The organism is Mycobacterium sp. 852002-53434_SCH5985345, from assembly GCF_001667155.1.
Taxonomy (GTDB): Bacteria; Actinomycetota; Actinomycetes; order Mycobacteriales; family Mycobacteriaceae; genus Mycobacterium.
In genome coordinates, this window is sequence record NZ_LZIE01000044.1 from 1 (window position 1) to 51,353 (window position 51,353).

The 51,353-nt window shown below is 68.6% G+C and carries 42 protein-coding genes and 1 pseudogene; 12 read left to right on the top strand and 31 right to left on the bottom strand.

What is annotated here, in order from left to right; translation table 11 throughout:
* Positions 1–98 precede the first annotated feature (98 nt).
* The 3 genes from A5756_RS09770 to pruA all read right to left on the bottom strand — a co-directional run bounded on the left by A5756_RS09770 (position 99) and on the right by pruA (position 3,555).
* The gene (locus A5756_RS09770; protein WP_066951439.1) at positions 99–845 is read right to left on the bottom strand and encodes an MBL fold metallo-hydrolase; all 747 of its coding nucleotides are present in this window, start codon (positions 843–845) and stop codon (positions 99–101) included.
* Between the two features lie 116 nt (positions 846–961).
* Positions 962–1,924, bottom strand: a complete 963-nt coding sequence (locus tag A5756_RS09775; protein WP_066951444.1) for a proline dehydrogenase family protein — start codon at positions 1,922–1,924, stop codon at positions 962–964.
* On the bottom strand, positions 1,924–3,555 hold the full coding sequence (gene pruA / locus A5756_RS09780) for an L-glutamate gamma-semialdehyde dehydrogenase (protein WP_066951448.1): 1,632 nt from the start codon (positions 3,553–3,555) through the stop codon (positions 1,924–1,926). The genes A5756_RS09775 and pruA overlap by 1 nt, the downstream gene beginning before the upstream one ends.
* Before the next feature lie 81 nt (positions 3,556–3,636).
* Between pruA and A5756_RS09785 the strand changes: the two genes are divergently transcribed.
* Together A5756_RS09785 and fadD21 are read left to right on the top strand one after the other, a co-directional pair.
* The gene (locus tag A5756_RS09785; protein ID WP_066951452.1) at positions 3,637–5,223 is read left to right on the top strand and encodes a CdaR family transcriptional regulator; all 1,587 of its coding nucleotides are present in this window, start codon (positions 3,637–3,639) and stop codon (positions 5,221–5,223) included.
* 23 nt (positions 5,224–5,246) lie between these two features.
* Positions 5,247–6,986 (top strand): fatty-acid--AMP ligase FAAL21/FadD21, encoded by a 1,740-nt coding sequence (gene fadD21 / locus A5756_RS09790; protein ID WP_066951456.1) that lies wholly within the window; start codon positions 5,247–5,249, stop codon positions 6,984–6,986.
* 16 nt (positions 6,987–7,002) lie between these two features.
* On the opposite strand, the gene A5756_RS09795 is transcribed toward fadD21, so the two are convergent.
* From A5756_RS09795 to fdxA, 7 genes are all read right to left on the bottom strand, one after another.
* The gene (locus A5756_RS09795) at positions 7,003–7,320 is read right to left on the bottom strand and encodes a hypothetical protein (RefSeq protein ID WP_066951461.1); all 318 of its coding nucleotides are present in this window, start codon (positions 7,318–7,320) and stop codon (positions 7,003–7,005) included.
* Positions 7,317–8,582 (bottom strand): sulfate adenylyltransferase, encoded by a 1,266-nt coding sequence (gene sat / locus A5756_RS09800; RefSeq protein ID WP_066951464.1) that lies wholly within the window; start codon positions 8,580–8,582, stop codon positions 7,317–7,319. The genes A5756_RS09795 and sat overlap by 4 nt, the downstream gene beginning before the upstream one ends.
* Position 8,583: 1 nt before the next feature.
* Positions 8,584–9,282, bottom strand: a complete 699-nt coding sequence (gene cysC, locus A5756_RS09805; protein ID WP_066951468.1) for an adenylyl-sulfate kinase — start codon at positions 9,280–9,282, stop codon at positions 8,584–8,586.
* Positions 9,283–9,501: 219 nt separating this feature from the next.
* Positions 9,502–15,825, bottom strand: a complete 6,324-nt coding sequence (pks2, locus tag A5756_RS09810; protein WP_066951473.1) for a type I polyketide synthase — start codon at positions 15,823–15,825, stop codon at positions 9,502–9,504.
* 220 nt (positions 15,826–16,045) lie between these two features.
* Complete coding sequence (locus A5756_RS09815) at positions 16,046–18,418, bottom strand: APC family permease (RefSeq protein WP_066951573.1); 2,373 nt, start codon at positions 18,416–18,418, stop codon at positions 16,046–16,048.
* 88 nt (positions 18,419–18,506) lie between these two features.
* Positions 18,507–19,592: a succinyldiaminopimelate transaminase gene (gene dapC, locus A5756_RS09820; RefSeq protein ID WP_066951476.1), complete on the bottom strand. Its 1,086-nt coding sequence runs from the start codon at positions 19,590–19,592 to the stop codon at positions 18,507–18,509.
* 53 nt (positions 19,593–19,645) lie between these two features.
* Positions 19,646–19,972 (bottom strand): ferredoxin, encoded by a 327-nt coding sequence (fdxA, locus tag A5756_RS09825; protein WP_055398945.1) that lies wholly within the window; start codon positions 19,970–19,972, stop codon positions 19,646–19,648.
* A 378-nt stretch (positions 19,973–20,350) separates the two neighbouring features.
* On the opposite strand from fdxA, the gene A5756_RS09830 reads away from it, so the two are divergent.
* Positions 20,351–20,683, top strand: a complete 333-nt coding sequence (locus tag A5756_RS09830; RefSeq protein ID WP_066951583.1) for a hemophore-related protein — start codon at positions 20,351–20,353, stop codon at positions 20,681–20,683.
* A 16-nt stretch (positions 20,684–20,699) separates the two neighbouring features.
* On the opposite strand, the gene A5756_RS09835 is transcribed toward A5756_RS09830, so the two are convergent.
* The 4 genes from A5756_RS09835 to mshB form a co-directional block, all read right to left on the bottom strand.
* Positions 20,700–21,473, bottom strand: coding sequence for a maleylpyruvate isomerase N-terminal domain-containing protein (locus tag A5756_RS09835; protein WP_066951481.1), 774 nt, complete (start codon positions 21,471–21,473; stop codon positions 20,700–20,702).
* 30 nt (positions 21,474–21,503) lie between these two features.
* Positions 21,504–24,122, bottom strand: a complete 2,619-nt coding sequence (locus tag A5756_RS09840; protein ID WP_232001977.1) for a bifunctional FO biosynthesis protein CofGH — start codon at positions 24,120–24,122, stop codon at positions 21,504–21,506.
* A 110-nt stretch (positions 24,123–24,232) separates the two neighbouring features.
* Positions 24,233–24,694 carry a hypothetical protein gene (locus tag A5756_RS09845; RefSeq protein WP_066951487.1) on the bottom strand — a complete coding sequence of 154 codons (462 nt, stop codon included), beginning with the start codon at positions 24,692–24,694 and terminating at the stop codon, positions 24,233–24,235.
* Positions 24,695–24,787: 93 nt separating this feature from the next.
* The gene (mshB, locus tag A5756_RS09850) at positions 24,788–25,690 is read right to left on the bottom strand and encodes an N-acetyl-1-D-myo-inositol-2-amino-2-deoxy-alpha-D-glucopyranoside deacetylase (RefSeq protein ID WP_066951490.1); all 903 of its coding nucleotides are present in this window, start codon (positions 25,688–25,690) and stop codon (positions 24,788–24,790) included.
* 79 nt (positions 25,691–25,769) lie between these two features.
* Between mshB and A5756_RS09855 the strand changes: the two genes are divergently transcribed.
* The gene (locus tag A5756_RS09855; protein ID WP_066951493.1) at positions 25,770–26,381 is read left to right on the top strand and encodes a TetR/AcrR family transcriptional regulator; all 612 of its coding nucleotides are present in this window, start codon (positions 25,770–25,772) and stop codon (positions 26,379–26,381) included.
* Positions 26,382–26,390: 9 nt separating this feature from the next.
* On the opposite strand, the gene A5756_RS09860 is transcribed toward A5756_RS09855, so the two are convergent.
* The 7 genes from A5756_RS09860 to A5756_RS09890 form a co-directional block, all read right to left on the bottom strand.
* Positions 26,391–28,289, bottom strand: coding sequence for an ABC transporter family substrate-binding protein (locus A5756_RS09860; RefSeq protein WP_197505347.1), 1,899 nt, complete (start codon positions 28,287–28,289; stop codon positions 26,391–26,393).
* Between the two features lie 45 nt (positions 28,290–28,334).
* Complete coding sequence (typA, locus tag A5756_RS09865) at positions 28,335–30,224, bottom strand: translational GTPase TypA (protein WP_066951499.1); 1,890 nt, start codon at positions 30,222–30,224, stop codon at positions 28,335–28,337.
* A 171-nt stretch (positions 30,225–30,395) separates the two neighbouring features.
* Positions 30,396–31,121, bottom strand: coding sequence for a respiratory nitrate reductase subunit gamma (gene narI / locus A5756_RS09870; protein WP_066951502.1), 726 nt, complete (start codon positions 31,119–31,121; stop codon positions 30,396–30,398).
* Positions 31,114–31,779: a nitrate reductase molybdenum cofactor assembly chaperone gene (gene narJ / locus A5756_RS09875; RefSeq protein ID WP_066951505.1), complete on the bottom strand. Its 666-nt coding sequence runs from the start codon at positions 31,777–31,779 to the stop codon at positions 31,114–31,116. Before narJ ends, narI begins: the two co-directional genes overlap by 8 nt.
* A complete protein-coding gene (gene narH, locus A5756_RS09880) occupies positions 31,776–33,398 on the bottom strand; it encodes a nitrate reductase subunit beta (RefSeq protein ID WP_066951509.1) in 1,623 nt (540 codons plus the stop codon). Before narH ends, narJ begins: the two co-directional genes overlap by 4 nt.
* A 2-nt stretch (positions 33,399–33,400) precedes the next feature.
* Positions 33,401–37,117 (bottom strand): nitrate reductase subunit alpha, encoded by a 3,717-nt coding sequence (locus tag A5756_RS09885; protein WP_066951512.1) that lies wholly within the window; start codon positions 37,115–37,117, stop codon positions 33,401–33,403.
* A 367-nt stretch (positions 37,118–37,484) separates the two neighbouring features.
* The gene (locus A5756_RS09890; protein WP_066951516.1) at positions 37,485–37,889 is read right to left on the bottom strand and encodes a (deoxy)nucleoside triphosphate pyrophosphohydrolase; all 405 of its coding nucleotides are present in this window, start codon (positions 37,887–37,889) and stop codon (positions 37,485–37,487) included.
* Between the two features lie 24 nt (positions 37,890–37,913).
* On the opposite strand from A5756_RS09890, the gene A5756_RS09895 reads away from it, so the two are divergent.
* Positions 37,914–38,198 carry a 4a-hydroxytetrahydrobiopterin dehydratase gene (locus A5756_RS09895; protein WP_066951520.1) on the top strand — a complete coding sequence of 95 codons (285 nt, stop codon included), beginning with the start codon at positions 37,914–37,916 and terminating at the stop codon, positions 38,196–38,198.
* Here A5756_RS09895 and A5756_RS09900 read toward each other — a convergent pair.
* Positions 38,195–39,532 carry a mannosyltransferase gene (locus A5756_RS09900; RefSeq protein ID WP_066951522.1) on the bottom strand — a complete coding sequence of 446 codons (1,338 nt, stop codon included), beginning with the start codon at positions 39,530–39,532 and terminating at the stop codon, positions 38,195–38,197. The genes A5756_RS09895 and A5756_RS09900 overlap by 4 nt on opposite strands.
* A gap of 146 nt (positions 39,533–39,678) precedes the next feature.
* Here A5756_RS09900 and A5756_RS09905 point away from each other — a divergent pair, with 146 nt between their 5' ends.
* On the top strand, positions 39,679–40,365 hold the full coding sequence (locus tag A5756_RS09905; RefSeq protein WP_066951525.1) for a hypothetical protein: 687 nt from the start codon (positions 39,679–39,681) through the stop codon (positions 40,363–40,365).
* 49 nt (positions 40,366–40,414) lie between these two features.
* On the top strand, positions 40,415–41,506 hold the full coding sequence (locus A5756_RS09910; RefSeq protein ID WP_066951528.1) for a hypothetical protein: 1,092 nt from the start codon (positions 40,415–40,417) through the stop codon (positions 41,504–41,506).
* A 75-nt stretch (positions 41,507–41,581) separates the two neighbouring features.
* Here the strand turns inward: A5756_RS09910 and A5756_RS09915 are convergent, their stop codons facing one another.
* Complete coding sequence (locus A5756_RS09915) at positions 41,582–41,728, bottom strand: DUF1059 domain-containing protein (protein WP_066951537.1); 147 nt, start codon at positions 41,726–41,728, stop codon at positions 41,582–41,584.
* Between the two features lie 28 nt (positions 41,729–41,756).
* Positions 41,757–42,329, bottom strand: coding sequence for an HhH-GPD-type base excision DNA repair protein (locus A5756_RS09920; RefSeq protein ID WP_066951540.1), 573 nt, complete (start codon positions 42,327–42,329; stop codon positions 41,757–41,759).
* Positions 42,330–42,441: 112 nt separating this feature from the next.
* Between A5756_RS09920 and A5756_RS09925 the strand changes: the two genes are divergently transcribed.
* On the top strand, positions 42,442–42,975 hold the full coding sequence (locus A5756_RS09925; RefSeq protein ID WP_066951587.1) for a nuclear transport factor 2 family protein: 534 nt from the start codon (positions 42,442–42,444) through the stop codon (positions 42,973–42,975).
* A gap of 36 nt (positions 42,976–43,011) precedes the next feature.
* Here A5756_RS09925 and A5756_RS09930 read toward each other — a convergent pair whose 3' ends face one another.
* Positions 43,012–43,200: a DUF5302 domain-containing protein gene (locus A5756_RS09930; RefSeq protein ID WP_066951543.1), complete on the bottom strand. Its 189-nt coding sequence runs from the start codon at positions 43,198–43,200 to the stop codon at positions 43,012–43,014.
* A gap of 36 nt (positions 43,201–43,236) precedes the next feature.
* Positions 43,237–43,680, bottom strand: coding sequence for a PPOX class F420-dependent oxidoreductase (locus tag A5756_RS09935; protein ID WP_066951545.1), 444 nt, complete (start codon positions 43,678–43,680; stop codon positions 43,237–43,239).
* 77 nt (positions 43,681–43,757) lie between these two features.
* On the opposite strand from A5756_RS09935, the gene A5756_RS09940 reads away from it, so the two are divergent.
* Positions 43,758–44,279: a DUF1697 domain-containing protein gene (locus tag A5756_RS09940; RefSeq protein WP_066951590.1), complete on the top strand. Its 522-nt coding sequence runs from the start codon at positions 43,758–43,760 to the stop codon at positions 44,277–44,279.
* Positions 44,280–44,289: 10 nt separating this feature from the next.
* Here the strand turns inward: A5756_RS09940 and A5756_RS09945 are convergent, their stop codons facing one another.
* On the bottom strand, positions 44,290–44,655 hold the full coding sequence (locus A5756_RS09945) for a GntR family transcriptional regulator (RefSeq protein ID WP_066951550.1): 366 nt from the start codon (positions 44,653–44,655) through the stop codon (positions 44,290–44,292).
* A 37-nt stretch (positions 44,656–44,692) separates the two neighbouring features.
* Here A5756_RS09945 and A5756_RS09950 point away from each other — a divergent pair, with 37 nt between their 5' ends.
* Positions 44,693–45,406, top strand: coding sequence for an NAD-dependent deacylase (locus A5756_RS09950; protein WP_066951559.1), 714 nt, complete (start codon positions 44,693–44,695; stop codon positions 45,404–45,406).
* Positions 45,407–45,417: 11 nt separating this feature from the next.
* Here A5756_RS09950 and A5756_RS09955 read toward each other — a convergent pair whose 3' ends face one another.
* Positions 45,418–46,047: a class I SAM-dependent methyltransferase gene (locus A5756_RS09955; RefSeq protein WP_066951561.1), complete on the bottom strand. Its 630-nt coding sequence runs from the start codon at positions 46,045–46,047 to the stop codon at positions 45,418–45,420.
* 65 nt (positions 46,048–46,112) lie between these two features.
* A complete protein-coding gene (locus tag A5756_RS09960; RefSeq protein WP_066951563.1) occupies positions 46,113–48,425 on the bottom strand; it encodes an MMPL family transporter in 2,313 nt (770 codons plus the stop codon).
* A 311-nt stretch (positions 48,426–48,736) separates the two neighbouring features.
* Here A5756_RS09960 and A5756_RS26620 point away from each other — a divergent pair, with 311 nt between their 5' ends.
* Positions 48,737–48,859, top strand: coding sequence for a hypothetical protein (locus tag A5756_RS26620; RefSeq protein ID WP_003878506.1), 123 nt, complete (start codon positions 48,737–48,739; stop codon positions 48,857–48,859).
* 132 nt (positions 48,860–48,991) lie between these two features.
* Here the strand turns inward: A5756_RS26620 and A5756_RS09965 are convergent, their stop codons facing one another.
* Both A5756_RS09965 and A5756_RS09970 read right to left on the bottom strand, forming a co-directional pair.
* Positions 48,992–49,744: a 3-hydroxyacyl-CoA dehydrogenase gene (locus tag A5756_RS09965; protein ID WP_066951567.1), complete on the bottom strand. Its 753-nt coding sequence runs from the start codon at positions 49,742–49,744 to the stop codon at positions 48,992–48,994.
* 43 nt (positions 49,745–49,787) lie between these two features.
* Entirely contained in the window at positions 49,788–50,873 is a 1,086-nt protein-coding gene (locus A5756_RS09970; protein WP_066951570.1) for a CaiB/BaiF CoA-transferase family protein, read from the bottom strand.
* A 97-nt stretch (positions 50,874–50,970) separates the two neighbouring features.
* Between A5756_RS09970 and A5756_RS26455 the strand changes: the two are divergent.
* A pseudogene (locus A5756_RS26455) lies at positions 50,971–51,353 on the top strand (hypothetical protein); the annotation flags it as partial.

Sequence of the window (51,353 nt, forward strand, 5' to 3'; positions counted from 1 at the left end):
GGTCACTGAGTGTGCGTCCAGGGTGGGGGTTGCCGGCGTGTCGCCGCCCGGCGTTCACACTCGAAGCCGTGAGCGCACAGTCGATCGCTCTTGAAACATCAACGGCGCTGTTCGGGCCACACGGTTTCGGCGACGTGAACCGGTCGGCCATGGCCGGGCAGCAGGTGTGCGACCGGTAGTTCTTCGAGACGCCTGCGGGTGGCGGCGGCGCTCGCCGGGTCGACGATCTCCGGTGTGTGCCAAACCTTGCCGCGAACGGTCAGCACGGCGTCGCCGGACAGCAGCGTTCGGGTCGTCGAATTCCACAGCGCGATGCTGTCGTCGGTGTGTCCGCCCGCGTTGATCACGGTCCAATCCGGCGCACCGGGCAGCGGCTGGCCGTCGGCAAGACCGCCGCTAGGGGATGGCCCCGTCCAGCGCATACCGGCCGGCGTGCCGTATCCGGCCACCCGGGCGCCGCCGAGTAGCCCCGCCACACCGATGCGATCGAGCGGCTGGTCGATCAGGGTGGGCCAGATACGCGCGGCGCGGGCCGGGGTCGGCGTGCGCGGTTTCGCTCCGCCCAGATAGGTAAGTGTGCGGGCGGGCAACCAGATTGGTGCGGGATAGCGGGACGTCAGTTCCGCCGCGCCGGCGACATGGTCGCTGTGTCCGTGAGTCGCCACCACGGCATGCACGGTGCCGCCGGTACGACCCAGAACGGCCGCCAGATCGCTGGCGACCCGCGGCAGTCCGGCATCGACGACCACCGCGCCGTCGCCGCCGTGCAGGACGTAACAGTTGAAGACCCAGCGCGAGACCCGGGTGATACCGAGATCGGGCATCTCCTCGATGACCAGGCTCATGGCCGAAAGGCTACGCCTGCGCGCGGTGATTGACCGGCGCATCGCGTGTGCACTGCGGGCTTTGACTGTGCGGCTACGGCAGTGATCGCCGGCGTGTCGTCACCCTGGGCGCACACTCAGTGACCGCGCTGCGCCAGCGCCCGCAGGAAGAACGTCAGGTTGGCGGGCCGCTCGGCCAACCGACGCATGAAGTACCCGTACCACTGGGTGCCGAACGGCACGTAGACACGCACCTGATTGCCGGACGCGGCCAGCCGCCGCTGTTCGACCTCGCGGATGCCGTACAGCATCTGATACTCGAAATCGGTTGCACCCCGGCCCACGTCGCGGGCCAGCGCGGGCACCGCCTCGATGATGGCCGGGTCGTGTGAGGCCACCATCGGGTAGCCCGGGCCGGCCATCAACACCCGCAGGCAGCGCAGGTAGGCATCGGTCACCCCGGCGGGGTCGCGGTAGGCCACCGCGGCCGGTTCGTCGTAGGCGCCCTTGCACAGCCGGATCCGCGCCCCGGCCGCCGCGAGTTCCTCGCAGTCGTCGAGCGTGCGCCGCAGGTAGGCCTGCAAAGCCACGCCCAGCCAAGGGAAATCGCACCGCAGGTCGCGCACGATCGCCAGCGTCGAGTCCGTCGTCGTGTGGTCTTCGGCGTCCACCGTTACCCACACGCCCGCCCGCTGCGCCGCTTGGCAAATCAAGAAGGCGTTTTTCCGGGCGATCTGCTCACCGTCGCGATCCAGCGACTGCCCGAGGGCCGACAACTTCAGCGACACCTCGAGGGGGCGGACCGCGGCGTTGTCGCCGAAGCGGGCCAGGTGCTCGATCAGGTCCAGGTAAACGCGCACCGCCGCACCGGCGTCGTCGGCGCCGGTGACGTCTTCGCCCAGGTAGTCGACGCTGACATAGCGACCCGAAGAGCGGAGGGCCGCAACGCTGTCCAGCGCGCTGTCGATCGTCTCGCCGGGCACGAAGCGGTGCACCACACGACGGGTGACCGGCATCCCTTCGGCGGCTCGGCGCAACCCCGGTCGCCGGCTCGCGGCCATGATCGCGGGCCGAATGGTGCTGGCGAACACGCCGCCCATCAGTCGGCCGCCATGTGCGGGTAGGTGTGGTGGGTCGCCGGGACGAACGTCTCCTTGATGGTGCGGGCCGACGTCCAGCGCAACAAGTTCAGCACCGACCCGGCCTTGTCGTTGGTGCCCGAGCCGCGCGATCCCCCGAACGGCTGACGTCCGACGACCGCGCCGGTCGGCTTGTCGTTGACGTAGAAATTCCCCGCGGCGAACCGCAGGCGCTCCTGGGCGGTGAGCACGGCGTCGCGGTCGTCGGCGATGACCGCGCCGGTCAACGCGTACCGCGACCCGGTGTCGATCACGTCCAAGATCCGCTCGTAGTCGTCGTCGGGATACACGTGCACCGACAGCAGCGGACCGAAATACTCGGTGGCGAACGCTTCGTCGGTCGGGTCATCGGAGAGCAACACCGTGGGGCGGACGAAATAGCCGACGCTGTCGTCGTATTCGCCGCCGACGGCGATGGTGACGTGGGCCGCGCTCTTCGCTCGCTCGAGGGCGTCGACGTTTTTGGTGAACGCGCGCCGGTCGATCAGCGCGCCGCCGTAGTTGGTCAGGTCGGTGACGTCGCCGTAGCGCAGTGCGGCGGTCTGGCCGAGGAAGTCGTCGCCGATGCGCCGCCACATCGAATGCGGGATGAACGCCCGCGACGCCGCCGAGCATTTCTGCCCCTGGTAGTCGAACGCCCCGCGAATGAGCGCGGTGCGCAGCACATCCGGCTGAGCCGAGGGGTGTGCCACCACGAAGTCTTTGCCACCGGTCTCGCCTACCAGGCGCGGATAGCTGTGGTAACGGCCGATATTGGCGCCCACCTGCTGCCAGAGGTGCTGGAAGGTGGCCGTCGACCCGGTGAAGTGGATGCCGGCCAGCCGCGGATCGGCCAGGGCCACGTCCGAAACCGCGAAGCCGTCGCCGGTGACCAGGTTGATCACACCGGGCGGCAGCCCAGCGGCCTCGAGCAGCTGCATGGTCAGATAGGCCGACAGCGTCTGGGTGATCGACGGCTTCCACACGACGGCGTTGCCCATCAGCGCGGGTGCGGTCGGCAGGTTGCCGGCGATCGAGGTGAAGTTGAACGGCGTGATCGCATAGACGAATCCGTCCAACGGGCGGTAGTCGCTGCGATTCCACTCCCCCGGTCCGCTGATCGGCTGCTGCGCCAGGATCTGGCGCGCGAACGCCACGTTGAACCGCCAGAAGTCGATCTGCTCGCAGGGCGAGTCGATCTCGGCCTGGTAGACGGACTTGGATTGGCCCAGCATCGTCGCGGCGGCGATCTTCTCCCGCCATGGCCCGGCCAGCAGGTCGGCGGCGCGCAAGAATACGGCCGCGCGCTCGTCGAACGGCATCGTCGCCCAGGCCGTTTTCGCGGCCATTGCCGCGTCGATCGCCGCTGCCGCATCGGCGTGGACGGCGTTCGTCAGGGTGCCCAGCTTGGCGACATGCCGGTGCGGCTGGACTACGTCGATCCGTTCCCCGTCGCCCATCCGGTGCGTACCGCCGATGACGTGCGGGAGGTCGATGGGGTGATCGGCCTGCGCGGCCAATTCGGCGCGCAGCCGGCCGCGTTCCGGGGAGTGCGGCGCATAGTCGTGGACCGGCTCGTTGGCCGGCAGCGGCACCTGGGTTATCGCGTCCATGCTGCCAGGATCCTCGCCATGGGCGCCAGCGGAGTTAGCTGATCGGACAGGATAGGGGCCAGTTGATAGTACGATCGGACAATGGCCAGTGTGGGGCTGGGTCAGCTCTTACTCGCGCTGGACGCGACCCTGGTCCGCCTGGTGGAAGCCCCGCGGGGCCTGGACCTTCCCGTCGGCTCGGCGGCGTTGATCGACAGCGACGACGTGCGCCTTGGGCTGGCGGCGGCCGCGAGCTCGGCCGACGTGTTCTTCCTGCTGGGCGTGGCCGACGACGAGGCGCTGCGGTGGATGGACAAGCAGGCCCGCGAGCGCGTTCCGGTGGCGATCTTCGCCAAGCAACCGTCCACCGCGTTGGTGAGCGCGGCGGTCGGCAACGGGTCGGCGATGGTCGCCGTCGAGCCGCGGGCCCGCTGGGAGCGGCTCTACCAGTTGGTCAACCACGTGCTGGAGCATCACGGGGACCGCGCCGATGCGACGGAGGACTCGGGCACCGATCTGTTCGGTTTGGCGCAGTCGCTGGCCGACCGCATCCACGGCATGGTCAGCATCGAAAACGCCCAATCGCACGTGCTGGCCTATTCGGCCTCCAACGACGAAGCCGACGAGCTGCGCCGCCTTTCCATCCTCGGCCGGGCCGGGCCGCCCGAGCACCTCGAATGGATCGGCCAGTGGGGTATTTTCGACGCGCTGCGCGCGAGCGACGGAGTGGTGCGCGTCGCCGAGCGTCCCGAACTTGGCCTGCGCCCGCGGCTGGCGGTCGGGATCTATCAGGAGGCCGATGCTCGGCGGCCGCCTGCGTTCGCCGGCACCATTTGGGTGCAGCAGGGCACACGACCGCTGGCGGCCGACGCCGAGGAGATGTTGCGGGGCGCGGCCGTACTGGCCGGGCGCATCATGGCGCGACTTGCGGCCCGCCCCTCCACGCACGCGCGGCGGGTGCAACAGCTGCTGGGCCTGATCGAGGGGGAGCCCGACGTGGCCGCCGTCGCCCGCGAACTCGGCCTCGCCGCCGACGGGGACGCCGCCCTGATCGGCTGGGACGCCTCGGACACCGCGGGTGCGGCCCGCCCGGCGCGATTGGCCGACGTAATGGCGCTGAGTGCCAGCGCTTTTCGGCGGGACGCCCAGCTCGCCTCCCGTGGATCGCGAATCTATGTGCTGCTGCCCAAGACGCAGACCCGTTCGGTCACCTCGTGGGTCCGCGGCACGATCGCGGCGATGCGCAGCGAACTCGGGGTGCAGCTGCGGGCCGCCATCGCCGCCCCCGTCGCCGGCCCCGCCGGCATCGCCGCCGCCCGAGCCGAGGTGGACCGCGTGCTGGACAGCGCTGCGCGCCATCCCATTTCGATTCCGCAGGTGACGTCGTTGGCCGAGGCGCGCACCACCGTCCTGCTCGACGAGATCCTCGCTTTGGTTGGACGCGAGGAGCGATCGGTCGATCCGCGGATCGTCGACCTGCGTGCCCGCGAGCCGGTGCTGGCCGAAACCCTGCGGGTGTATCTGGACAGCTTCGGCGACGTCGCCGCCGCCGCGCAGTCGCTACACGTTCACCCCAACACGGTTCGCTACCGCATTCGGCGTATCGAGAAGTTATTGACGACGTCGTTGGCCGATCCCGAGGTGCGGCTGCTGTTTTCGCTGAGTTTGCGACTCCCGGGTGGGCCCTAGCGCAAGGCGGTAACCTAACGTCCATGTCGAGCGCGTCCGTGGTGTCCCTGCTGCGTGAACGCGCGGGTCTGCAGCCCGACGACGTCGCCTTCCGGTACACCGACTACGAGCAGGATTGGGGCGGCGTCACCGAGACGTTGACGTGGGCGCAGCTCTACCGGCGGACCCTTAACGTCGCGCACGAGCTCAAGCGGCACGGCGCCGTCGGCGACCGGGCGGTGATCCTCGCTCCGCAGGGCCTGGCCTACGTCGTGGCGTTCCTGGGGGCGATGCAGGCCGGGCTGATCGCGGTGCCGCTGTCGGTGCCGGCGGCGGGCTCGCACGATGAACGGGTGAGCGCCGTCCTGGCCGACACCACGCCCACCGTCGTCCTCACCACGTCCGCGGCCGCCGAAGCCGTCACCCAGTACCTGCACCAAACGGACTCGGCCCCCGCCCCGGCCATCGTCGAGGTCGACACCCTGGATTTGGACGACGCCGGCGCGCCGAGCCTCCGGATCAGCGGCGCCCCCGAAACGGCGTACCTGCAGTACACGTCGGGCTCGACCCGGCTTCCGGCCGGGGTGATGATCTCGCACCAGAACCTTCAGGTGAACTTCCAGCAGCTGATGCTCGACTTGTTCCCGGACTCGAATGGCATGGCGCCATCCGACACCACCATCGTGTCGTGGTTGCCCTTCTACCACGACATGGGCTTGATGCAAGGCGTTGTCATACCGATCCTGAGCGGTTACCGCTGCGAGCTCACCAGTCCAATCGCTTTCCTGCAGCGTCCCGCGAGGTGGATCCAAGCGCTGGCCAAACCCAGCCCCTGCTTCTCGGCGGGACCGAACTTCGCCTTGGAGCTGGCCCTCCGCAAGACAACCGACGCCGACATGGCCGGACTCGATCTCAGCAACGTGCTGGGCATCGTCAGCGGTGCCGAACGCATCCACCCCGCCACCCTGGACCGGTTCTGCAATCGATTCGCCCCGTACAACTTTCGCGATCACATGATGCGCCCGTCCTACGGTCTGGCGGAAGCGACCGTCTATGTCGCCACCCGCAATGTGAGGGCCGCACCAGCAGTCGTGCACTTCGAACCCGGGAAGCTGTCCGAAGGCACCGCGCAACCGTGTGCGGCGGATGCCGGCTCGCCACTGCTCAGCTACGGCATGCCGAAATCGCCGACCATCCGGATCGTGGACCCCGACACCCGCAGGGAATGCCCAACGGGAACGGTCGGCGAGATCTGGGTCCACGGCGAGAACGTGGCCGGCGGCTACTGGCAGAAGCCGGAGGAGACCGAGCGCACCTTTGGCGGCATTCTGGCCGACCCGTCGCCCGGCACACCCGAAGGGCCATGGCTGCGCACCGGCGATCTCGGCTTCGTCTCCGAGGGCGAGCTGTTCATCGTGGGCCGGATGAAGGATCTGTTGATCGTCTACGGGCGCAACCACTATCCCGAGGACATCGAGTCGACGGTCCAGGGGATCACCGGGGGCCGGGTCGCGGCGATCTCCGTCCCGGTGGATGAGACCGAAAAGCTGGTGACCATCATCGAATTGAAGAAGCGCGGCGATTCCGACGAGGAGGCGCTAGACCGGCTCGCCGCTGTCAAAAACGATGTCACCGCGGCGATTTCGAGCACGCACGGCCTCAATGTCGCCGACCTCGTCTTGGTGTCACCGGGGTCGATCCCCACCACGACGAGCGGCAAGATCCGGCGGGCCGCCTGCGTCGAGCACTACCGCCGGCAGCAGTTCACCCGGCTGGACGCCTGAACGGCGTTAGTTTCGGCTAGGGTTGCGCTTCGGCAAGGAAGCGGTCCACCACGTCGGGCCCGGTGGAGTGCAGCGCGATGGACAATTCCAACAGCCTGTCCTTTACCTTCTTGGGCAGCAACTCGATGGACTTGGTGGTGGCGGAGTCGTATTTGGCTCCCGGGAAGCGTTGCAGCACAACGTCCTTCTGCGCTTCGGTGGTGTAGATCTCCAGCAGCTTCATACCGGCGAAGGCATCCTTGGCCGAGTCGGCCATTCCGGCGTTCGCCAGCGCCTCGAGCCGTTCCTCGTTGATCCACACGTTGACCTTGATGTGCTTCTCGGCACCGCTCATGGGGTGGCTTCCTCCAACTGGTTCAGCGTGAACACCGGCAGCCTGTCCTTCAGGTAATCCTCGGTGACGAACGGCGAACCTCGGCCGTATTTGGCGGCGGAGTCCAAAACCACCTCGAACACCTCGTGGCGCATGACCTGCTGGGTGGGCTTCACCTCGTCGGTGAGGATGCTGCGGATCAGGCTGCCGCTGAAGCTCTGCGCCTGGGCGTCGTGACCGCACAGCGCGGAGTTGGTCACCTCCCGGCATTCCGGGCAGTACCAGTTCTCCCGCAGGAACACCGGTTTGATGCCCAGCTCCGACCGGTGCTGCTGCAGCAGGTTCTGCGAGTCATACGGGTGGTAGAAGTCGCCGACGCCGGCGTGGTCGCGGCCGAACATGTGGTGCGTGCAGCCGAGATTGGTCCGCAGGATCGCGTGGAAGATCGCCTCGCGGGGCCCCGCGTACCGCATGTCCCAGAGCGTGAAGGTCACCTTGTGGACGTCCTCGCGGAAGTACCCGCTCTTCCTCAGCTCGTCCTGCGCCAGCAGGATGGCCTCGTCGATGTAGTCCCCCACCCGCTTCTGCCCGATGATGGCGTTGACAAGCACGCCGGTGTTGAGGTTGTCGACGGGCATGTCTTCGTTCGCGGCCAGCCACGCCTGCTTCATCAGCGCCTCGTGGCCGGTGTGGGGGACGTTGCGGGTCTGGTGGGCGACGACGTGCTTCCAGTCCTTCGCTGCGAGCGCATCGCGGTGCTGCCTGGGCGTGAGCCAGAAGCTCTTGAAGGGCTCGTTGAACACCGGCTCGTTGATGAGCGTGACGTCGCCGGCGATGAACCGGTTCGCGTACGCGAGCGCCTTCTTCACCCCGGGGTGCCTGGGATCGGTTGTGCCGTAAGTCTTCTCGGCGAAGCGCTGCAGGTCGTACTCGTAGATCTCGCTGACGTCGAGGATCGCGATCGGTGCGCCGAGGTACTCCAGCACGACGCTGCCGCCCTCGTTGACGCCCAGCTTCTCGACGTCGTCGGAGGACAGGTCGAACACGATCGGGATGCTCCACAGCGTTCCGTCCGGAAGCCGCAATTTGTCCAGGGTTCCATCGACCTCTTGCCGGCCCATGAACCCGGACAGCGGGGTGAAGAATCCGTAGGACAGGCTGATCACTTCGTGCGCGGTCGCCTTGGAAATGGGCACGCGCGGCAGGCCTTTGATCTGTTCGGCGGCGCCGTCCGTGGACACTCTTTCCACGATCGGTTTCCCGTTGTGACCGTGATAGTTCATCTCATGACCTCGCTTCGCGGTGTGTGTCGAAGCCTCGGGCGGCAGCGGCGCGGGCGGGAATGACGCCCTCCTTCTCGAGGTGCGAGACCACTTCCTCGGCCAGCGTGTCCGCATCCTTCGTGCCACCCTCGAGCCGCAGCTCCGGGCTCAGCGGCGCTTCGTACGGATCGTCGATTCCGGTGAAACCCCGGATCTCGCCCGCCCTCGCCTTCTTGTACAAGCCTTTCGGATCACGCTGCTCGCAAATCTCGATCGGCGTATCGACGAAGATCTCCAGGAAATCACCCTCGGCGAGGGTGGCGCGAACCGCGTCGCGGTCGTGCCGGTACGGGCTGATGAAGGCCGTCAAGGTGATGACCCCGGCATCGCAGAACAACTTCGCGACCGCCCCGAGGCGCCGGATGTTCTCCTCGCGGTCCTCGGCGGAGAACCCCAGACCGAACCGCTTCGCGAACTCGACTCCGTGGCGCTCTTCGAGGAGAGTCGGGCCGGCGTTGAGCCCGTGGCGGACGTTGTCGCCGTCCAGCAGGTAGCTCCGCACGCCGCGCCCGTACAGCTTCTGCTCGACGATGTTCGCGACCGTGCTCTTGCCGCTGGCGCTCAGCCCGGTGAACCAGATAACGCAGCCCTTGTGGCCGTTGAGCCGCTCGCGCGCCTCGCGAGAGATCTGGTGGTCATGCCAGGTGATGTTGGTGGACATCCTCAGCTCCTCGTCGGCTTTTCACGCGTCATCTCTACGTGGCCCGTGGTCCTCTCAACCGGCACCCCGGCGCGCTCATTCCTGTGGCAACGCCCACGCGGCATCACCTACGAGTAAAACCGGACTTCGGCAAGTCTACAAGTTAAGATGGTCAGTTTAGGGCGGTTTTCGGCGTTGCGGCCGTCGCCCGCCCGGGACAGGGCCGCCGCATCCGCCTCGTCAGGATGCTGACGCCGCCGTTTCCGACGCGGCCAGCTCCTCGCACAAATGCTCCGCCAGATCGCGGACCGTGGTGATCTTGGTGGGGCTGATGCGCACACCCGTTTCGGTTTCGATGCGGGTTCGCAGCTCGAGATTGCCGAGCGAATCCAACCCATAGTCGGACAACGGACGGTCGGGATCGATTGTGCGCCGGAGCAATAGGCTGATCTGACCGGACACCAGCCGACGAATGGCGGTGGGCCATTCTTCGCGGGGCAGCGCCTTCAACTCGGCCAGGAATTTTCCCGCGTCCGGGTTGCCCTGCGCCGTCGATCCGAACGCCTCGGCGAACCGGCTGCGTTGTGCGAACGAGGTCAGCCATGGCGTTCCCATGATCGGCGCGTAGCCGGAGTAAGGGCGGTCGTAGCGCAGCAGGGACTCGAACGCGTAATAGCCCTCCGACGGCTTGATCGCGATGTCGGCGTCTTGCGCGAGAACCGTGGCGCGGCCGACCTCGGACCACGCGCCCCAGGCGATCGCGCTGCCGGGCAGGCCCTGGGAGCGGCGCCAGTAAGCGAACGCGTCCAGCCAACTGTTGGCCGCGGCATACGCGCCCTGCCCCGGCGAGCCGACCAGGGCGGCGGCCGACGAGAACGAACAGAACCAGTCCAGCGGCTGTCCCGCTGTGGCTCGATGCAGGTTCCAGGCTCCGTAAACCTTTGGCGCCCAACACCGGTCGATCAGTTCGTCGGTGACGTTGGCCAACGTGGCATCCTCCACGACCGCCGCCGCGTGCAGCACCCCACGCACCGGCAACCCCGTCGCGGTCGCGGACACCACCAGGCGGTCGGCCGTGGCCGGCTCGGCGATGTCCCCACACTCCACCGCGATGTCCGCCCCGCCGGCGCGCAGACGCTCGATGGCTTGGCGCGCTTGCTCGTTGGGCGCCGAGCGGGAGTTGAGCACGATCCGCCCGGCGCCCCGGGACGCCATCTCACCGGCCAAGAACAGCCCCAGGCCGCCGATGCCACCGGTGACGATGTAGGCGCCGTCGGCGCGGAACGGCCGCACCTCCTCCGGGGGGACCGTCGCGACACTGCGTCCCGCGCGCGGCACGTCCAGCACCACCTTGCCGGTGTGCCCCGCGCCGCCCACCAACCGGATCGCGGCGGCCGCGTCGTGGATCGGGTAGTGCGTGGTGCGCGGCAGCGGCAGCTCGCCGTCGGCGGTCCGTTGGTACACGGTGGCCAACAGGCGGCGAATCGTCTCGGGGTGACTGAATGTCAGCAACGCCAGGTCGACCGCGAACAGGGACAGGTTGCGCCGGAAGGGAAACAACCCGAGGTGGGTGTCGCGGTAGATGTCGCGCTTGCCCAGTTCGATGAATCGCCCGCCGAATGCCAGCAAGCCGATTCCCGCACGCTGCGCGGCCCCGGGCAGTGAGTTGAGCACCACGTCGACGCCGTATCCGCCGGTGTCGGCACGGATCTGGTCGGCGAATTCCGCGCTGCGCGAGTCGTAGACGTGCTCGATCCCCATGTCCCGCAGCAATTGCCGGCGCTGCGGGCTGCCCGCGGTCGCGAAGATCTCGCAACCCGCGGCCCGGGCGATCGCGATGGCCGCCTGTCCGACCCCGCCGGTGCCGGAGTGGATGAGGACCTTGTCGCTTGGCGAAATCCGGGCCAGGTCATGCAACCCGTACCAGGCGGTGGCCGAGGCGGTGGGCACCGCGGCGGCGGCTTCCACCGGCAGGCCGGGCGGGAGGGTGACCGCGTGCCGAGCGTCGGCGATGACGAAGGTGCCCCAGCATCCGTTGCGCGACATGCCCCCTACGCGGTCACCCACCCGGTGCTCGGTGACGCCGGGACCGACGGCGGTCACCACACCGGCGAAGTCACCACCCAGCTGCTGTTGGTAGCCCTCGAAGGTGGGATAACGGCCGAACGCGACCAGCACGTCGGCGAAGTTGATGGTGGACGCGGTGACCGCGACCTCGATCTCCCCCGGACCCGGCGGGACGCGGTCGAACGCGATGAACTCCAGCGATTCGAGGTCACCGGGCGTGCGGATCTGTAGGCGCATGCCGTCCCGCTCGCGATCGACGACGGTGGTCTGCCGTTCGGCCGGGCGCAACGGACCCGGCCGCAACCGCGCGGTGTACCACTGTCCGCCGCGCCACGCCGTCTCGTCTTCCCCAGATCCGCTCTTACACTGCAGTGCAACGTGTTTGGCTTCGGCCGCCCCGTCGATGTCGATCTGGGTGGCGCTCAGGTGGGGGTGCTCGGAATCGATCACCCGCGTCAGCCCGCGCAACCCGGCCTGCTCGATGTTGGCCACGTCGCCGGCGACCACGTTGGCGGCGTTCCTGGTCACCACGAATAGCCGGGGCGACTCCCCGGGCAGCTCGGAAAGCTCGCGGGCGATGGCCACCAGATGGGACACGTAGTCGCGGCCGAGCCGCGTCACTTCGGCGCCGCCGGCTGGTGGCGCGGTCACCACGACGACACCGGTGAGTCCCTTGAGCGGGCCGTGCCCATTCGAGGCCAGCTGGCCGCTGCCCGACAGCAGGGTGCGCAGCTGTGCGGTTTCCGCCGATCCGAGCGACCAGGACACCGTGGTGCATTGGGCGCCATCGCCCAATGCCTCGGCGAGTTGTTCGGTCAGCGGATCCGTCACCTCACACGCGCTGAGTAACAGCCACGCTCCCGGCTCGCCGTGAGGCCCCTCCGGCAATTGCCGGGGCTCCCATTCGATGGTCAACAACCGCTCGTTGAGCAGCCGTTGCGCCCGCTCGTGCTCGGAGGCGCCGCCGGCCAGCCGAAGCCCCTCGACGGTCAGCAGGACGGCGCCGGACTGGTCCAGCACGTCGAGGTCCGCCTCGCACTCGCCCGGGCGCGACGCCGTAACCCGGGCGAGGCAGTATTGCGCGTTGCGCGTCGAGGAATAGCTGCGCAACCTGCGCACCCCGACCGGCAACAGCAGACTGCCCGCGCTCGCCTTCTGCACCTCGGGATGGACGACGACCGACTGGAAGCAGGCGTCCAGCAGGGCGGGGTGGATGGCGTACCCCGACTGCTGCGAGCGGATCGCGCCGGGAAGCGCGACCTCGGCGAGCACGGTGCCGGCGTGCCCGCCGGCGACGAGCGCGGCGGCCAGACCGGAGAAGGCCGGACCGTACTGAATCCCGATCGCGCCGAAGGCCTTTCGCAGTTCGGCGCCGTCCATGCCGGACGGGTGATTGGCGATCAGGGTGGCCATGTCATGGGCGGGCGGCTGCGGCAACTCGCCCTCGTCCGGTTCGTTGAGGGCCCGCAGGACCGCAGCCGCCCGGCGAACGCGTTCGCCCTCGTCGTGGGTGTCCACCGCGAACTCGAGAACTCCGGGCGCGGTGACCGTCGCCGCCGACGATGCCCGCGTCCGGCCGTCCAGCAACAGCGTCTGCTCGAACGTGATGTCGCAGACCTCCGAGCGTTCGCCGAGGGCCGCGCGCGCGGCGGCGAGGGCCATCTCGCAGTAGGCGGCGCCGGGAAGCGCGGCCACCTGGTGGATTTGGTGGTCTCCGAGCCATGGGTGCGCCTCGGTGCCGACGTCGCCCTGCCAGACGTGGCGCTCGGGCTCCTCGTACAGGTGCACGTGGGCCCCGAGCAGTGGATGCACGGCCTGCACCGAGGCGCCGTGCGCCTGCTCTTTTGCCTCGCGGCTGAGCATGAGCCTGCGGTGCGTCCACGTCGGGAGCGGGGCGTCCACCAGGCGCCCGGTCGGGTACTGCACCGAGAAGTCCACCGCGGCCCCGGCGCTGTGCACGTCGGCGACGAAGCCCCGCAAACCGATTGGCAGCTCTTGGTCGCGGCGCATGGCGGCGAGCGCGGCGATGGGCATGTCCAAACTGGCTGCGTTCTGCTCGACCGCATGGGTGAGCAGCGGGTGGGGCGCCAATTCCGCGAAGACCCGGAAGCCGTCCTTGAGGGCGGCCTGCACGGCCGCCGCGAATCGCACGGTGTAGCGCAGGTTTTCGGCCCAGTAGTCGCCGGCGAACGAGGGCCGTTCGCGGGGATTCCACAGCGTCGCCGAATAGTAGGGAATCTCCGGCTCCCGTGGCTCGAGGCCGGCGAGGGCCTCGACCAGTTCGTCGAGGATCGGCTCCACCTGCGGCGAATGCGAGGCCACGTCCACCGCCACCTCGCGCGCCAGCACGTCCTGCTCCTGCCAGGCCGCGACCAGATCGCGGATGGCCTGGGTGTCGCCGCCGATCACCGTCGACGTCGGGGAGGCGACCACGGAGAGCACGACGTCGGAGATCCCTCGGATGGACAGTTCCGACAACACCTGCGCCCCGGGCAATTCCACCGACGCCATGGCGCCGCTGCCGGCGATCCCCCCCATCAGCCTCGAGCGGCGGCAGATGACGCGCACCCCGTCCACGGGCGACAGCCCGCCGGCGACGACCGCCGCCGCGGATTCCCCGAGGGAATGCCCGATGACGGCGCCGGGACGCACGCCGTAGGACCGCATCGTCTCGGCCAGCGCGACCTGCATCGCGAAGATCGTCGGCTGCAGGCGGTCGATGCCGGTCACCAGCTCGGGCGCCGACATGGCTTCGGTGACCGAGAACCCCGATTCCTCGGCGATCAGCGGCTCCAGCTCGGCGATCGTCGCCGCGAACACCGGCTCCTTCGCCAGCAGTTCGGCGCCCATCTTCGGCCACTGCGACCCCTGTCCCGAGAACACCCATACCGGCCCGAGGTCGTCTTGCCCGACGGCGGGCTCGTACGGCATGTCGCTGTCGGCCAACTCACGCAGGGCCGCGCTCAGCTCGCCGAAGGTGCTGGCCGACAACACCGTTCGCACCGGCCGGTGCGCGCGCCGGCGAGCCAGGGTGTAACCCAGATCCCACAGGCCCGCCCCGCCGGCGTGTTCGTCGACCCAAGCCGCCAGCCGGGCGGCCGTGCCGCGCAGCTGCTCCGCGGAAGTGGCCGACACCGGAAACAACAACGCCCCGTGGGCGCTCGGTGCGGCCGGCGCCTCTTCGGGCGTCGCTGCGGAGACCTGTGGGGGGGCCTGCTCCAGCACGACGTGCACGTTGGTGCCCGACATTCCGTAGGACGACACGGCGGCGCGCCGCGGGTACCGGCCGTCGGTGGGCCAGGGCGTGTTGGCCTGCGGCACGAACAGTTCGGTCTTGATCGTGGCCATCTCGCCGGGCAGGCGGGTGAAGTGCAGATTCTGCGGCACCGTGCCGTGCTGCAGCGCGAGGACCGTCTTGATCAACCCCAACGGTCCGGAGGCCGATTGCAGGTGGCCAAAGTTCGTCTTCACCGAGCCCAGCGCGCACGGTCCGGCGGTTCCGTACACGGCGGCCAGGCTCGAATACTCGATCGGGTCCCCGACGGGGGTGCCGGTCCCGTGCGCCTCGACGAAGCCGACCGTGGTGGCGTCGACGCCGGCGACTTCGAGGGCCTTTCGGTAGACGGCCACCTGGGCGGTTTCCGACGGCGCCGCGATGTTTACGGTGCGGCCGTCCTGATTGGCCGCGGTTCCGCGCAGCACCGCCAGGATGCGATCGCCGCCGCGTTGCGCGTCGTCGAGCCGTTTGAGCAGCAGCATGACGCAGCCCTCGCCGGACACGAAGCCGTCGGCCTTCTCGTCGAAGGCGTGGCAGCGGCCGGTCGGCGACAGCATGCCCTGCAGCGACCCCGAGACGGACTTTCGCGGTTCCAGCGTCACGACGACACCACCGGCCAGGGCGAAGTCGCTTTCACTGCTGTTCAGGCTGCCGCACGCCTGGTGGACGGCCATCAGGCCCGACGAGCACGCGGTGTCCACGGTGACCGCCGGGCCGTGCAGGCCCAGGGCGTAGGCGACCCGCCCCGACGCAAAGCTGTTGCTCGTGCCGGTGAACCCGTACGGACCCTCGGCGGCACCGCAGTCGGCGGACAGCAGTTCGTAGTCGCCGTGCGTCAGTCCGACGAAGACCCCGGTCTGCGAGTGGGACAACCGCGCGGGATCGAGGCCCGCGTCCTCGATGGCATCCCAGGACGTTTCCAACAGCAAGCGGTGCTGCGGGTCGATCGCGGTGGCCTCGCGCTCGGTCATGCCGAAGAAGTCGCAGTCGAAGCCGCCGACGTCGTCGAGGAAGGCCCCCCACCGGGTTACCGAGCGGCCGGGCACGCCGGGTTCGGGGTCGTAGTACAGGTCCGCGTCCCACCGATCGGCGGGAATCTCGCCCACGAGATCCGCGCCGCGCAACAACTCTTCCCACAGCCGTTGCGGAGAATCGATCCCACCGGGAAGTCGGCAGGCCATACCGATGACAGCAACGGGTGTGGCGGCTGCGGCACGCAAAGTGCAGTCCTCTGTTCTCCCCCAACGGCGTTCAGCGGTCGTGCGGGTGTCAGCTTACCGTCAGCACTCGACTCATCATCCCCGAAGCCATTTCTGGCTCCGTCAGGCGCTCGGAACGCCGATGGCGGCTCACTCGAGAACGACGAATAGTCCTGCTTCGCAAAGAAATCCGGCTAGCAGCGTTTGCCCATGCGGAATAATCCCGGCGATCGGAGGGACGTTAAGTTTTGCTCGATTCGCCGGATTCGCCGGATCCGCCTGAGTCGACGGCCGTCGCGGGGTCCTCGATCACGCAATACGTCGGATCGATCATCGAGATGGGCCGGTTGCCGGTCTGGCGCGCCTTCCCGGTGATCCGCAATAGCTGGCCGGGCTGTATGTCGGCGCCCCCATGACCGGGACGGAACGTGACCGTCATTTCCCCGCTGTTGTCCCCGACGACCACCTGCCGGAAGGTGCGCCCCCGGTCGGTGACGTCCTCGACCTGGTTGACCCGTCCTTCGACGGTGGCCCGTTGCCCCGAGATCAGCCCGGCCACCAGGATGACCGAAGCCGGCCGCTCGGGGTGCTCGTAGGCGTCCACCTTCTCGTCCTCGCCCTTGGACACCCACGCCTCGAGCTTGTCGATCTCCTGGGCGATCCGCTGCTCGAGGGTGTCGGGGTAGGCCTCCTTGATGCGCGATTCCACGTCGTAGGGCACGATCGTCGCCGCCGCATCGGGGATCAGGCTCACCGCGCGGGAGATCTTGTCCGCGGTGCGGTCGTGCAGCAGCCTCCCCAGCAGCCGCGCGAACGTTCGGCGAGGCAACAGCACCGTCACGTTGGTGTGCGGTTGTTCTTCGCGCGCCTTGGCGACCAGCAGCTGGGCGGCCCGGATGATCCGGCGGTCCGGGCAGTCCACCACCCGCAGCGGGGTGTCGAGATCGAAGTGGTCCCAGCGCTTTCGCAGCTGCGCGGCGTGGGCCGGGTCGACCATGAAGTGCACCGCGGTCAACTCGTCGGCCCGTAATCCCCTGCCGTAGCGCAGCGCTTCGATCACCGCCAGGTCCACGGAGTCGACAAGAACGAACACCCGGTGCCGCGCGTACTTCACCAACTCCGGACGGTCGGTGCGGAACATCTCGAGAATGGCTGCCTCAGCCCGGTATTCGCGGTTGAGCCGCATCAGCATGAACACCAGTAGCGGGAAGACGACGACCACCAGCCACGCGCCCTCGGTGAATTTCGCCACCGCGAAGATGCCCACCACGATCGTCGAGAGGATGGCCGCGGACAGGTTGATCGCCAGGCGGCGTCGCCACCCCGGTTCCCGCTGTGTCAGATGGTGTTTGGTCATCCCGTAGCCGGCCATCGAGAACCCGGTGAACACACCGATCGCATAGAACGGGACCAGCGCGTTGACCGACCCGCCGGTCACCACCAACAACAGCACCGACAGCGCCGTCAGGGTGATGATGCCGTTCGAAAAGACCAACCGGTGACCGCGTTTGGTGAGTTGGCGCGGCAGGAAGCGGTCCTCGGCGACGAAACTGGCCAGCGCCGGGAATCCGTTGAAACTGGTATTCGCACCGGTGAACAAGATGGCCGCGGTCGCGGCCTGGACCAGGATGTAGAAGACGTCGCCGATCACGCCGTTGCCGAAGACGGCTCGGCCGATCTGGGACAGCACCGACGGGTATTCCGTGAGATAGGGCGTGGCGTGGGTGACGTGCGCCAGGTAGGCGACGCCGGCCAGCAGGAGGCCGAGGACGGTGGCCATGGCGGTGAGCACGCGGCGCGCGTTGCGGCCCTGCGGCTTTCGGAAGTAGTCGACCGTGTTGGAGATGGCCTCGACCCCGGTCAGCGACGAGCCTCCGTTGGCGAACGCGCGCAGCAACACCAAAATCGTGGCGCCCAGCACCAACCCGTTGCCCTGGTGTACCGGCACGGTTCCGGTCATGTGCGCGGGATCGTAAACCGGTAGGTTCCCGGCGAATGCGCGAATGACGCCGACCACGATGGTCAGGCCAACCATGACGATGAATGAATAGGTCGCCACCGCGAACGGCAGTCCCGCCTCCTTCAGCCCACGCAGGTTCGCGTAGCAGATAGCAAGCACGACCGCGACCGTGAGCTCGAGGCTGTACGGGCCCAGCGCGGGAACCGCCGATACCACCGCGACCGTTCCGGCCGCCGATTGCACCGCAACGGTGACGACGTAGTCGATCAGCAGCGCCGCGGCGGCGATTTGCGCGACCCGGGGCCCGAAGTTGTCCCGGGCGACGATGTAGGAGCCGCCCGCCCGGGTGTAGGCCATCACCACCTGCCGGTATGAGGCGGCCACCAGGACCAGGATGAGCAGGATGACACCGGTGATGGGAAGCAACAGCAGAAAGGCGGCCAGCCCGGCATGCGGTAGCAGTTCGATCAGGATCTGCTCAGGACCATAGGCGACGGACGACACCGCATCCGGCGAAAGCGCGCCCAGGGCAACCGGATTCGACAACTTCTCGGAGGCGATGTCCTCCGTGATCAGGGGCTTTCCCAGGAATACCCGCTTGACGATGTCCCCGACCGAAAGGGGGATGCGCAGCCTGCCGGCCGAAGTCGTCACGACCACCGTCCTTAACTGAGCGGGCGAAACACCTTCGATGCATTGTGCACGCTGGCGCCCGCCATTGGTGGCGGCTGGTCGGTTTCGGTTAGGCGAGCCGCCGCACGGCGGCGGAGATCCGCTCGTCGGTCGCCGTCAGCGCGACACGCACGTGCTGCGCGCCGCGCGGGCCGTAGAAGTGGCCGGGCGCCACCAGGATGCCGCGCTCGGCCAGCCAGGTGACGGTGTCCGCGCACGGCTCGCCGCGGGTCGCCCACAGATACAGGCCGGCCTCGGAATGGTCGACGACGAATCCGGCCGAGCGCAGCGCCGGCAGCAACGCTTCCCGCCGCCGCTCGTACCGTTCGCGCTGCGTTCGCTCGTGGGCGTCGTCGTCCAGGGCGGCGACCATGGCCGCCTGCACCGGCGTCGGCACCATCATCCCGGCGTGCTTGCGCACCGCCAGCAGCTCGGACACCAGATCGGCATCCCCGGCGACGAATCCGGCGCGGTAACCGGCCAGCGACGAGCTCTTCGACAGCGAGTGGATGGCGAGCAGTCCAGCGTGGTCGCCGTCGCAGATCGACGGATGCAGGATCGACAGCGGCTGCGCCTCCCAGCCCAGGCCCAGGTAACACTCGTCGGAAGCCACCACGCTGCCCCGCTCGCGCGCCCAGCCGACCACTTTGCGCAGGTGGTCGACGCCCAGCACGCGCCCGGTCGGGTTGCTCGGGGAGTTGAGGTAGACCAGCGCCGGCGATTGCGGGCCCAACTGGGTCAACGAATCCGCCCGCAGCACCGTCGCTCCGGCCAGCCGCGCCCCGACGTCATACGTCGGATACGCCAGCTCGGGCACCACGATCACGTCCGCGGGCCCCAGCCCCAGCAGGGTCGGCAGCCAGGCGATGAGCTCCTTGCTGCCGATCACCGGCAGCACGGCTGCCTCGGTGAGCCCGGTGATGCCGAAGCGGCGGGCCAGCGCGGCGACCGCCGAGTCCCGCAGGCGCGGGGTGCCGGCGGTGGCGGGATATCCGGACGCGGAACCCGCGGCGGCCAGCGCCTCCTGGATGATCGGCGCGACCGGGTCCACCGGGGTGCCGACGGAAAGGTCGACGATCCCGTCGGGATGGGAACCGGCCAGCGCTTTCGCGTCGGCCAGCGTGTCCCAGGGAAATTCCGGCAGGGATGCCGACACTCGCCCGCGTGGGGCGCGCGGCCTCACCCCGGGTCTATCCAGCACCGGCCCGCTCAGTCTCCCTCGCCCTGGGGCGGCAGGTCCTTGACGACTTGCGGGTCGTTCTCGGTCATGCCGACCTTGGCGGCACCGCCCGGCGATCCCAGCTCAGTGAAGAAGTCGGCGTTGATCTGCGTGTACTGGCTCCACTGCTCGGGCACGTCGTCTTCGTAGTAGATCGCTTCGACGGGGCAGACGGGCTCGCACGCCCCGCAGTCGACGCACTCGTCGGGGTGGATGTACAGCATCCGCGCGCCCTCGTAGATGCAGTCGACCGGGCACTCCTCGATACATGCCTTGTCTTTGATGTCGACACAGGGCTCGGCGATCGTGTAGGTCACAGACGTCTCCTCCATGTACTGCTTCGGTGTGGGCTGCTCTTCGGCTCGCGCCCGGTGCTTCCGGCCGCTCCGGGACAAAGCTTTCGGTTACTGATACTAGACGTTGCACATACACGTCAACCACTTGGCGCGCCCGTTAAATTGACGATTTAAGACTGCCAGTCTCGGACGCCGCGATCGGGGTCGGTTTCGCCGATGGCGAACAAGGCGCCCATTCCGCTGAGCTGCGAAAAGTCGCACTTCAGCGGCGCTCCGCGATATGCATTGCGATGGAAGCACGCGCGCGGCGCCTGGTAACCTCGACGAGAGGCGACAGCCGCTGGGCAAATGTCGTCGCCGTGATAGCGGTGCATTTATAGGGGAAGGTGTCCACACATGGTGAGGCTGTCGTTGACCAAATTGACCGTTGCGCTTGGCGGCGCGGCCGTGGCGTTGACCGCCGCGGCCGGAATCGCGTCCGCGGACCCGACGGACGCAATCATCAACACCACGTGCAACTACGGACAGGTGATCGCCGCGCTCAACGCCACCGATCCGGCGGCCGCGACGCAGTTGAACAGCTCGCCCGTGGCGCAGTCTTACATCCGCAACTTCTTGGCCTCGCCGCCGCCCAAGCGGCAGCAGATGGCCCAGCAGATTCAGGCCATGCCGTCGGCGCAGAAGTACTACGACGACATCAACCAGGTCGCCGTCACCTGCAACAACTTCTGAGCCGAACGGACGCCGCTCAGTAACCGCTGAGCAGGCCGCGCACGCGGCCCAGGGTCTCCGGTCCGACGCGGCTGCAGATTCGCGATGGGTCTGCGGGCCTACGCCCCCAAAGCAGCAGGACGCGCGCGGCAGGGTCGGTTTCCAGGGTGGCAGGGCCTTCGGGTTCGGTGAGCCCGATGGCGGTGCGGTCGGCGTCAGCGCTGATCACGACGTCATCGGTGCCGGCGGCCCGCAACCTGGCCTCGACGCGCTCGCCGGGCCGCAATTGCTTAACGCCCTTGGCCAGCAGCGGTTTTCCGACCGCCACGACGCTGTGCGTGGTCATCCAGGGCTCGGCCAGCCCGGTCTTCAGGGCCGCCGGAATGTCGGCGTCCCCGGTGATGTCCCAACCGTGCAGCACGAGCTCTTCGCGCATGTGTTCGGCGAACCAGGGCACCTTCATGGTGCGGCCCGTCCACGCGACGTCGGTGTCCTGGGGCACGTCGTCGGCCGCTTCCGCGATCCGGTTGAGGGTGGCCATCCGGTCGAACAGCGCGTCCCACAGGTCCGCGTCGTTCAGCGCGCGCAGTGGCCCCTCACGTTCCTCGAAGCCGCGCGTGCCGACGGGTTCGCCGTCGAGGTGCGCGGCCAGCACTCGGGCGATCTCCTCGGCGTTCCCGGCCTGATGGACGACGATGTCGCGCACCGTCCAGGCCTCGCACCAGGTGCCGGCGTCGGGCCGGCGCCGCTGCACCGCGTCTACGAACGGCCTCCACTCGGGGAACCGGTCATCGTCGATCTGTCGGTTCACGGCGTCGGGTATACCCGCCGCCGCGGGCTGCTAAGCGGCCCTCGGAGCGTAGGTCGTGGTGCGTTGGCGGGCGGGGCGTCCGATCCCCTCGGCGATCGCGGTCAGCTCTTCGACGCTCTTGGCCGACCCGTACTCCGAACCGGCCATCCGCGAGATGGTCTCCTCCATCAGCGTGCCGCCCAGATCGTTGGCACCGCCGTTGAGCATCACCTGTGTGCGCTCGACCCCGAGCTTGACCCAGCTGGTCTGAATCTGAGATATGCGGCCGTGCAACATGATTCGTGCCAACGCGTGCACGGCACGGTTGTCGCGGTGGGTGGGCCCGGGCCGGGCCGCGCCCGCCAGGTACAACGGCGAGCTCTGGTGTACGAACGGCAACGGGACGAACTCGGTGAACCCGCCGGTGCGGTCCTGGATCCCGCGCAGCACGTTGAGATGACCCACCCAGTGCTGGGGGCTGTCGACGTGCCCGTACATCATCGTCGACGACGACCGCAGACCCACCTCGTGTGCGGTGGTCACGATGTCGATCCACTCCGACGTCGGCAGCTTGCCCTTGGTCAGCACCCAGCGCACTTCGTCGTCCAGGATCTCGGCCGCCGTGCCCGGGATCGTGTCCAGCCCGGCCTCGCGCAGGCTGATCAGCCACTCGCGGACGCTCAACCCGCTCTTGGTCACGCCGTTGGCAATCTCCATCGGCGAGAAGGCATGCACGTGCATCGACGGCACCCGCGCCTTGACGGCGCGGACCAGGTCGGCGTAGCCGGTGACCGGCAACTCCGGGTCGATCCCGCCCTGCATGCACACCTCGGTGGCGCCTTCGACGTGGGCCTCCCACGCGCGGTCGGCCACCTCTTCGGTGGACAACGAATACGCGTCGGCGTCACCCTTGCGCTGCGCGAAGGCGCAGAACCGGCAACCGGTGTAGCAGATGTTGGTGAAGTTGATGTTGCGGTTCACCACGAATGTCACGTCGTCGCCCACCGTGTCGCGCCGTAGCGAATTGGCGAGGGCGGCAACGGCTTCCAGCGCGGGTCCGTCGGCGGTCGCCAGCGCCAGGTACTCGCTGTCGGTGCAGCCGGCGGGGTCGCGCTCCGCGGCCCGCAGCGCGGCGAGCACATCGGTGTCGATGCGCTCGGGGGCCCGCGCGGCGAGCTCGTGCACCTGCGCGCGGATCGATTCCCAGTCGCCGAAGGCGCTGTCCAGATCGCTGCGCGCTTCGGTGGCGCGGCCCTCGGTGTCGATCGCCGCGTTGAGATCGGTCCGCCCGGCGGAGGCGACGTCGTCGGGCTCCTGCCAGGGCAGCCCCACCGGATTGACGTCGCGGGCCAGGCCGGTCGCCGGGTCGGCCAGCGCCATCACGTGTCCGCGCACCCGCGGGTCGATCCACGCCGCCCCGGCTTGCACATACTTGGGCTGGGCGGTAAGGCGCTGAACCAGTTCGTATCCGGCCTCGGCGGTGATGTCGGCCAGGTCGTCGAGAGCGGGCCACGGCCGCTCGGGGTTGACGTGATCGGGTGTCAGCGGTGATACGCCGCCCCAGTCGTCGACCCCGGCGCCGACCAGCGCCAGGCACTCGTCGCGGGACACCAGGTTGGGCGGCGCCTGAATGCGCATGCCGGGGCCGAGCACCAGCCGGGCGACCGCCACCGTCGCGAGGTAGTCGTCGATCCCCGCGTCGGGCACGGCGGCCATCGCGGTGTGTTCCTTGGCCCGGAAGTTCTGCACGATCACTTCTTGCACATGACCGAACTCCTTGTGCGACTTACGAATCGCGTGCAAGGTTTCGGCACGTTCGGTCAGCGTCTCGCCAATGCCGACCAGCAGGCCGGTGGTGAACGGGATGGAGAGCCGGCCCGCATCGGTGAGTGTGCGCAGCCGCACCGCGGGGTCTTTGTCCGGGCTGCCGTAGTGGGCAAGCCCTTTCGTCTCGAACAACCGCCGCGACGTGGTCTCGAGCATCATGCCCATCGACGGCGCCACCGGCTTCAGCCGGGCCATCTCCGACCAACTCATCACACCGGGGTTCAGGTGCGGCAGCAGGCCGGTCTCTTCCAGCACCCGGATCGCCATGGCCCGCACGTAGGACAGCGTGGAGTCGTAGCCGCGTTCGCTGAGCCACTGCCCCGCCTCCGGCCATCGATCCTCGGGCCGGTCGCCAAGGGTGAAAAGGGCTTCTTTGCAACCCAATTCGGCTCCGCGGCCAGCGATTTCGAGGATCTCGTCGGGTTCGAGGTACATGCCCGCACCCTGCGCGCGCAGCTTGCCCGGCACGGTGACGAAGGTGCAGTAGTGGCAGGTGTCGCGGCACAGATGGGTGACCGGGATGAACACCTTGCGCGAATAGGTGACGGGCAACCCGCCACCGGGGCCGCGCCGGCCGGCCGATGCCAGGCCCGCGTCGCGCACCCGCGCCGCGCTGGCGCACAGATCCGCGAGGTCCGCACCGCGCGCGGTCATCGCAATGGCCGCCTCATCGACGTTGAGCGCAACGCCGTCTCGCGCGCGACGCAACACTCGTCGCAACGCCGAGGCGCTGGTCTTTGGCAAAACCACAGGAGTAGGAAGAGCGGTAGGCTCCTCGCCCGGAGTCAGCGGCACCTTCGTGTAACTTCCCCACGATCGAATTTCATCCGCGTGTCCCAACATGTGAAATTATCTTCCGACCCGTGCCGGCCCCGTCTGCGCAACAGTCAAACAGTAGCGGCAGTGCCACACCCGCCAGCGGGGACATCCCGGCCCGCGTGACCGCATGAACCTCAGGGCCGGCGCCCGCGCCGCCACAGCACCCAGAACGGCGGGACCACACCCAGCACGATCAGCAGCAACGCCCCGTAGGCCATCAGGCCGCGACCCCCCAGGATCACGTCGTCGGCCGGGCCGCCCATGCTGATCACCGCCACCGTGAGCAGCCACGTCCACAACGGCAGCGCGGCCAGCCGCGACGACGTGGTCCACCGGCCGGCGGCCCACACCAGCGCGGCGTTGACCAATCCAGAAATCAAGCCGCTGATGGGAAACGGGACCGACCCGATATAGGAAGGCAGCAGCAGGGCCCCGGCCAGTGCGGAAAGGACCCCGTCGACGGCCAACAACGCCAAGACAACGAACCGTATCGCGGGGTCTGTCGCGCCGATGTCTTCGAGAGATGCGGCGCGCGGCTTGGTTTCGGTCAGGTCGGGACGCTGTCGATGTTGGAGAGTATCGAGCCGATAACCCACTGCAGGCTGTCGAGCCGGTCCTGCCAATGCTGCTGATTAGGGTCCAGGTCGGGGTCCATGCGAAATCCTTCCGTGGCTGCCTGATTGGCAAGCCTACCCCGTGCCGATCGCGGTGAAATCAAGCCCCGCAAGCAGATCTGTTTCCCAACCGCGCTCGTCGCGCTCCCCCGCCGCGCCGGCCGCCAGCACGTAGTGCTCCTCGGCGAGGATCGGCAGAGCCATGTTGTTCGACAGGGCGCAGGCCCGGCCGGTTGGTCCCACGACCACCTGGGTGGCGTGCGCGGCGAGCGCCGCCCGCTTTGCCGCCCAGGCGTCATGGCCGGGCTCGACGACGGCATCGATGTCGGAGTCCGCGTACCCGAAGCCGAACTCTTCCTCCGGGGGGATCGCCCACTCGGGCCGCAGGTCCTCGCCATTGAGCGCACGCATGCCCGCCAGGAAGGCGCGGGTGGCGAACACCGACCAGTAGAACTTCGGCACGGTCCACAGCTCGCCGGGGAAGTCGCCGGAGCCGGCAGCCGCCACGGCGGCCGTTGTGACGGTATGGGTGTGGACGTGGTCGGGGTGGCCGTAGCCGCCGCCCGGGTCGTAGGTCACTACGACGTGCGGGCGGTGCTCGCGAATGACGGCGACCAACTCGCCGACGGCCTCACGCTCGTCGGCGTCGATGAACCGCTGCCGCCCCCGCCCCGGCGTTCCCTGCATGCCCGAGTCGCGCCAGCGTCCGGCGCCGCCCAGGTAGTGGGGGGCACCGACGCCGAGCGCACGCAGCGCCGCGGTGAGCTCGCCGATGCGGTAGCCCCCCAACTGGTCCGCGTGATCGACGGCCAGGCCGGCCCAGCGGTCGCCGATGACCTCACCCTCTTCGCCGAGTGTGCAGGTGACGACGCGCACGTCGGCTCCGCGGGCGGTGTAGTGGGCGATGGTGGCGCCGTTGCTGAGGCTCTCGTCGTCGGGATGCGCGTGGACGAAGAGCAGCCGGGGCGTCTCGGACATGGACGCACCCTACCCGCAGCGCAGGCCCGTTGGCGGTCTCGTCGCCACCGATAGGAACGCATACGGCTACTATCGAGGGATGCCGCAGCTCACCCAGACCGCCCCGACCGGTGGCCGGAGCCGCCGACGGGGCGAGGTCCTCGAGCGGGCGCTCTACGAGGCCACCCTGGCCGAATTGGCCGAGGTCGGCTACGGCGGCCTGACGATGGAGGGAATCGCGGCGCGCGCCCACACCGGCAAGGCGGCCCTGTACCGGCGGTGGGCGACCAAGTGCGAGCTCGTGCACGCCGCACTGGTCCATACCTTGCCGCCGTTGCCGGAGGCGCGTGCCGGCCGGTCGGCCCGGGAGAACCTGCTGACGATGTTCAGCGCCCACCGCGACGTCTGCGCCGGGAAGACCGCCTTCCCCGGCATGGCCACCGTCAACCAGCTCCTGCACGAACCCGAGATGCGCGCCATCTTCGCCGACGCCGTGGTGGCCCCCCGCCTGCAGATCATCGAATCGATCCTGCGGGCCGCCGTCGCGGAGGGCGAGCTCGATCCGGCGCTGATCACCCCGCTGACCGCCCGCATCGGCCCGGCTTTGATCAACCAGCACTTCCTGCTGACCGGATCGCCGCCGAACCGCCGGGAGCTGGCGCTGATCGTCGACACCGTGATCCCGCCGCGACCGGGGCGGGCGGCCGACTGACGACGCGGGCTACGGCCCGGTCTTGATCCACTGGCCGGCGTCGCCGACGATGCCGACCGGCACCGCGCCCGACAGGCTGACGTTCTGCACGCTAGGGCCGGCGCCGACGATCGTGGTGTCCTGCAGGATCGGCAATACGGTGGACATGTTCCACAGGCGCGGCTCGACCGCGGTGATCACGTCGTTGATGCTCTTGGTGCCGTTCAGCGCGGCGTCGATGTTGGACTGAACGCTGCGATCGCAGATCCCGGTGAGGTTGGACGGCGCCTGCACCAAGGCGTTGGGGTCAGCCGGGCGGCTGGGCGGCGGCGTCGACGTCGGCGTGGTGGCGGAGGTGCCCGGTCCGGTGGTCGATGGCGAGACCGGTCCAGGAGAAGAGGTGGTGGTCGTCGGCCCGGTGGACGCCGGCACCTGCGTCGATTCCAGGGCCGGGCAGCCGTACCGCGACGCCAAGCGCGTCGCCAGATTGCCACCCGCCTGGTGCCAGCCGACGATCGCGTCCACCTGGTGGTTGTTCAGCGCGTCGCGATACAGCGTCACCGGGTCCAGCGCCAGCACGCTGGCGGCGATGCCGACGTTGCGCAACTGGTCGGCCGCGGTGTTGGCGACCGCGACGGACGTCGGGTCGTTGACCGCCACGCCGATGACCAGCGCCAGCTGTTGACCGTCCTTGCTGATCCGGCCGCGGATGACTTCGGGCGGCGCGGTGTTCGCCGGTGTCGGCGCCGGGGACCCCGACGAGTTGCCCTCGACCTTGTAGCCGGATCCCTCCAGCAACGCCAGCGCCGCCGGCGTCGTCATCGCGGGGGGCGCGGTCGGCTCGTAGCCGGGATCGCTGGGGGCCCGGATCTGGGCCTGGTCCAGCGTGACGGTGTTGTCGCTACCCGCGCCCACCGCCGCCAGCAGGTCGACGTCGAGCAGCCCGAGGATCGCCTTGCGCACCTGCGTGTCGGACAGCTTGGGCTCGTTGGCGCGCAGGGTCAGCTGCATGACCCGGGGCGTCACGATCCGGGCGGTGCGCACGTCGGGGATGGCGGACAGCTGTGCGAAGGCCGCCGATCCGCCGTGCACCTGCGCGACCTGGGTGTCCCCATTGCGCACGGAGTCGGCCAGCGCGGCCGGCGCCCCGGCACGCCGGAAGAGGATGAGCGCGGGCTTGGCCGGTGATCCCCAGTAGCGGTCGTTGCGGGCCACCAGGATCTCGTCGCGCTGCGGATCGATGCTCTCCACCCGAAACTGGCCGCCGGTCACCGGGAGCGCTCGGGCCAGCCCGGCCGCGAAACCGCCCGGCACGTCCTTGACGATGTGCGCCGGAAGGATGTTGCTGAACAGCTCTTTCCACGACGGGTAGGGCTGGGCGAAGGTGACCACCGCCTGCTTGCCGCCCTCGAGCGACTGCACGCCGGTGATGAGGTCGTACCCGGCGGGGTCGACGACGCCGGGCTGGCTGACCATCTGCCGCCATAGGTACCAGAAGTCGTCGGCGGCGATCGGGGCGTTGTCGGTCCACTGCGCCTCCGGCCGGATCTTGTAGGTCACCGTGAACGGGTTCTGGCCGGTGACCTCGGCCGACTCCAGCAGGGTCGGGTCCATCTCCCAGCGTGAGCCCGTCGGGGTGCCGGGGTCGGGCACCGGCCGGAACGCGCTGGGCAGCACTAGCGCGCTGATCGCCGCGTTCACCGGGGACAGGTCGGACAGCAGGTGCGGGTTGAAGCCGGCCCCGATCGAGTCGATGCCCATGATGATCTGGGTCGGCCGCGGCGGCGGCGGCGGCGAGTTGTGCGGAGTGTCGGTGCTCTGCGGCGCCGGCGGCGGGTTGACCGTGCACGCCGCGAGCGCCAATCCGGCCAGCGAGACGACCACACCCACCGTCACGAAGAATCGGCGGACTCGTCTCGGCATGCCGATCAGGGTATCGAGCAGCTGCCCAGCAGCCCGCCCAAGCACGCCCGATTAACCCCGGGCCTTGGCCCGCGCCCGGCTGCGGCCCCGGGTCGTGGCATCCAGCTCCACCTTGCGGACGCGGACGATCTCCGGGGTCACCTCGACGCATTCGTCTTGCGCACAGAACTCCATGGCCTGTTCGAGGTCGAGCTCGAGCGGCTTGGCCAACGTCTCGATGACGTCCGCCGTCGACGACCGCATGTTGGTGAGCTTCTTCTCCCGGGTGACGTTGATGTCGAGATCCTCTGCGCGCGGGTTGATTCCGACGACCATGCCCTCGTAGGTGTCCTGGCCGGGTTCGACGAAGAACTGTCCGCGATCGGCGAGCTGAATCAGCGCGAACGGCGTGATGGTGCCGCTGCGGTCGGAGACCAGCGACCCGGTGTGGCGGGCCCGGATCTCCCCCGCCCACGGCCGGTAGCCGTCGAACACGGCATTGGCGATACCGGTGCCGCGCGTGATGGTCAGGAAATCGGTGCGGAACCCGATCAGCCCGCGACTGGGCACGATGAAGTCCATCCGGACCCAGCCGGCGGCGTGGTTGGTCATCTCCTCCATGCGGCCCTTGCGGGCAGCCATCAGCTGGGTGATCGCGCCGACGAACTCTTCGGGGCAGTCGATGGTCATCGCCTCGAACGGCTCGTGCAGCTTGCCGTCGATCGTGCGGGTCACCACCTGCGGCTTGCCGACGGTGAGCTCGAAACCCTCGCGGCGCATCTGTTCGACCAGGACCGCCAGGGCGAGCTCGCCGCGGCCCTGCACCTCCCAGGCGTCGGGCCTGCCGATGTCCACGACCCGGATCGACACGTTGCCGACCAGCTCTTGGTCCAGGCGATTGCGGACCATGCGCGCGGTCAGCTTGTGGCCCGAAACCTTGCCCGCCAGCGGCGAGGTGTTGGTACCGATCGTCACCGAGATCGCCGGCTCGTCGACGGTGATGCGGGGCAGCGCGTGGGCGTGATCGGGATCGGCCAGCGTGTCGCCGATCATGATCTCGGGCAGGCCGGCGACCGCCACGATGTCGCCGGCGATCGCCTCGTCGGTCGCGCTGCGCTCGACGCCCTCGGTCGCGAGCAACTCGGTGATCTTGGCGCTGGTGATGACTGGCAGCCCGTCGACCTCGCGCATCCAGGCCACCTGCTGGCCCTTGCGCAGCTTGCCGTTGTAGATGCGGATCAGGGCGAGCCGCCCGAGGAAGGCCGACGCGTCGAGGTTGGTCACCAACGCCTGCAGCGGCGCCTCGGGGTCGCCCGACGGCGGGGGAATGTGCTCCATCAGCACGTCGAACAGCGGGTCCAGGTTGTCGCCGGCGGGCACCTCGCCGTCGGCCGGCTGGGTGGTGCTGGCCACGCCGGCCCGGCCGGACGCGTACAGCGTCGGAAGGCCCAGCGCGTGCTCGGCCGCCTTGGCGGCCTCGTCGTCGAGGTCGGACGCGACGTCCAGCAGCAGGTCGTGGCTGGAGTCCACCACCTCGGCGATGCGCGCGTCGGGCCGGTCGGTCTTGTTGACAACAAGGATCACCGGAAGGTGTGCGGCCAGCGCCTTGCGCAGCACGAACCGCGTCTGCGGCAGCGGCCCTTCGGACGCGTCGACCAGCAGCAGCACGCCGTCCACCATGGACAGCCCGCGTTCCACCTCCCCGCCGAAGTCGGCGTGCCCGGGGGTGTCGATGACGTTGATCACGGTCACCGTGCCGTCGGCGTTGACGCGGTGCACGGCGGTGTTCTTGGCCAGGATGGTGATGCCTTTTTCCTTCTCGAGGTCACCGCTGTCCATGATGCGTTCCTGGGTGTCGTCACCGCGGTGATGCAGCGCCCCGGATTGCCGCAGCATCGCGTCCACGAGGGTGGTCTTGCCGTGGTCGACGTGGGCGACGATGGCGACGTTACGAAATGGCACGTCGGTGATTGTGGCAGCGGGGGGCCTCCCAAAGCGAACTCGAAGGCGAACTGGCAGGTGCGGCCCGCGCGCTGTCCGGTGTGCGTCCAGGGCGGCCCGGCATGGCGTGTCGACACCCTGGCCGCACACCGAAAGCCCAGGACGCACACTCAACGGGCCCCCGAGGGCCCCCTACCATCCCCTGCGGCGCGGCGCGGTGCCGACCAATTCGCCCTCGGATTCGCGGCTGCGGTAAACGATGTACGGCCGGAACAGGTAGGCGATCGGCGCGCTGAAGATGTGCACCAGCCGGGTGAACGGCAGCAGCGTGAACAGCACCATGCCGATCAAGGCGTGCAGCTGGTAGTCCAGCGGCGCGTTGATCATCACCTCGCCGTGCGGCTGGAAGATCCAAATCCGGCGGAACCACAGCCCGACCGTGTACCGGTAGTGGAATTCGCCGCCGTGCGGCCCGGTGCCGATCAGGTCGCAGTACAGGCCCACCACGATGGCCAGCACCAGCACCACATACATCAGCTTGTCGCTGCGGGTGGTGGCCATGGACACCGCCGGGCGGGTGAACCGCCGGTAGATCAGCAATCCGATCCCGGCCAGGGTCGCCAGGCCGGCGGCCGACCCGGCGATGACCGCCTGCAGATGGTAGACGTGGTCGCTCATCTTCAGCATGTGCGTCACCCGCGGCGGGATGAACAAGCCCATCACGTGTCCGGCGAAAACCGCCAGGATGCCGAAGTGGAACATCGGGCTGGCCACCCGCAACAGCCGCGACTCGTAGATCTGCGAGGAACGGGAGGTCCAGCCGAACTTGTCGTAGCGGTACCGCCACCAGGTGCCGACGATCAAGACGGTCAGCGTGACGTACGGCGCGATGTCCCAGAACAACACATTGCTAAACACCTGGCGCTCCTTCGCGTCGGGGCGGCACGGTCAAGTTAAAGGGTTGCAGCCCAACGGCTTCGGCCGGCGGCCCGGCCTGCGCCAGGCGCTCGGCGCGGCGCGCGTCCTGGTCCGTCGCGGCGGGCAGCGTCGCGCACACCGCCGCCACGGTGGGCTCGTAGGGCGACTTCGCGTCGGCGAGGGCGCCCCGCAAGACGTCGATAGGAACGCGGTGATCGGTCAGCAACCGCCGCCCGACCTCGGGATCGACGGTGGCGGCGAACTCGAGGACGACGGGCAGGTGATCGGGCGCCTCGGCGCGCGGAGGCTGCACGCCGGATTCCCGGTAAGCGGCGGCGAACTCGACCATCTCCCGGCCGCGGTTTCGGGTGTCCCCGGCGGTCCAGTACGTCAGGTACATCGTGCAGTGGCGCCGCATGTCGAACGTCGCGACGTAGTCCATCGCGGCGGCCATCGGCTCGCGAGCGCGCAGCGCGGCCACCGTCTGTCCGAGCAGCGTCGCCTCGGGCCCGCCGATGTGGCTGAGCAGTTCGTCGACGGTGTCCAGCCGCGCAGGCAGCTCGTCGTCCGGGTAGGCCAGCAGCAGCGATGCCGCCTGCCACACCAGTCGGTCCTGCAGGGTATTGGTGCGTCCGCGGCGCCCGGCCAGCAGCCTCATTGCTTCTGCTCTTCGGGAAACATCCCGGCGGGCACCTGGCGCCCGTCCCAATTCAGCAGGTTCACCCGCGCGGACCGCTGGCCGTTGGCGGCCGCCTCGCCGCCGGGCCGCTTGAGCGCGTGGAACGTCTCCACGGCGACCGGGACCGGGTCACCCGACTCGTACATGCCCGGGCCACCGTCGCCCGTCAACGAGCAACCCATCTCTTCGAGGTCGCGGGCCTGCGGGCTGAACGCGGTCGGAATGACATAGCGCTCTTCGTATTTGGCGATGGCCAGCAGCCGGTACATCTCGTAGATCTGCTCTTCGGTCATCCCAACGGATTGCGGTATGTGCGGCCGGGTTTCGCGCCCGAGATTGATGTCGCGCATGTAGGAGCGCATCGCCGCCAGCCGGCGCAACACGCCCTCGACCACGGCGGTGTCACCGGCGGTGAACAATTCGGCCAGGTACTGGATGGGGATGCGCAGTGCGTCCAGCGCGCCGAACAGGTTGCCGAGGTCCTCCCCGTCGTGACCGTCGCGGCTGACCGCGTCGACCACCGGCGACAGCGGCGGGATGTACCAGACCATCGGCATGGTGCGGTATTCCGGGTGCAGGGGCAGCGCGACCTTGTAGTCGTTGATCAGCGCGTAGACCGGCGAGCGTTGGGCCGCCTCGATCCACTCGTCGGAGATGCCTTCCGCGCGCGCGGCGGTGATGACTTCAGGATCGTTGGGGTCCAACAGGATTCGGCGCTGCGCCTCGTAGAGGTCTTTTTCGTCCTCCACCGAGGCCGCCTCCAGCACCTGGTCGACGTCGTAGAGGACCAGGCCCAGATACCGCAGCCGGCCCACGCAGGTCTCCGAGCAGATGGTCGGCAACCCGACCTCCATCCGCGGATAGCACAGCGTGCACTTCTCGGCCTTGCCCGTCTTGTGGTTGAAATAGACCTTCTTGTAAGGACATCCGGAGACGCACATCCGCCACCCCCGGCACCGGTCCTGGTCGACCAGCACGATGCCGTCCTCGCTGCGCTTGTACATCGCGCCCGACGGGCACGACGCCACGCAGGACGGGTTGAGGCAGTGCTCGCAGATCCGGGGCAGATAGAACATGAAGGTCTCTTCGAGCGCGAGTTTGACGTCCTCGCTGACCTTCTTCAGAATCGGGTCTCCCGACAGGATCTCCGGTGACCCGGCCAGGTTGTCGTCCCAGTTCGGCCCCCAGGAGATCTTCATCGGTTCGCCGCTGATCAGGCTCTTCGGTGCCGCGGTGGGAAACGTGTCACCCGCGGGCGCCGTGGTCAGGTTCTCGTAGTCGTAGGTCCAGGGCTCGTAGTAGTCGTCGATGATCGGCAGCCGCGGGTTGGCGAAGATGCGCAGCAACTTCTGGATACGCCCGCCGTCGCGCAACCGCAGCCGGCCTTTCTTGTCGCGTATCCAGCCGCCGCGCCACCGCTCCTGGTCCTCATAGGTGCGCGGATAGCCTTGGCCCGGACGGGTTTCCACGTTGTTGAACCACACGTACTCGGTGCCGGGACGGTTGGTCCAGGCCTGCTTGCAGGTGACCGAGCAGGTGTGGCATCCGATGCACTTGTCGAGGTTCATCACCATCGCCAGCTGCGCCATGACCTTCATCGTCAGTACGTCACTTCCTGGTTGCGGCGGCGCACCACGGTGACCTCGTCGCGCTGGTTGCCGGTCGGTCCCATGTAGTTGAAGGCGAACGCATGCTGGCCGTAGCCCCCGGCGAGGTGGCTGGGCTTGATGCGGACGCGGGTCAGCGCGTTGTGGTTGCCGCCACGCTTGTTGTTGGTTTCGGTGCGGGGTGTGTCCACCGTGCGTTCCTGCACGTGGTAGACGAACACCACACCGTCGGGCATGCGGTGCGAGACGATGGCACGGCACACGTAGATGCCGTTGGCATTGACGGCCTCGACCCAATCATTGTCGCGGACTTTGAGTTTGGCCGCGTCGCCGGGGCTCATCCACATGGTCGGCCCGCCCCGGGACAACGACAGCATGTAAAGGTTGTCCTGGTAGGTCGAGTGGAACGACCACTTCGAGTGCGGCGTCAAATACCGCACGGTGAGGCCGATCCCGCCCCTACCGTCCGGGGTTGGACCCAGCTGCGGCTGGCCGAACAGCCGCGACATGTCCAGCGGCGGACGGAACACGGGCAGGTGCTCGCCGAGTTCCTCGACCCAGTCGTGGGCCAGGTAGAAGTGCATCCGGCCGGTCAGCGTGTGGAACGGCTTCAGGTTTTCGATGTTGATGGTGAACGGCGCGTAGCGGCGCCCGCCGGTTTCGCTGCCCGACCATTCCGGGCTGGTGATCACCGGGACAGGACGCGCCTGGGTGTCGGCATAGCTGATGCGCCGCTCCTCGCTGCCCTCGGCCAGGTGCGCCAGCCGTTGACCCGTACGCTTCTCCAGTTCGCGGAAGCCCTCGACAGCGAGCCGGCCGTTGGTCGTCCCGGACAACAGCAGCAGCACGTCGGCCATCCGCGCGGCGGTCGTGATCGCCGGACGCCCTGCTGCCGCACCGGAATTCATCACACCAAACTTGGCCGCCAGTTCCTCGACCTCCCGGAACGGATGCACCGTGATGCCCTTGGTGGTCAGGCCGAACGTCTCGACGAGCGGGCCCAGGGTCTGCCACTTGTCATAGACGGCGCCGTAGTCGCGTTCGACCACGGTGAGCCTGGCCATGCTGCGCCCGGGCACCGGTGTCGCACCGGTGTGCAGCCAGTCTTCTTCGGTGCCATCGGGATAGGCCATCGCGTCGGGGGTGTCATGCTGCAGCGCGGTAAGGACCACGTCGCGGCGGGTGCCCAGGTGACGCTTGGCCAGTGCGCTGAAGGCGCGCGCGATCGCGCCGAAAGCCTCGAAATCCGAACGGGTTTCCCAGGGCGGATCCGTCGCGGCGCTGAACGCGTGCACGTACGGGTGCATGTCCGTGCTGGAGATGTCGGCCTTCTCGTACCAGGTCGCTGCCGGCAGCACGATGTCCGAGACCAATGTCGTCGAGGTCATCCGGAAGTCGATCGACATCATCAGGTCGAGCTTGCCCTCGGGGATGTCGCCCTCGCACACCACGTCGGCGGGCGGTATCCCGTCGGCCGGCGGCTCGGCCTGCACATTGGAGTCGGTGCCCAGCAGGTGGCGCAGGAAGTACTCGCCGCCCTTGCCCGACGATCCGATCAGGTTGGCCCGCCAAACCGTAAGCACCCGTGGCCAGTTGACCGGATTGTCGGGATCGGTGACCGAGAGCTTGAGCTTGCGGTCGCGAAGCTGCTCGGCGACGTAGTCGGCGACGTCGCGGCCGGCGGCGCGCGCCTCGTCGGCGACATCCAGGCTGGACCGGTCGAACTGGGGGTAGAACGGGCTCCAGCCCATCGCGGTAGCCGAGGCCAGCAGATCCATCGTGTGTTTGCCCGCGAATCGGCCGCGGCCCAGCGGGCTGGCCAGCTTGTCGGCCGCGTAGCCGTCGTAGCGCCACTGATCGGTGTGCGCGTACCAGTAGGACGCACCCGGCACCTGCCGCGGCGGACGCACCCAGTCGGTGGCCATCGCCATCGTCTGAAATCCGGTGAGCGGACGTACCTTTTCCTGGCCGACGTAATGGGCCCAGCCGCCGCCGTTGCGCCCCATCGACCCGGTCAGCATCAGCAGCGCGAGCACAGCCCGGTAGATGGCGTCGCCGTGGAACCACTGACAGATCCCGCTGCCCATGATGATCATGGACCGGCCGCCGGATTCCTCCGCGTTGCGGGCGAATTCCTTGGCAACGCGGATGGCCTGCGCGGCCGACACGCCGGTGATCGCCTCCTGCCATGCGGGGGTGTTCTGCTGGGTCGGGTCGTCGTAGCCGGTGGGCCATTCGCCGGGCAATCCCGGGCGGCCGACGCCGTACTGGGCGAGCATCAGGTCGAAAACGGTGCACACCAGGTGCTTGCCGACGCGGCGCACCGGGACACCGCGCGCCACGGTGGCGCCTTCGCCGTTGATCGTGTCGAAGCTGGCCAGGTGCACCAGTGCGGTATCGCTATTGCCGTCGGCGCCGTGGGTATTTCGCACGCTGAGCGCCGGCACCAGGGCGCCGAGGTCGAGGTTCCACTTACCGACACCGTCCTCGCCGTAGCGGAATCCCAGTGAACCGTGCGGCACCACCACCGAGTCGGTGGCCTCGTCCCACACCGCCGGCTTGAGCGCTGAATTCTCTTCGGCCTCAAAGCCTCTGCCCAGGTCCGCGGCCGTGAGGTTCTTCCCCGGCACCAGCATGTCGCCGCGCTCTTCCAGCTTGATCAGGAACGGCAGGTCGGTGTAGCGGCGCGCGAAGTCGGCGAAGAACGGAACCTCCTTCTGCACATAGCATTCCGAAAGAATGACGTGCCCCATCGCCATCGCGAGCGCCCCATCGGTGCCGGCCGCGCACGGCATCCACTCGTCGGCGAACTTGGTGTTGTCGGCGTAGTCGGGGCTGACGGTCACCACCTTGGTGCCGCGGTAACGCGCCTCGGCCATCCAGTGTGCGTCGGGGGTCCGGGTGATCGGCACGTTGGAGCCCCACATCATCAAATAGGCCGCGTCCCACCAGTCTCCGGATTCGGGGACGTCGGTCTGATCGCCGAACACCTGCGGCGAGGCCACCGGCAGGTCGGCGTACCAGTCGTAGAACGACGTCATCGGGGCGCCGATCAGCTCGAAGAACCGCGACCCCGCGGCGTAGGACACCATGGACATCGCCGGGATCGGCGAGAAGCCGGCGACCCGGTCGGGACCGTAGGTCTTGATGGTGTGCACGTGGGCGGCGGCGATCAGCTCGGTGGCCTCGGCCCAGGTGATCCGGATCAGTCCGCCCTTGCCGCGGGCCCGCTGATAGCGCCGTCGACGTTCGGGGTCCGCCTGGATGTCGGCCCAAGCGAGCACGGGATCGCCGAGGCGCGCCTTGGCTTCCCGGTACATCTCGACCAGCACGCCCCGGGCGTACGGGTAACGCACCCGGGTGGGTGAGTAGCTGTACCAGGAGAACGACGCCCCGCGTGGGCATCCGCGCGGCTCGTATTCCGGCCGGTCCGGGCCCACCGATGGGTAGTCGGTCTGCTGGGTTTCCCAGGTGATGATCCCGTCCTTGACGTAGATCTTCCAGGAGCACGAGCCGGTGCAGTTGACCCCGTGGGTGGAGCGCACCACCTTGTCGTGGCTCCACCGGTCGCGGTAGAACACGTCCGCCTCGCGGCCACCCCGCCGTGTCACCGTGCGCAGGTCGGCCGAGAACTCGCCGGGCGTGAAGAACCGCCCGCTGCGTTCCAGCAACTCCTCGAGCGCTCCACCAACGTGTGGTGTGAGAGTCAACAGGTACCCCTTCTACTCCGTATCGCTGCGTCGTAGCCGGGCCGTCGTTTCGACCCCAGGTGCGTTGTATTGAGCGTCGGCCCGCGCCGCATGACCGGCGCCATCGATGTGGGCGGCGCGGACCGCGCACCCGCATCGGGTGCGGGAAGGGCCTATCACCTCCGCCGTACGCGGCCTGTTAACGAAAATCCGTCTGCTCAGCATGGGTCTGCGGACCAGAGGCGTCCGACGCGGACGTAGGATCGCCGCCGGCACGCACCTCTAGGTCAATTCGTTTACTACAAGTTCACGTTGGGTTATATCCCCAAGTTCACCTTCGTGACCTTCTGCGGCGCTGAATGTCAGCTGCCGAAAGGCTGTGGACTTGTTATGAGGCCCCGCCGGCAAGCGTCCGTACCAGGTCAGCGACCCAGGCGCGGTCGGCGGGCACCCAGTCGACATCGGTCAGCTCGCCCGCCGTCACCCAGCGCACCGCCCGGTGGTCACGGGCGTGCGGCTCGCCGCCGAGCAGGTGCACGCGGTAGGCCCGCAGCGTCATCCCGTCCAGCGCGATGTCGTCGCCCACGCGGTCGCCCACCGCGACGTCGCCGACGGTCAGCCCCAGCTCCTCGGCCAGCTCCCGGGCCAGGGCGTCGGGCTCCGTCTCACCCGGCGCGACCTTGCCGCCGGGCAACTCCCAGCGGCCGGCCAACTCGGGCGGCCGGACGCGCTGCGCCACCAAGACGCTGGCGCCGCGGATGACCGCTCCGGCGACGACGATCTGGGTCGGCATGGCCAGACGGTATACGGTCGAGAGATGGCTGTGTTAACGGATGAGCAGGTCGACGCCGCACTGCCCGATCTCAACGGATGGGAACGTGCCGACGGCGCGCTGCGCCGGTCGATCAAGTTCCCGAGTTTCCTCGCCGGCATCGACGCGGTGCGCCGGGTCGGCGAGCACGCGGAGAGCAAGGACCATCACCCGGATATTGATATCCGTTGGCGGACGGTTACTTTCGCTCTGGTCACGCACTCCGAAGGGGGCATAACCGAGAAGGACGTGGCCATGGCGCACGACATCGACGGGATCGTCGGGAGTTAGTCCGCCGCCCCGTCCTCGACCGTCACTCCGGCGTGACGTTCGGCGGCGGCAGTCACGCCAGCGTGACGTTCGGGAGATCGGCCCGCGGCGGCGACCCAGGTCAACGTCGCCATCGCCGCCACGATGTAGATCAGGCCGGCCCACGCCAAATACCACGGCCGGCTGGTCTGCCAGATGGTCGGCTGAGCGTAGAGCAGCAGCCATGGCACGCCGACGATGGTCAGCGCCAGCCAGCCCCAGCCCACGATCCGGGCGCCGCGCCGCTCGCGCAGCGGTCCATGAATCGCCCAGATCATCAGCGGCACCAGCCACACCCAGTGGTGAGTCCACGAAATCGGCGATAGCAGCAGCCCGAACAACTCGACCACCAGCAACTTGCCCAGCCGGTCGGACGGGTCCAGCGCCCGCCAGGCCAGCACGGCCAGCACCACGGTGACGGCGATGGCGGCCAGGACCGGCGGGCCGAAACCGGCGTCGTGACCGAGGATCCGGGAGATGCCGCCGCGCCAGGATTGATTGATCGATGTGGCGATGGGGCCCACGCGATGCGCGTCGCCCAGCAGCTTGGTGAAGTAGTAACGGGTCTGGTCCCCGACCACCAGTGCCGACACGCCGATGGTGGCGACGAAGACCACGAAGGAGAAGGCCGCCGCGGCCCATCGCCGCACACCGAGCAGGTAGACACCGGAGATCGCGGGCGTCAGCTTGATTCCGGCCGCGACGCCGACCAGCAGGCCCGACAGCCACCAGCGCGTCGTCAGCACCGCCCACAGCACCCCCAGCATCAGCAACACGTTGACCTGCCCGTAGTCGAATGTGCTGCGCAGCGGCTCGATCCAGATCGTGACGGCGGTCCACGCCATGGCCATGCGGCGGCCCTCGCCGCCGGGCGCCACGCCGATCAACCGCTGGCTGATCCGGATCGCACCGTACAGCGCGGCCATCGTCGCGATCTGCCACGCGAAGGCGACCAGGCCGAAGGGCAGCAGGCTCAGCGGGTAGAAGACGACCGCCGCGAACGGCGGATAGGTGAACGGCAGCGGGAAGTCCGGCGTCTGATCGGCGTAGACGTAGCTGTACAGCGTGCCGGCATGGTCGAGCGCGGCGGCGCCGCCGAGGTAAACGTGCAGGTCGACGAAGTTTGCACCGTGGGGCGACAGATATGTCCAGCCGAGTCGCGCGGCGACGCTGGCGACCAGGAGCGCGGGTGCCGCCGCCCGAAGCAGACTCGCGAATCGCCGGCGCGGGGGTGCCGCCGGGGTGGCCGAAGTGGTGTCTATGCGCCCGACTTTAGCGATCGAGGCGGCCTGAGCGGCACCGGTGGACCCCGTCACCGCCAACGGTCCTGGTCGCCGGGCGTTCGGTCACCGCCGCCACACGTATCAATAACGATCAAATAAATGCCACACGTGTCACTTGAGTCCCATCAGTATCAACGTAACTTCGGCGGCGGACCCGTTTTCCACAACCAGGGAGAGTCATGCCAACCATCTGGACTTACATGCGTGCCGCGGCGGTCGTCGTCGGTTCGTCCGCAGCCCTACTCACGGGCGGTATCGCCCACGCCGACCCCGTGCCGGCTCCGCCGATTCCGAACATTCCGCAGCAGCTGATCAGTTCGGCGGCCAACGCGCCCCAAATCCTGCAAAACCTCGCTACCGCCCTGGGCGCGACCCCGCCGTCGGCGCCGGCCGCTCCGGGCATCACCTTCCCGGGAGTTCCGTCGGCCGCCGCAACGTCACCGGCGAATCCCGCGTCGAGCATCCCCTCGATTCCCGGGTTGACGCAGGCGGCGACGCCCTCCGCGCCGTCTGCCCCGGCGGCCACGCAGGGCCTGCAGGGGTTGATCCCGGGCCTGGGACAGACGGCACCCGCGGCGCCCGCCGCACCGGCCACGTCGTCCATCCCCGGACTCCCGGCCATCCCGGGGCTGTCGACGCCGACCGCCCCCGCCACCCCGCCGACCCCGCAGATTCCGCAGGCGAAGGTCGACATGCCGGCGTTCCTGCCCAATCTGCCGGTCAACATGCCCGCGCAGATGACCCTGCCGCAGGACCTGCCGGCACTGGCCGGGGCTCCGGCGGCGCCGGCGGCGGCGCCGGCCGCACCGGCCGCACCGGCAACCGGGGCCAACCCGGTAGCGCCGCTGCTCGCCGCCCTGCCCTGAGTAGTTAGCCCGACAGCAAAGCCACCCCCTACTGACCGGAGGACACACCGTGGCAACCACTTGGAATCTGTCCAAAGGATTGGCCGCTGTCGTGACGGCATCGGCTGCCGCGTTCGGGTTCTGCCCGAGCGCGGCAGCCGAACCGGCGACACCGCAACCTAACTCGACTCAAGAACTCCCGGGCCTGCCGGCGCTATCGCAGCTGAGCCCGATCATTCAGCAGGCGGCCACCAACCCCGGGCAGGCGACACAGCTGCTCATGGCGGCGGCGCAGGCCTTCAGCAACAACCAGGGTGCGCCGACCGAGTCTCGGAACGTCGCCCAGTCGGTGAATCAATTCCTGGCCCAGCCGGGCTCGCCGGCCACCGGACCCGGAACAGCTTTCCCGGACGGTTCGCCGGTGCCGCACGTCCCTGCGGCGGGCGTCGAACCCGGCGCGCAGTCGCACCTGCCCGCCGGCATCGACCCGGCACACGCCGCCGGCCCGGGACCGGCCGCGGCCCCGCCGGCCGCGGGCGCCGAAGCGGGCGCCCAGTCACACCTGCCCGCCGGCATCGACCCGGTACACGCCGCCGGCCCGGGACCGGTGGCGGCTCCGCCGGCTTCCGCGCCGGCCACCGTCGCACCCGTCGCGGCACCCGTGCCGGCGCCTCCCGCGCCGGCCGAAGCTGCACCGGCCGCCGCCCCTGCACCCGCCGCGGCACCGGCCGCGGCGCCGGGATTCGGCCCGGACGCTCCGCCCACGCAGGACTTCATGTACCCCTCGATCGGCACCAATTGCCTGGCGGACGGCACCAGCGCGATCGCCACCGCGCTGTCGGTGGCGGGCCCGGCGAAGATCCCGACCCCCGGGCCCGGCCCCGGGCAGACCGCCTACGTGTTCACCGCCGTCGGGACCCCCGGGCCGGCCGAGGTGCAGAAGCTGCCGCTGAACGTCACGTGGGTCAACCTGACCACGGGCAAATCGGGAACGGTCGCGCTCAAGCCGCGCACCGACATCAACGGCGACGGGCCGACGACGCTGACCGCGATCGCCGACACCGGGTCGGGCAGCATCATGTCGACCATTTTCGGGCAGGTCACCACCAAGGAAAAACAGTGCCAGTTCATGCCCACGATCGGCTCCACGGTGGTGCCGTAGGGCCAGCACTGTTCCCTGCCCTGGGCGCGCGTGCCCCCCCCCGGGGGCACGCGCGCTCGGCGTTTAGTCAGACAGTTAGTACGCCATGAACAGGATCGCGTCGCGATCGTATTCGAGACCCGGATGATCGCTGGCGAGATGAGCCTGGGTCAGCTCGACCAGCTCGTCCTCATCCTTGCCGACGATGGCTTCCCCGCACGGACACGTTATGTGTGTCTTCACGTTGCCGCCCTTCCCTTCTGGTGACTTACTACTTGGCAGCCTTGGCTGCCGCCTTCATCTGCTTCTTGTAGGAACGCACTTTGCCCATCGATTGGGCGTCGACGATATCGGCGACGGAGATGTGCGTGCCCTCCTTGCCGAACTGCCCGGCCGCCGCGCGCCAGCCCTTGACCGTGACGCCGTACTGCTTGCCCAACAAAGCCAGGAAGATCTGCGCCTTGACCTCGCCGAAACCGGGTAGCCCCTTGATTCGCCGCAGCAGCTCCTCGCCGTTGGGGTCCCCGGCGGTCCACAATCCGGCGGCATCGCCGTCATAGCGGTCCACAATGATCTGGGCCAGGGTCTGGATTCGTTTGGCCATCGACCCCGGAAAGCGGTGTATCGCAGGCTTTTCCGAACACAGCGCCGCGAACTTGTCGGGGTCGTACTCGGCGATCTCATGAGCACCGAAGCTGCCCATCCGGTCCGCGATCTTCTTCGGCCCCGAGAAGGCCGTCTCGAACGGCACCTGCTGATCAAGAACCATCCCGATGAGCAGGGCCAACGGATTGTCGTCCAGCAGCGCGTCGGCCTCAGGATCTTGAGCGAGCCAAAGTTTCACCGTCAACGACCAGCCTTTCCGCTGAACACCCTAAAACCGATGACCTATGTGTTGAGAGACTACCTATCAGAAACGCGCTTACGGCCGGCGAATGACCAGGGAGTTGGGTGACGTGGTGGTGGATGAGGCCCGCTTGGCACTGATGCTGGACCGCGACGAACTGCATCAACTCGTCACTGCCTACTGCCGGGCCGTCGACCGCGCCGACTATGACGCGCTTCGCGGCCTGTACCACCCCGAGGCGACCGACTCGCACGGCTCGTTCTCCTCGGGCGGCGTCGAACAGTTCATCGCCCAGCTACAGGCCGCGGAACCGTATGTGCGTGTCTCCCAACACAACATCACCACAACGAACTTCGTGATCGACGGCAGCACGGCCCGCGGTGAGATCTATTGCCTGGTGTTTCACACCTTCGCCGGGGCCGACCACGACATCGACGTCATCATCGGCGGCCGGTACCTGGACAGCTATACCCAACACGACGGCCGCTGGAAGTTCCGTGAACGCACCATCGTGGCGGATTGGGCCTACCAGAACAACCCGTCCCAAGTGAACTTCGGACACCCCAGCACCCGGGGCAGCGTGCGTGGCGAGCCGGGCCAGGCCGACCCTTCGGTCAGCCATTTCACACCGCTCGAAGGCTGAATCCGCCGTAAAGCGTTGGGATGCAACGGCCGCCGGTCAGCCGCTCTTGCGCCGGAATTCGCGGCGGTTCTCCACCGGACCGTGCGCGCGCGTCTGCTTACCACCACCAGTCTTGGGGTCGGACCCACCCGACGACTTGGCCATCTTGCGGTCGAGGGCTTCACGGAACTTGCGCTTGTTGTCGTCGTCCGATTCCGGCGCCTCGGGTGACTTGGATTCAGCCATACCGGCAGCCTAGCCGGGATCGCCGCATTCGGGCGGCTACCGCACTCCGGGCGGCATGCCGTACACGTGCGAGATCGGCAGGGTCAGTAGCACCCGCCGATCGGTGACCATCGCCTCGCGGAACTCGTCCCAATCCGGGTGTTCGCCGGCGATGTTGCGGTACAAGGCAATCAACGCCTCGACGGTGTCGTCGCCGGGGGCGGCCGCGGGCGGCGTCAGAGTTGCCGTGCCCTCGGCCACCGCGTACGACCACCCGTCGTCCGCGTCGACCAGGATGGACGCCCGCGGATCGCGGCGCAGGTTGCGCGTCTTGGCCCGCGGCTCGGTGATCGACACCCGCACGGCCAAGTCGCGCGGGTCGAAGTGGTAACTCACGTTCGACAACTGCGGGCGTCCGTCGCGTTTGATGGTGGCCAGTACTCCGAGGGAGTTTCCACTGATCACGGCCAGCAGCTTGTCGTCGAAGACTTGGCGTCCCATGGGAGAAAGCCTACGTCGCGCGTCCAGCAGCCGGTCCCGGATCGCGTCGGCCCGGGCCGCCCTGGTGAAATCGGATGATGACCAAGTACGCGGCGTTCCTGAGGGGCGTCAACGTGGGCGGCGTCAACCTCAAAATGGCAGAGGTGGCGCGCGCTTTGACCGACGCCGGATTCACTGACGTGCGCACAATCCTGGCCAGCGGCAACGTCCTGCTGGAGTCGTCCGCCGGTGCCGCGGCGGTGCGCAAGAAGGCCGAAGCCGCGCTACGCGAGAACTTCGGCTACGACGCCTGGGTGCTCGTCTACGACCTCAAGGCGGTGCGCGCCATCGTCGAGGCCTACCCGTTCGAGCCCGAGGTCGACGGCTACCAGTCCTACGTCACGTTCGTCGCCGACAAAGCGGCGCTCGACGAACTGGCCGCACTCGGCGAGGCCACCGGACGCGACGAGCGGATCGGCCGCGGCGCGGGCGTCATCTATTGGCAAGTGCCCAAGGGCGGCACCTTGGACAGCACGATCGGCAAGACGATGGGCAAGCCGCGCTACAAGTCGTCGACGACGACGCGCAATCTGCGCACGCTGGCGAAGGTGTTGCGTTAGGACGGAGCGCTCAGTCGTCCGGCACGTTGGTCAGGTAGCGCATCGCGTCGGACTTCGTCAGCCCCAGCGCCCGGGCCACCTCGACGTATTCCTTGGCGGCGGCCGCCATCGCGGCGTCGGTCGGGTCGAAGCGGGAGATGAAAGTGCCGAAGCGCCCGCGGGTTTCGACGATCGCCGCGGACTCGAGTTCCCGATAGGCGCGGGCCACGGTGTTGGCCGCGACGCCCAGCTGGCCAGCCAGGTCGCGCACCGTGGGGAGCCGGGTACCGGGCGGCAGCGCGCCGGCCCGAACGCCGTCGATGACTTGGGTCCTGAGCTGGTCGAACAGCGGCCTGCCCGCCTTCATGTCGACCTTCAGCAAATCCCGCAGCTCCACCTCTTCAGTATGTCCCAAGCACCGCTATCTTTGTGGGATGCGAGTAGCGGTGCTGAGCGGCGCGGGGATCTCCGCGGAGAGCGGGGTGCCGACCTTCCGCGACGACAAGAACGGGTTGTGGGCCCGCTTCGATCCCTACGAGCTGTCCAGCACCCAGGGGTGGCGCGACAATCCCGAGCGGGTGTGGGGCTGGTACTTGTGGCGTCACTATCTGGTGGCCGACGTCGCGCCCAACGCCGGGCACCGCGCGATCGCCGCGTGGCAAGACGGCGCCGAAGTCAGCGTAATCACCCAGAACGTCGACGACTTGCACGAGCGCGCCGGCAGCATGCCGGTTCATCACCTGCACGGCAGCCTGTTCGAATTCCGTTGCGACCGTTGCGGTATGCCTTACACAGACGCGCTGCCCGCGATGCCCGAACCGATGCTGGAAGTGGAGCCACCGGTCTGTCACTGCGGCGGCCTGATCCGGCCCGACATCGTCTGGTTCGGTGAGCCGTTGCCCGACGCGCCGTGGCAGTCCGCGGTCGAGGCGACCGAGGCCGCCGACGTGATGGTGGTCGTCGGAACCTCGGCGATCGTCTATCCGGCGGCCGGGCTGGCCGAGCTGGCGCTCTCCCGCGGCACGGCCGTCATCGAGGTCAATCCCGAGGTCACGCCGCTGTCCAGGCACGCCACGATCAGCATCCGCGAAACGGCCGGCCAGGCGTTGCCGGGGTTGCTGCAGCGGCTGCCCGCGCTATTGAAGTAGCCGCGCGGGAATTACGGCCTGCGGGCGCGGCCCAGCAGGATTTCCGACACCGGCATGGGCGCCCATGCGGGCAATGTGAACTCGCGCCGGGAGACGTCGACTTCGAATCCCGCGTCGATGATCGAGCGCTCGGTGTCGCGGTGGGTGTGACAGTTGCCGAACAACCGGGGCCACAGCGTCGCGTCGGCGATCCGCTGGAAGCGGCCCCGCGCTCCGGCGCTCGCCACGTGCTCGAGGTAGCGCAGCTCTCCGCCCGGGCGCAGCAGCGAATACAGGCGTCGCAACACGCCGCCGGGATCCTGCACGGAGCACAACACCAGCGAGCACACCACGGCGTCGAACTGCTCGCCGCCGCTGAACCCTTCGGCCGTCTCGCCCGTCACGACGACGCGGGCGGGCACCACGTCCGCCGCCGCCCGCGCCTGGGCGGCCAGCCGCGGCTCGGGCTCGACCGCGACCACCTCGTGGACCGACTCCGGGTAGTGCGGAAAGTTCGTCCCGATGCCCGCACCGACCTCCAGCACCCGCCCCGACAACCCCGATAGGTTCTCCCGGCGAAGGGCCCGGATCACCTCGGTTTCATGGGTGGCGACGACGGGCCAGATGCGCGCGAAGAACGGGTTGTCCACCGCCGTTGTCATACACGTCAACCTTCCGACTCGGATGAGCCTCACAATAGGGTCTTGCCGACGAACCGATCGGCGCGTCAGCGGGGCACGGGCTCCGCTACCGGGCCACCGTCGAGCGGGACCGGCTCGACATATCTGTGGGTGGCCCCGCCCTCACTGATGCCGAACCGATCGTGCAGCCAGGCCAGCGGCCTGGGCGCCCACCAATTCCACCGGCCCATCACATGCATGAACGCGGGCACCACGACCATCCGCACCAGGGTGGCGTCGGCGAACACGGCGAGCGTCAGGCCCAGGCCGAACATCCGCATGAAAGAAACGTGGGCTGCGATCAGCGCCGCGAACGACATCGACATCACCAAGGCGGCCGCGGTGATCACCCGGCCGGTACGGGCGACGCCGAGGGCGACACTCTCGTCGTTGGCGGCGTGCGCCTCCTTCGGGGTCGGCCGTCCGGGTCGAGCGGCCCCCGACGCGAGCCAGTACTCGCGGATCCGCGAGAGCAGGAACACCTCGTAGTCCATGGACAGCCCGAAGGCGATGCAGAACAGCAGCACCGGCATGTTGGCGACCAGCGTCCCGCTCGGCGTGGTTCCGAGCGCGCCGAGATGCCCGTCCTGGAAGATCCACACCAGCGCGCCGAAGGCCGCGGTCAGCGAGAGGACGTTGCACGCCAGCGCCTTGGCCGGCAGCACCACGCTGCCGGTGAGCAAGAACAGCAGCGCGAACGTGATGGCGGCCATCAACCCGAGCACCAGTGGGAGCCGGTCGGTGACCGCGTCCACGCTGTCGCGGTTGACCTGGGCGACGCCGCCCATCGCGACGGCCCGGCCGGCCGGCCCGGGCACCTCGTGCAACCGTTTGAGCTGCGCGTCGCTGGCCGGCGAGAACAGCGGCGCCGCGCTGCCGACGGTCAGGAAGGCGCTGCCGTCGGCCAGACCGGTGGCCCCCGCGGGCGGTCCCGTCCGGTTCCCGCCGACAAACGTCCCGCCCGGAGCCGCCACGTCCGACACGTCGGGAACCCGCGACAAGTCGGCGGCGTACCGGTCGAGGTCCGCCGGACTCAGGCCGCGAGCGTCGGGAACGACGACCGGCACGGACGTCGCGGAGTCGTCCGCGAAATCGTTGCGCAGCCGATCACCGACCTGGTGCGACGACGTCGAACGCGGCAGCACCCGGTCGTCCGGGAAGCCCCATTTCACGCCGAGGAACGGCAGCCCGAGCAGGAGCAGCAACGCGACGACGGTCAGGCCGATCGGCGCCCAGCGGCGCATCACCAGCTTGCTCGACCGGTACCAGAACAGCTGCTCGACGGGTTTGTGCACCGGCTCGGGGCGCCGGAAGACCCGGCGCAGCAGCCGGCGCACGTCCAGCGCGTCCAGCCGGGGGCCCAGCAGGACGATGGCGGCCGGCGTTATCACGATCGAGGCGGTCGCGACGAAGGCCACGGTGGCCACGCCCGCGTAGGCGAAGGACTTGAGGAAGTACATCGGGAACGCCACGGTCGCCGACATGGACAACGCCACGGTGACCGCGGAGAACAGCACCGTGCGCCCGGAGGTCGCCATGGTCCGGATCAGCGCCTCTTCCGGGTCGCTGCCCTCGGCCAGCTCGTCGCGGTAGCGGCTGACGATCAGCAGTGTGTAGTCGATGGCCAGCGCCAGGCCCAACGCGGTGCTCAGGTTGAGCGCGAAGATCGACACTTCGGTGCTGAACGTGATCAGCCGCAACACCGTCATCGAACCGACGACGGCCAGCGCGCCCAGCGCCATCGGCAACGCCGCCGCCAGCAGCCCGCCGAACACCCAGATGAGGATCAGGAAGCTCAGCGGGAGCGCGATCATCTCCATCACCAGCAGATCGGCCTGGTTCTGCGTGTTGATCTGGGCGTACTGCATTGCCGCGCCGCCGGCGCTGACGGTCACGCCGTCACGGTCGTGGATGAACTGGTCCGCAATGGTCTGGGCGTTGGTCTGCGCGTAGTTCTCGCCGCCCTTGAGGTTGACCACGAGCAGGCCCGACTTGCCGTCGCGGCTGATCAGGTCGGCGGCCGCCTCGGGTGGGACCGTCCACGGGGACGACACGTTGTAGACCAACGGTGACTTCTGCAGCTGGTTGACCAGGTCGGTCCCCACGGCGCGGGCCTGTCCGCTGTCGGTGCCCCCGGGCGCTGTCACCAGGATCAGCATCTGCTGACCGCTTTGCCCGAACTTGTCGGTCAACACCTGGATCGCATGGGCGGACTCGGAGTGCGGATCCTGGAAGCCCCCGGGCGACAGGCTCTTGGCGACGGGAATGCCGAAGATCGCGGCGGCGATGAAGACCAGGACACCTAGCGCGATGATGCGGCGCGGCGCCGCGATAGCCAATCGGGCGATCCCCTGCAGCATGTCGAGCCCTTCCGCCGCCGGTGCTGATCACGCTGGCCGCTGGCGTACCCGCGACAACTTAACAAACGTTAGTTTCCACGCGTCAAACAGATTCCTCTTTAAGCACGTAGGGCGGCTGCCGCACGGTTCAATGCGGCGCTTTTAAACCGCGGCGACACTAAGAGTCCGGCCAGAAAAATGTGTGCCAACTAAGCAGGTCATGGGCCTAAAAGCCGCGGTCGTCCGCTTACAACCTACCGGGCGGTAAATTGCCACGGTTTTCCGAATCGTGACTCAAAGATTCCTTAATGGTGGCCCATACGCTCAGTGTCATGTGGATCGACGACACAAGTGCCGACGTCATCAAGGTTGACTTCGAAGCCCTCTACCACGGCGACGTTCTGGTGGAAGGCGAAACCTCGGAGCAGTTCGACGAACTGCAAGCGGCGAGCTGAGGTCTGACTATGAGCATGCTCGCACGCCTGTTGATGGCCGAACCCGCCGTCAGTCGATGGTTCCGTCGATAAGTTCTTGCTCCATTACGAAAGCCCCCCGCTCGTCGCGGGGGGCTTTCGTGTTTGGGGGCCTCAGCGAGGGGCCATCCGGATGGCGCCGTCCAGGCGGATGACCTCGCCGTTGAGCATCGGGTTTTCGATGATGTGCACCGCGAGCGCGCCGTACTCGTCGGGATCACCCAACCGGGCCGGGTGCGGAACCTGCTTGCCCAGCGACTTCTGCGCCTCCTCGGGCAGCGAACCCAGCAGCGGAGTCTTGAACAAGCCCGGCGCGATGGTCACCACGCGGATGAGCTCGCGCGACAGGTCGCGCGCGATCGGAAGCGTCATGCCGACCACGCCGCCCTTGGACGCCGAGTAGGCCGCCTGGCCGATCTGGCCCTCGAACGCGGCGACCGAGGCGGTGTTGATGATCACCCCACGCTCTTCCCCGACCGGTTCGGTTTTGGCGATGCGCTCGGCGGCCAGCCGCAGCACGTTGAACGTGCCGATCAGGTTGACCCCGACCACCTTCTTGAATGCGTCCAGCGGAAACGGGCCGTCCTTGGACAGCGTCTTGATGGCGTTGCCGATGCCGGCGCAATTGACGTTGATGCGCACCGGGCCCAGCGACTCGGCGGTGTCCAGCGCCTTGCTGACGGCGGCCTCGTCGGTGACGTCGGCCTGCACGAAGCGGGCGCGCTCGCCGAGCTCTTGGACCGCCTCTTCGCCCCGCAGGTCGATCACCACCACCTGCGCCCCGGCGTCCAGCAGCCGCTTGGTGGTGGCCAAGCCCAGCCCCGAGGCGCCCCCGGTGACGACGGCTACGGCGTCCTTGATTTCCATGCGAGTCCTTCCCCTTGCGTCCAGCCAACCAGTTGGTTGGCGACTATACCCAGTCGTTCAGCACGGCTTCGACGTCGGCCAGCGGGGCGGCCGGAGGGCGCGGCACGTCGGGCGTGGTGCGGGAGAACCGCGGCGCAGGCAACGGCTGCAAACCACCCTCGGCTTCGTAGAACGTGTTCCGCTCGGTGATGTGCGGCTCGGTGTGCACCTCGCCGAACGCCAGCACCGGTGTCACGCACGCGTCGGAATCGGCGAACACCTTCGCCCAGTGGTCACGGTCGTGAGCGGCGAAGGCCGCCGTCAGCGCCCCACGCAGCTCGGGCCAGCGGCTCACGTCGTTCTGCGGCGGCAGATCGGCGGCGTCCAGGCCCAGCCCGGCCAGCATGGCCGCGTAGAACTGCGGCTCGATGGCGCCAACGGCGACGTAGCGCCCGTCGGCGCACTCATAGGTGTCGTAATAGGGCGCGCCGCCGTCGAGCATGTTGGTCCCCCGCACGTCCGACCACATGCCCAGTCCACGCATCGCCCACATCATCTGGATCAGCACGCTGGACCCGTCGACCATCGCGGCGTCGATCACCTGGCCCCTGCCGGAGTTCTGCCGCTCCCACAGCGCGGACAGGATGCCGACCAACAAGAACATCGAGCCGCCGCCGAAGTCGCCGACCAGGTTCAACGGCGGCACCGGCCGCTCGTTTGCCCGGCCGATGGCGTGCAGGATGCCATTGAGGGAGATGTAGTTGATGTCGTGGCCGGCTTGCTGACTGCGCGGGCCGGACTGTCCCCAGCCGGTCATCCGGGCGTAGATCAGCCGCTCGTTCACCTCGGCGCACTGCTCGGGTCCGAGGCCGAGCCGCTCGGTGACGCCCGGGCGGAAGCCCTCGATCAACACGTCGGCTTTGGCGACGAGCTCGAGCACGAGGGCACGTCCCTCGTCGGACTTGAGGTCGACGGTCACCACGCGCCGGTTGCGCAGCATGGCGTCCTTCGCGACGCCGCCGGGACCGGTCGATGGCCGATCGATGCGCACCACGTCGGCGCCCAGATCCCCCAAGATCATCGCCGCGTGCGGGCCCGGCCCGATGCCGGCCAACTCGACGACCCGAAGTCCCTTCAGCGGTCCAGCCACGATCTACCGACCTTTCGTCTGCTCTGACGCCCGTTGTAGTTGGCATCTTCGCAGCCGCCCCGGACCGGCGCGCAGCCCGGTCACTTAGGGTGAGCCCATGGCGCAATCCGCGATCGACACCCCGACCCCCGTCGCAGGCCTTTCCGTTACGTCGTCCGGCGGCGTGCTGTCGGTGACCATCGATCGGGCCGACAGCCTCAATTCGCTGACCCTGCCGGTGATTACCGGCATCGCCGACGCGATGGAACGCGCGGCCGCCGACCCCGACGTGAAGGTGGTGCGCCTCGGCGGTGCGGGCCGCGGCGATCGCCCGGATCAACCGGTTTATCTCCACCACGATCTCGTCCGGCGGGACCCCGGTGTCCGACACGTCGTCGGCGCTGATGCCCGCACCGGAACAGAAGCCGCGGCCCGCACCGCCGAGGCGCACCACCTTCACGTCGGGGTCGGCGGCCGCGCGTTCCATCGCGTCGGCGATGC

Excerpts from the sequence above, each read along its gene's own strand:
- mshB (WP_066951490.1), bottom strand. The coding sequence starts at position 25,690 with ATGTCCGAGACGCCCCGGCTGCTCTTCGTCCACGCGCATCCCGACGAC.
- A5756_RS09950 (WP_066951559.1), top strand. The coding sequence starts at position 44,693 with ATGCGAGTAGCGGTGCTGAGCGGCGCGGGGATCTCCGCGGAGAGCGGG.
- A5756_RS09895 (WP_066951520.1), top strand. The coding sequence starts at position 37,914 with ATGGCTGTGTTAACGGATGAGCAGGTCGACGCCGCACTGCCCGATCTC.
- A5756_RS09770 (WP_066951439.1), bottom strand. The coding sequence starts at position 845 with ATGAGCCTGGTCATCGAGGAGATGCCCGATCTCGGTATCACCCGGGTC.
- A5756_RS09775 (WP_066951444.1), bottom strand. The coding sequence starts at position 1,924 with ATGGGCGGCGTGTTCGCCAGCACCATTCGGCCCGCGATCATGGCCGCG.
- A5756_RS09795 (WP_066951461.1), bottom strand. The coding sequence starts at position 7,320 with ATGAGCGGTGCCGAGAAGCACATCAAGGTCAACGTGTGGATCAACGAG.
- A5756_RS09940 (WP_066951590.1), top strand. The coding sequence starts at position 43,758 with ATGACCAAGTACGCGGCGTTCCTGAGGGGCGTCAACGTGGGCGGCGTC.
- A5756_RS09855 (WP_066951493.1), top strand. The coding sequence starts at position 25,770 with ATGCCGCAGCTCACCCAGACCGCCCCGACCGGTGGCCGGAGCCGCCGA.
- A5756_RS09840 (WP_232001977.1), bottom strand. The coding sequence starts at position 24,122 with ATGTTGGGACACGCGGATGAAATTCGATCGTGGGGAAGTTACACGAAG.
- A5756_RS09965 (WP_066951567.1), bottom strand. The coding sequence starts at position 49,744 with ATGGAAATCAAGGACGCCGTAGCCGTCGTCACCGGGGGCGCCTCGGGG.
- A5756_RS09960 (WP_066951563.1), bottom strand. The coding sequence starts at position 48,425 with ATGCTGCAGGGGATCGCCCGATTGGCTATCGCGGCGCCGCGCCGCATC.
- A5756_RS09785 (WP_066951452.1), top strand. The coding sequence starts at position 3,637 with ATGGCCAGTGTGGGGCTGGGTCAGCTCTTACTCGCGCTGGACGCGACC.
- sat (WP_066951464.1), bottom strand. The coding sequence starts at position 8,582 with ATGAACTATCACGGTCACAACGGGAAACCGATCGTGGAAAGAGTGTCC.
- A5756_RS09890 (WP_066951516.1), bottom strand. The coding sequence starts at position 37,889 with ATGCCGACCCAGATCGTCGTCGCCGGAGCGGTCATCCGCGGCGCCAGC.
- cysC (WP_066951468.1), bottom strand. The coding sequence starts at position 9,282 with ATGTCCACCAACATCACCTGGCATGACCACCAGATCTCTCGCGAGGCG.
- fadD21 (WP_066951456.1), top strand. The coding sequence starts at position 5,247 with ATGTCGAGCGCGTCCGTGGTGTCCCTGCTGCGTGAACGCGCGGGTCTG.
- narH (WP_066951509.1), bottom strand. The coding sequence starts at position 33,398 with ATGAAGGTCATGGCGCAGCTGGCGATGGTGATGAACCTCGACAAGTGC.
- pruA (WP_066951448.1), bottom strand. The coding sequence starts at position 3,555 with ATGGACGCGATAACCCAGGTGCCGCTGCCGGCCAACGAGCCGGTCCAC.
- A5756_RS09905 (WP_066951525.1), top strand. The coding sequence starts at position 39,679 with ATGCCAACCATCTGGACTTACATGCGTGCCGCGGCGGTCGTCGTCGGT.
- A5756_RS26620 (WP_003878506.1), top strand. The coding sequence starts at position 48,737 with ATGTGGATCGACGACACAAGTGCCGACGTCATCAAGGTTGACTTCGAA.
- A5756_RS09935 (WP_066951545.1), bottom strand. The coding sequence starts at position 43,680 with ATGGGACGCCAAGTCTTCGACGACAAGCTGCTGGCCGTGATCAGTGGA.
- A5756_RS09930 (WP_066951543.1), bottom strand. The coding sequence starts at position 43,200 with ATGGCTGAATCCAAGTCACCCGAGGCGCCGGAATCGGACGACGACAAC.
- A5756_RS09955 (WP_066951561.1), bottom strand. The coding sequence starts at position 46,047 with ATGACAACGGCGGTGGACAACCCGTTCTTCGCGCGCATCTGGCCCGTC.
- narJ (WP_066951505.1), bottom strand. The coding sequence starts at position 31,779 with ATGAGGCTGCTGGCCGGGCGCCGCGGACGCACCAATACCCTGCAGGAC.